The organism is Blastomonas sp. (assembly GCF_030373265.1).
GTDB lineage: Bacteria > Pseudomonadota > Alphaproteobacteria > Sphingomonadales > Sphingomonadaceae > Blastomonas.
In genome coordinates this window covers 1-57671 of record NZ_JAUCZC010000023.1, presented here as the reverse complement: position 1 = coordinate 57671, position 57671 = coordinate 1, and the positions used below count along the sequence as shown (strand labels likewise).

The following is a 57671-nucleotide window of genomic DNA, read 5'->3' as shown; positions in this document are numbered from 1 at the left end:
TTCGATGTTGTCCTGAATGTGGACGATCACCCCTTCAGCCGCGATGAACTGGCAGCAGCGATGGCCGATTGCGATGCGCTGGTACCGACCGTCACCGATGCTCTGGATGCCGACTTGATTGCCGGCGCGGGCGACCGGCTCAAACTGCTGGCCAATTTCGGCGCCGGCGTCGATCATATCGACCTCAAGGCCGCCCGCGCCCGCGGCATCATCATCACCAACACCCCCGGGGTGTTCACCGACGATACCGCCGACATGACGATGGCGCTGATCCTGTCGGTTCCTCGCCGCCTTGCAGAGGGCGAGAAGCTTGTCCGCTCGGGACAATGGGAAGGCTGGAGCCCGTCGGGCATGCTCGGCCACCGCATTGGCGGCAAGCAACTCGGCATCGTCGGAATGGGGCGGATCGGTCAGGCCGTGGCGCACCGTGCGCGCGGTTTCGGCATGGATGTGCGCTATCACAACCGCCGCCGTCTGCCCGACAGCCTCGAGCAGATGCTCGGCGCAAGCTTCGAGCCGGACCTCGATGCGCTGGTCAGCCAGTCGGACATCATAACCCTGCACTGCCCGCGCAGTCCCGAGACGCGCGGACTGATCGACGCGCGGCGGATAGGCCTGATGAAGCCCAGCGCGTATCTGATCAACACCGCGCGCGGAGAAATCGTCGATGAGACAGCGCTGATCGGCGCGCTCGAATCCGGCGCGATCGCGGGTGCCGGTCTCGACGTCTATACCCACGAACCTCGGGTGGATTCGCGCCTGCTCGCGCTACGCAATGTCGTGCTGCTGCCGCATGTCGGCAGCGCTACATTCGAAGGGCGCGAAGTGGCAGGCGAAAAAGTCATCGCCAACATCCGCTTCTGGTTCGACGGCCATCGCCCACCCGACCAGGTGCTCGAAGGCTGGATGTAAGCCGCGCTTGCTCTGCCCGTCGCCGTGCGCGACAGCGTTAATCGATTGTTTGCCAAACTGCTCCACATTCCGGCGCCTGTGAAGCCGGTCTCCAGGGCGGCAAAGGGAATCGGGAAGTCCATCGCATGATCGCAACGCTGGCGCGCTCCGCAGCAGTTTCAGTCGCTCTCCTAGCCACGCCCGCATGGGCGACCCCTGGGGCGATCGATCTTGCCGCCATTGATCCTGTCAATGCGGGCGACACCGCGCTCGTGCTGATCTCGGCGGCGCTGGTGATGCTGCTGGCATTGCCGGGCGTGTTGCTGATGCAGGTTGGGCGGGGTGATGCGCGTGCGGCGCAACCGGTGTTCCTTCAGGGCGCTTCGATCGCCGCACTGGTCTCGCTGCTGTGGGTGATCGTGGGTTACACATTGGCTTTCGGTGATTCCGGCGGCGGTGTGATCGGCGGCGGCAACGCCTGGATGCTCATCGCTTTGGGCGATGTCCGCTTCGGCACTGCAATCCCCGAAAGCGCGTTCGTCTTTTTCCAGATCGCAGGCGCCATGCTGGCCGCCATTCTGGTCGCAGGCGCATGGGCCGGGCGCGCGCGCTTCGGCTGGGCGCTGGCCTTTGGCGGCCTTTGGAGTCTGATCGTCTACGCACCGGTCGCGCACTGGATCTGGGGCGGTGGCTGGCTGTTCGGCTTCGGCGTGCTCGATTTTGCAGGTGGCATTGCGCTGCATTTCTGCGCGGGCATTTCCGCATTGGTCGCCGCAGTCATGATCGGCAGGCGGACGGGTTGGACCGGCGCAAACGTCGGGTCGCACAACCCCCATCTCGTCCTCGCCGGAGGCACGATGCTGTTGGTCGGTAATTTTGCCCTCGCAGGCGGGTGGGCGCTGGCCGCCACCGACAGCGCCGGCAGCGCGATCATCAACGCGCATGTCGCTGCGTGCGTCAGTGCTCTGGTTTGGCTCCTGATCGAAAAGCTGCGCACCGGCCACGTCACCGCGATGGGGCTGATCTGCGGGCTGAGCGCCGGCATTGCAGCCATCGCACCAGCCGCCGGGCTGGTTTCGCCCGGGGCTGCCATTTTGATCGGTTTGATCGCCGCTCCGGCCTGTTATTTTGCGCTGCAGGTCGTGACCCAGACGCTGGCGATCGACGACAGCAACCAAGTGTTTGCGCTGCACGGTGTCGGCGGTCTGGTGGGCGCGCTGCTCGTCGCGGTGTTCATGGGCGCAAGCTTTGGCGGTGTCGGTTACCCCGACGGCGGCGGCTTGGGCGGCCAGTTGCTGGCCCAGCTCATCGGGCTGGGCGCGGTGGCGATGTGGTCGATTCTCGGAACGCTCATCGTCGGCTATGGCGTGGCGATGGCCATCCCCATGCGCATCTCCAAAGCCGAGGAACTCGGCGAGGCCGGTGTCATCGTCCAGCCTTCACCCCAGCCCGAGCCGGACGCTGCTGCGCCCGCACCCGGCCCTGTCGGCTGATTACTCCTCGCCCATCCTGAGCGCGGCGATGAAGGCCTCCTGCGGGATGCTGACCGAGCCATATTCGCGCATCCGCTTCTTGCCTTCCTTCTGCTTGTCGAGCAGCTTCTTCTTGCGGCTGATGTCGCCGCCATAGCATTTGGCGGTGACGTCCTTGCGCATCGCGGCGATGGTCTCGCGCGCGATGACCTTGCCGCCGATCGCCGCCTGGATCGGGATCTTGAACAGGTGGCGCGGGATCAGGTCCTTCAGCCGTTCGCACATGCCGCGGCCGCGCGATTCGGCGGTGCCGCGGTGGACGATCATGCTCAGCGCATCGACCGGCTCGGCGTTGACCATGATCGACATCTTGACGAGGTCGCCCTCGCGATAGCCGATCTGGTGGTAGTCGAACGAGGCATAGCCGCGGCTGATCGACTTGAGCCGGTCGTAGAAATCGAACACCACCTCGTTGAGCGGGAGTTCATAGGTCACCTGCGCGCGGCCGCCGACATAGGTCAGATTCTTCTGGATGCCGCGCCGGTCCTGGCACAGCTTGAGGATGCTGCCGAGATATTCATCGGGGCAATAGATCACCGCCTCGATCCACGGCTCCTGGATCTCGTCGATCTTGGTGGGGTCGGGCATGTCTGCGGGATTGTGCAGTTCGATCTCGCCGCCACCGTAGGTCAGCTGGATCTTGTAGACCACGGAGGGCGCGGTGGTGATCAGGTCGAGATCGTACTCGCGGGTCAGCCGCTCTTGGATGATCTCGAGGTGCAGCAGCCCGAGGAAACCGCAGCGGAAGCCGAAGCCCAATGCCGCGCTGCTCTCCATCTCGAAGCTGAACGAGGCATCGTTGAGACGCAGCTTGGAGATGGAGTCGCGCAATTTGTCGAAGTCGTTGGCATCGACCGGGAACAGCCCGCAGAACACCACCGGCTGCACTTCCTTGAAGCCCGGCAGCGGCTTGGCGGCGGGGTTCTTGACCGTGGTGATGGTGTCGCCGACGCGAGTCTGGCTGATGTCCTTGATCTGCGCGGTGATGAAGCCGATCTCGCCCGCCGCCAGCTCGGGCAGCGCCTCGATCTTGGGCCGCATGCAGCCGACGCGGTCGACCAGATGCTCGGTGCCGCCGGCCATGAACTTGATGTTCTGGCCCTTTTTCATCACACCGTTGACGACGCGGACCAGGATGACGACGCCCAGATACGGGTCGTACCAGCTGTCGACCAGCATCGCCTCGAGCGGCGCGTCGCGGTCGCCCTTGGGGGCAGGAATCTTGAGCACGATCTGCTCGAGGATATCGGAGATACCGATACCCGACTTGGCGCTGGCAAGCACCGCTTCGGACGCATCGATGCCGATGATGTCCTCGATCTCCTTGCGGACCTTCTCGGGTTCGGCAGCAGGCAGATCGATCTTGTTGATGACGGGCACGATCTCGTGGTCGTGCTCGATCGACTGATAGACGTTGGCCAGCGTCTGCGCTTCGACGCCCTGCGCCGCATCGACGACCAGCAGCGCACCCTCGCACGCGGCGAGCGAGCGCGAGACTTCATAGGCGAAGTCGACATGGCCCGGGGTGTCCATCAGGTTCAGCTCATACAGCTGCCCGTCCTTGGCGGTGTAGTTGAGCCGGACAGTCTGCGCCTTGATGGTGATCCCGCGCTCTTTTTCGATGTCCATGTTGTCCAGCACCTGCGCGGACATTTCGCGCTCGGTAAGCCCGCCGGTCTGCTGGATCAGGCGATCGGCCAGGGTCGATTTGCCATGGTCGATATGCGCGATGATGGAGAAATTTCGGATGTGCTTGAGTTCGGTCATGTCCGCGCGATTAGCAGGGGTGCGGGCGACTGTCAGCAGGGAATACGCGCATCGACGGTCTGTGGCGACATTGTCACAATGTCCAAGAAAGATGAACACGAGATGAAGCCAATATTGCATCTTGATGTCGATGCCGAATAACATCGTGCAATCGACAGGCAAACCATCGCGCACACAACAGACGCGGGGGCCTGGCAGGGGAACAGGATCGGTCGCTTAAAGCGACTGACTGCACATCATCCATCGATATGGTTCGGTGGATAGGCTTTTATGCAATCCTGGTTGGGGGTTATTTATGTCTTTTTCCAATACAAAGTCGCCAATCGTCTCGATTTCAGCGATGGCGACAGCACTGGCTGTCAGCGGGCTTTTCAGCGCCGGAGCCTATGCGCAAGACGCACAGGAACAGGTTGATACAACCGCTGAGCCTGCCGAAGGTACGATTATCGTCACCGGCAGCCGGCTGTCTCGCGACGCGAATGCCACAGCACCGTTGCCGATCAGCACAGTCACCGCAGAAGCTCTGGCGGCTGCAGGGAACTCCGACGCGACGGCCACCTTGCGCCAGATCCCGGCGCTGATTTCTTCTAGCACGGTTGCCGATTCCATCGAGCGTGGCCCTGCTGGAAGCACGATCGGTATTGCAGCCCTGAACCTGCGTCAGCTTGGTTCGAACCGTACGCTGGTGCTGGTGGACGGATGGCGCCACGTGTCCGGTGTCGCCGGGCAGCAGGCGGTCGATGTGTCGACCATTCCCAACGGTTTGATCGAGCGGGTCGAAGTGCTTACGGGCGGCGCCTCGGCTGTGTATGGCGCTGACGCCGTCACCGGCGTGGTCAACTATGTCCTGAAGAAGGACTTCGAGGGCCTCATTCTAGACGGGGGCGCCAGCATAGCCGATGCGGGCGCAGGCGGCACCTACCGGATCGAAGGAACGATCGGCAAGAATTTCGCCGAAGGACGCGGCAACGTGACCTTCTCCGCAGGCTACACCAAGGATCTGGAAGTCCTGTTCGGCCAGCGCGACTTTACCCGCGACAACGGACGCGGCAACAACAGCACCACTTACGCCAATCCCGACCGGCGCTTCCAGCGTGGTGACATCGTGGCCTCCACGATGCCCAATTTTGCCACGCGCTTCTCGCCAGCTTCGGGCCGCCTGCCGTTCGGCTTTGCCATTCCCACTCAGGCGCAGTTCAACACCTTCTTCCCCGGTCGCGCTCCGACGGCGGCCGAACAGGCGCTGATCGACCGTGCCGCCAATGCGCCCCTTTTCGTCATCGGCCGCGATCCCAAGTTCGCCATCAGCTCGGGCCAGGGCCTGATCTTCCGCAACGACTTCGGATTCTTCGACGCCGACATCAACAACAACGGCGTCAACGATTGCACCGAAAGCTATATCGGCCTCACCGGCTTTGGCGGCGGTGGATGCTATGTCTCCACCCCCGGCGGCGGCGTGAAGATCTTTGAAGATGGCATCATCTCCACCGCCTCCAACCAGTTCGGTGGTGACGGCGCCGTTGAACGCACCAACCAGAGCTCGCTGATCCCGGGCAGCGAACGCATCTACGGCAACTTCCGTGCCCGCTACGAATTTTCGCCGGCAGCCGAGGTCTTCGTTGACGCGAAGTACGCGCGCAACACTACGATTTCGCGCAACAACTACAACACCTTCTACGACAGCCTGCTGATCTTCCCCGACAACCCCTTCATCCCGGCGGTGCTGCAGGCCGATGCCAACGACGCGGGCGGATTGCGGATCAGCCGCGACTTCCTCGATCTGGGTCCGAACATCCAGCGGGCCAAGCGCGAAACCTATCGTCTGGTGGGCGGCGTGATGGGCGACATCACCCCCAACCTGAAATACGAACTGGTCGGCAACTACGGCCGCACAGACAGCTCCGTCACGCAGAGCAACTCGGTGCAGTACGACCGGCTGTTCGCTGCAATCGACGTGGTGCGCGGTCCGAACGGCCAGCCGATCTGCCGTTCCGACATCAGCAACACGCCGCATCCGGGCAGCGAGATCTTCCCCGTGATCGCTCCGGGCTTCTTCACCTTCCGTCCCGGCGATGGCCAGTGCCGTCCGGTGTCGCTGTTCAACGGCACCAATTCGGTGACACCCGAAGGCGTAGCCTTCATCACCACGCCCACGACCAACCGCTTCCGGCTGGAGCAGACCGTGATCACCGGCCTGCTGACGGGGGACACCGGCGGGTTCTTCAACATGCCCGGTGGTGCGATCCAGTTCGCGATCGGCGCCGAGTACCGCAAGGAAAAGTCGCGCAGCCGTTTCAACGACCTGCTGCTGGGCGTGCTGCCCGAGGGATCGCCAGCAGGCCCTGCCGGCACCTTTATCGGCGATATCTCGGACAACCAGTCGCTGCTGTTTGATGCTGCAACGCGTCAGTTCAACGCCGGTGGCTCGTTCGACGTCAAGGAAGTATTCGGCGAGATTTCGATACCGGTCCTCAAGGATACGCCCTTCTTCCACGAGCTCACCGTGGGCGCGGCAGGACGTTACGCAGACTATTCCACCGTCGGCGGAGCGTTCACCTGGAACGTCAACGGCATCTGGGCGCCGATCCCCGATATTCGGTTCCGCGGCACGTATTCGCGCGCCATCCGTGCGCCGAACATCGCAGAACTGTTCGATCCGGCGCAGGGTGCAACCTTCCGTCCGGCAGATCCCTGCAACCAGTCGGCCATCGATGCGCTGCTGGCATCCAACGACCCCAACGCGCAGAACCGTCTGAGCAACTGCCGTGCAGCGGGCATCCCGGTGGGTTATGAGGATCCGCTCACCGCGCGCTTCTCGGGCACCAGCGGCGGCAACCCCAATCTCACCGAAGAAACCGCAACCACCTGGACGGTGGGTGGCGTATTGCAGCCGCGCTTCCTGCCGGGGCTGTCCATCTCCGCCGATTATTACTCGATCGAGATCGAGGATGCCATCGCAGCGGTGACGGCGCAGGACATCGTCAACACCTGCTATGACCTGTCCACCTTCCCGAACCAGTTCTGCGCCCTGTTCGACCGCAACGGTCCGACGGGTCCCACCGCCTTCGGCTTCAACTTCCTGCGTCAGACCCAGCTGAACTTCGGCCGGATCGAAACCTCGGGCATCGATGCCTCGATCAACTATCAGTTCCAGATCAACGGCGCCAACATCGGACTCAATGTCGCCGCGAACTGGACCGAAAAGCTCAACCGCTTCTTCGACCCGGTCGATACCAGCCTGGTCAATCCTGGCCTGCGCGAACTGGGGGTCCCCGAGTGGGCGGGTGTCGGATCGGTCACCTACAATGTCGACGGCTTTACGCTGAACTACTCGCTGCAGTATATCGGCAAGCAGGCGGCGGCATCGGTGATCCAGATCGAACGCATCGAGCAGGAATTCGGCCCTGCCGGATTTGCGCCCGAATACTGGCTTCATAACCTGTCCGTTCGCTACGACATCAACGAGCATCTCGCGATCAGCGGCGGGGTCAACAACATCTCGAACAAGGAACCCTACCTGTCGAGCTCGGCCTATCCGGTGAGCGGCATCGGACGGCTGTTCTTCGTCGGGGCGACCGCGCGGTTCTGATCGCCGAACATCGCTGACATAACCGGGCCGCGCTTCACCCGAAGCGCGGCCCTTTTTTGTGGCACCATCGCCCGGTTGGTGCGTTGAGCGCGCATGACACGCACATGGCTCATCGTGAACGAGGCAAGCGGCAGCTTTGATGCTGACGCCATCGCCGATATTGTAACCCGGTTCGCCGAGGCGGGAGCGCCGGTCGACTGCATCGTACGCTGCCCCGACGAGCCCTTGCCGACGCCGGCCAGGCTGCAGGGCGAAGGCGTGGATATTCTGGCGATCTATGCCGGCGACGGCACCACCAACAGCGCGCTCAAGGAAGCGGCAGGATGGGACGGCGCGGTGCTGATCCTGCCGGGCGGGACCATGAACCTGCTGGCCCACGCGCTGCACGGCGATCAAGCCTGCGACGACATCATCGCAAAGGCCTGCGAGCAGCGGCGTACACGCAAGCTCAATACGGTCGAGATTGGCAGCCATGTCGCTTATGTCGGCGTCATCGCCGGCCCCACGACCAGTTGGGCCAAGGTGCGCGAGGATGCGCGCCATGCGGACGTGACCGATCTGGTGTTCAGCGCGATACCGGCTGCGATCACCGAAAGCCTGAGCGGGCCCCAGGTCGCGGTGCAGGGGATCGAAGGGACCTACCCTGCCATTTTTGCGGCGCCGCGCGATCAGGCGTTGGCGCTGTGCGGCTTCACCGCCTCCAGCATCGGCGACGTCATTGCCCATGCCGGCGCCTGGCTGAACCGGGATTTCCGCGACGGCCCCCGTGTCGATCTGGGCGAGACCGAGCAAGCAACGCTCACCAGCGACGCCGAGACCATCGGCCTGCTTATCGATGGCGAACCCGCCGAATGCGCTCCGGGCGACACGCTGCGCCTGGGCCGCGCGCCGCACAATTTCGTCGACACCCGGGCGCCCGACATTCCATGACATTGCTTTTCCACGCTAGCGATCTGCACTTCGGCGCGGAGGACAGCGCAGCCCTCGACTGGTTTGTGGACCGGGTCGCGCAAGAGGCGCCAAGAGCGGTGGTGATCACCGGCGACCTGACCATGCGCGCGCGGTCTCGCGAGTTCGCTGCGGCCCAGACCTGGCTTGCTGGCCTGGGCGTTCCGGTGTTGATCGAGCCGGGCAATCATGACCTTCCCTATTTCAACCCGGTCCGGCGGATCTGGCGGCCTTATGGCCGGGTAATGCGGCTGCAGGAGCAGTTGCACGACGGGGTGAGCCTGGACGGCGTGCATCTGGTATCGCTGCCGACGACGGCCCGCGCGCAGTGGCGACTGAACTGGTCGAAGGGCAAGGTCGGCAGGCGTGCGCTACATGATGCGGTGCAGTCGCTGGAGACAGCCCCGCCAGAGAAGTGCCGGATCGTCCTCACCCATCATCCGCTGATCGAGGCTGCCACCCAGTCGAGCGGCCGGACGACCGGCGGACGAGCAGCCTTGGAGGCGATCTCCGCGGCCGGCGCGCACGCCGTGTTGTCCGGCCATGTCCATGACCCATTCGACAAGGACGTGACCACCGCCTTTGGCTCGGTAAGGCTGATCGGCGCCGGTACCCTGTCGGAGCGCGTGCGGTCTTGGCGTCCATCGTTCAACCGCATCACGGTAACCGACGGCAATTTGTCGACCGATGTGTGCGTGATGAATTAACACGCTATAATCGACTGAAACTTACAATCGTCATCCACGCTGATAGTTTATCCTCCGTCCAGGGGGGATTCGCAGCATGCTCAGAAAACCGTTCAATCCGTTCGAAGCGGCAATCTGGCGCAGACTGGCCGAAACCCTGTTCGTCGAACCGGCGCAGATGGCGGTCACCCCGCAGCAGGTGGTCGACAATCTGCAGCGCCTGTTCGCCAATATCGAGGGCAACACCCCGCGCGACACTGCGCTATCGGTGATCGCAACATGGGTGGTGCTGGGTGGGCCGATCTGGCACTTCGCGCCGCGGTCTTTCCGCATCTGGCGGGTCGAGCGGCGGCTGAAGAACAGCCGGATCGACCTGTTCCAGGACATGGCGCGAATCCGGGGCATCGTCTACGCCGGCTATTACGGCCACTGGCTCGATAGCGACGATGAAAACGCCAGCGATGCCGCCTCCGAGGATGCGAACCGTAACAACCCGGTGTTCGCATCCATGGGGTTCACGCTGCCGCGCCATCGCGCCCGCGCCGGAACACCCGATGATCCACAGATCGAAGAGCACATCGGCTTCGATCTGCCGCATACCGTGTTCGTCGGCGAGGATGCGATCCCCGACAGCGTCGAGGTGGTGGTGATCGGTTCGGGCGCAGGGGGTGCGGTGGCCGCCTCCAACCTTGCCGATCAGGGCTACGAGGTGCTGGTGGTCGAAGCCGGACCCTATCTGCCGAGCAGCCGGATGACGCCCAACGAGGCTCATATGTCGTCCAGCCTGTTCAAGGACGGGGCGATCCAGACCACACGCAACCGCGACATCATCATCTTTCAGGGCCGCACCGTCGGCGGCTCCACCGTGGTCAACAACGGCATCTGTCTGCGGCTCGAGCGCGAGGGCGAAACCCATCCCGACGCCAATGACGTGCTGGCCACCTGGCGAGCGCTCGGCGCAGGAGTCGACGCCGACGTGCTGGAGGCGAGCTATTGCCGCGTCGAGACGCGGCTGGGCGTGCACGAGATCGACCGCAGGCTGGGGCGCAACAACGGCACCCGGCTGCTGACCGGCTGGGACGCCTATCGCGCGAACTCGAGCGACCCGATGGACCAGCGCGCGATCTCGGGCTGGTTCCGCAAGAATTGGGGCCAGAAGACCGAGCCCAACCATTGCGTCTCGTGCGGCTACTGCAACACCGGCTGCCCTTACGGCCGCAAGCGCGCGATGCCCGAGAGCTTCCTGCGCCACGCAACGATGAGCGCACCCCGCAAGGCCCGCATCCTGGCCCATGCCGAAGTGTCGCACATCGGCTGGGGCGCGCGCGGAGCCGACGGCAGGCGTGTGGCATCGTCGGTGCAGGTGGTGCTGCCCGATGGCCGCGCCAAGACGGTCCGCGTCACCAAAGGCGTAGTGGTGGCTGCGGGCACGATCGCGTCGAGCAACATCCTGTCTGCGAGCGGGATCGAGGGCACCGGCAAAGGCATTTCGCTCAACATCGCCTGCCCCGTCCCCGCGCTGATGCCCGATCCGGTGCTGGCGTGGGACGAGGACCAGATGGCGACCTTCATCGACCGGGGCGATTTCCTGATCGAGAGCCATTTCCAGCCACCGATGAGCATGGCGTCGCTGGTGCCCGGCTGGTTTGACGAGCATTTCCGGCGGATGCTCAACTATAACCGCCTGGCATCGGCAGGCGCATTGTTCCCCGCCGACCGGCTGGGCGAGATCAAAAAGGGCAAACTGGGCTTCGAGCTCAAGCCGACCGACCTTGCGGTGTTGCGCAGGGCGCTATCGACACTGACCAAGGTGCATTTCGCGGGCGGCGCGCTGGAGGTGTATCCTGCCCTGCTCCACGGCGAAACGCTGCACGCGGGGATGAGCGATGCCGAGATCGACAGCTTCTACTGGGAGCATATCGAGGAGCCCGACGATGTCGTGCTGTCCTCTAGCCACCCGCATGGCGGCAATGCGATCAACGCCGACCCGACCAAGGGCGTGGTCGATCTGGATCAGCGGGTACACGGAAACGCCAATGTGCTGGTCACCGATGCCAGCGTGATGCCGAGCTGCATCCGCGTCAATGCCCAGCTTACCACCATGGCGATGGCCGACCGGGTGACGCACGGACGGCGGGTGTTCGGCTGACCCCGAAAGCCGGCTAGCCTTCGTCCCAGCGCGCGGCGTCGGCGTAATCCTCGTCGCGGGGCTCGATCCACTGCCGACCTTCCGCGCCGGTCTCGCTTTTCCAGAACAGGGCGCGGCTCTTGAGGAAGTCCATCAGGAAGTCGGCGGCCTCGAACGCGGCGCGGCGATGCACACTCGCGGTGGCAACCAGGACGATCGGTTCGTGCGGCGTCATCTCGCCGACCCGATGGATCACAAGCGCCGCCTCGAGCGGCCAGCGGCTCGCTGCACCGGCCACGGCCTCGGCAATCCCGCGCTCGGTCATGCCGGGGTAATGCTGCAGACTAAGGATACTGACCTCGCCGCCCTGGCTCGACGGCCGCACCAGTCCGGTAAAGCTCACCAGCCCGCCGGCATTTTGCAGCGACGACCGGAATGTGGCCAACTCGGACTCAGGGTCAAACGGCAGCGATACAATGCGGATATCGGTCCGCATTTCAGCCTCCGCTGACAGGGGGCAGGAACGCCAGCTCGTCCTCGTCCTCGACCAGCGCGTCGCCATCGACGATCGCCCCGTTGATGGCATAGCGGACGCGCGGTTCGGCCAGAGCGCTGCCCAGCAGGTCATCGCTGGCGCCAATGATGCCGATCAGATCGCTGATCGCGTGCGGTTCGCTCAGGCCGAGAGTGCGCTCGGCGCCGCCCGCCAGATCGCCCAAACGGCCAAAGAACAGCAACTGTGCCATCGTCCGCGCTCAGCCGCCGGTCATCGACATATGCCGCGCCAGTGCCGGTGCGGCGCCGGGCGCATCGATCTGAAAGTCATGGCGCTCAGGCTTCCTGGCGATCGCTCGGTCGAGCGCCGCATCGAGCGCAGCATCGCTGTCGGGGCCGCGCATCGCTGCGCGCAGATCGACCTGGTCGTTCTGGCCGAGGCACATGAATATCTGCCCTGTCGCCGTCACCCGCACGCGGTTGCAGTTGGCGCAGAAGTTGTTGGTGAGCGGGGTAATGAAGCCCAGCCGCCCTCCGGTTTCCGCGACATCGACATAGCGCGCCGGACCGCCGCTATCGTGCGGACTGGGGTTCAATGTCCAATCCCGCTCCAGCCGGTCACGCACAGCCGTCAGCGGCAGATAATGGTCGAACCGGTCTTCTTCCACTTCACCCAGCGGCATCACCTCGATCATGGTGACATCAAACCCGCGGCCATGCGCCCAGCCGATCAGCGATGGCAGTTCTTCCTCGTTCAGGCCCTTCAGCGCAACGGTGTTGAGCTTGATCTTGAGGCCCGCGCGGTCGGCAGCATCGAGGCCTGCCAGCACCTGCGCCAACGCATCGCGCCGGGTGAGCTGCGCGAACAGATCGGGCTGCAGCGTATCGAGCGACACGTTGATCCGGCGCACGCCGGCATCGACCAGCGCACCGGCATGCTGCTTGAGCTGCGTCCCGTTGGTGGTCAATGTCAACTCGTCGAGGCCCTGGCCAAGCTCGCGGCCCAACGTCGCGATCAGCGTCATCAGGTCGCGGCGGACCAGCGGCTCGCCCCCGGTCAGCCGGATCTTGCGCACGCCGCGGGCGATGAACGCCTGCCCCAACCGGGCGAGCTCTTCGAGGCTCAAAACGTCCGCCTTGGGCAGAAACTGCATGCGCTCGGGCATGCAATACGTACAGCGCAGGTCGCACCGGTCGGTCACGGAGAGGCGCACGTAACTGATCGTGCGGGCAAAACTGTCGATCAAAGGGCGTGCGGTTACCAAAGTCATTGGAAGAGGACTACAGCAAGCACGGGCACCCGCCCACCCTCAATTTTGGGATTGCTCGGGTGCGGGCGCCTTGTTCGGCACGGGCACGATGAGCGGCGCATGCCGCCAGCGCACCAGCAGCCGAACCAGATCCAGCCCCGACAGCCCCAGGGTGGCGGTGTTGCGCAAGGGATGCACATTGACCCTGGGCTGAGCGGCAAGCACTTCGTCGAGCACCAGTTGCACGCGCCCGTTCGAGTCGTTGAACGCCGCGAGCGGGGTCACCGAGCCGGGGGTGATGCCAAGCAGCTCTACCATCTCGTCGGCACTGCCGAAGCTGAACCTGCCTGCGCCCACGATGTGGCGCAACGCGCCAAGATCGACTTGCTTTTCCGCCAGCACCGTCACCAGATAGAACTGGCCGCCGGTGTCCTTGAGAAACAGGTTCTTGGTGTGCGCGCCGGGCACGCGCCGCTCCACAGCGCTGCTTTCGAGCACGGTAAAGACGGCTGCGTGCTCGACCTGATCGAAGACGATGCCGGCGGCAGTGATTTCGCTGTGCAGGCGGCTGTCGTCGCTCATGTCCGCGTCAGTCTGCCGCCAACGCGAGCTTCTGGAAGAACTGCAGCTGCGGAACGCGCAGGTCCGCGCCGCTGGCCTTGGGCCAGTTGCTCACCACCGCGATCACCATCTTCTTCTCAGGCACGATCAAAATCGCCTGGCCAAAAATGCCCTGCCCGCCCCAGGCGCCGCCGGGATAGGTCCACCATTGATAGCCATAGCCGAAGCCCGGCAGGCCGATGGGGGCCTGCTCCTTGCCCGCGTCGGCAAACCAGCCTTCGGGCACCTGCCCCGCGCCGCCTTCCATCGCGAAAAGCCCCATTCGGGCATAATCGGCCAGCCGGATCGACAGGCAGCAGCCGCCGACATTCTGTCCAGCCGAATCGACCATCCAGAACAGGTCGCCTTCGAACCCTGCGGGCTTGACGATCTTCTCTTCGGCATATTCGGTCAGCGTCTTGCCGGTGGCGCGCTGCACGATGACGCCGATCAGGTTGGTTTCGCCGGTCTTGTAGACCCATTTGCTGCCCGGCTCGGCTTCGCGCGGAAGCGTTTTCATGTACGCGCTGTTGGGGTCCTCGCCGGGGCCGACCGCAACCGAGAGCATCTTGACAACATCGCTGTTGGGGTCGGTGTAATCCTCGTTCCATTTGACCCCCGAGGTCATCGTCAGGATCTGCTTGACCGAAACGCCGTCATAGCCGCTACCCTTGAGCTCGGGCACGTACTTCGTCACCGGATCGTCGATCGAGGCGATCAGCCCGTCCTTGACCGCGGCGCCGACCAGCGTCGAGGTGAACGATTTGGCCACAGAGAAGCTGGTCCAGCGATCTTCTGCGCCCAGCCCCAACCCATAGCGTTCGAGCCGGACCTTGCCGTCCTGGATCACCATCAGCCCGGCGACGTTCTGCGCTGCCATGAACGCCTCGATCTCGGCATCGCTGACGGGCAGGTCAGCGCCTTTGGCCAGAGCGCGGGGCGTGCCGGCCTTGGCGGTAGTCCCGGGGAACTGCGCTTCCATGGCGCGGAAGTTGGCTGAGCGCTGCGCGTCCGACCAGAACAGGATCTGTGCGCCTGCGGTGCGCACCCGCTCCATCTCGGCCGCGCTCATCTGCTGGATAGGCTTGATCGTGGGGCTCGCTTCCTTCGCCCCCGCAACACCGCCCGCGCCGATCGCCAGCGCACACGCCGCTGCAAAACTTGTCCAAACCCGCATTGCCCTGTCTCCTGTCATGTTTTTATCTTTGCGTGCGCCGCGAGCGCGCGCTCGCGTGCCTGTTTATGCGCGATGCGCTTCTTGGGATAGCCCTTGACGAACTTGCCCGCAGCTTCGGGATCATGGATATCCTTGTCGGACAGATCCGCCAATTCGGGCACCCATTGCCGGATATAGCCCGCCGCATCGAATTTGTCCGACTGGGTCAGCGGCGCCATGATGCGCACGAACATGTTCGAGTCCACGCCCGAGCCCGATGTCCACTGCCAGTTCGTGGCGTTCGATCCGTAATCCGCATCGACCAGCGTATCCCAGAACCACGCCTCCCCTACCCTCCAATCGACCAGCAGGTGCTTGATCAGGAACGAGGCGGCAACCATCCGCACGCGGTTGTGCATCCACCCGGTCGCCCAGAGCTGGCGCATCCCGGCATCGACCAGCGGATAGCCGGTGCGCCCCTGCTGCCAGGCTTCGACGTCGGCTTTAACCTCGGAATCCGCAGGATCGCGCCATGGAAACGCATCGAAGGCATCACGAGCGTTCGCCTTGCCGTAATCGGGATATTGCGCGATCACGTTCTGCGCGTAATCGCGCCAGACCAGCTCCTTTAGGAACACTTCCACCGATCCGCCGGCCTGCATCGTCGCATGCCAGACCGTGGCGGGCGAAATCTCGCCGAAGTGCAGATGCGGCGACAGGCGCGACGTGCCTTCGATCGACGGCAGGTTGCGCCGGTCCTCATAGTGCTTTGCCTTGTCGAGAAAGGCCTCGACCCGGTCGGCAGCGCCTGCCTCGCCAGGCGTCCACTCTTCGCCAAAACCGGTCGCCCAATCGGGCTTGGTCGGGAGCAGCTTCCAATCGACGAGCGTGTCGCTCTTCGGCCATGCCTTGGGTCCATCCAGCGCATCGGGTGCGGGCACCGGCTTGGGCGGCGGCATGTGCTGCGCCAGCGCACGCCAGAACGGGGTGTATATCTTGTACGGCTGCCCGGCGCCGGTCGTCACCGAGCCGGGCGGCATCAGATAGTTCCCAGGGTGACATTCAAGCGCGCAGCCATCCGGCAGTGCCGCCTTGAGCGCGCGTTCTGCATTGCGCCACCACGGTTCGTAATGCCGCAGACAATGCACCGCCGCCGCATCAGTCTCGCGGGCAAGGTCGGCAAGCACATCGGCGGCAACACCGCGGCGCAGCACCAGCCTCGAGCCCCGCTTGCGCAGGTCCGCATCAAGCGCGCTCAGGCTGTGGTGCAGCCACCAGCGCGATGCTCCGCCCATCATGCGGTGCTTGGGCGTTTCGTCGTCGAGGACATAGACCGGGATCACCGGCCCACACGCGGCGGCCGCAACGAACGCCGCCTGATCGGCGAGCCTGAGGTCGCGGCGCAACCAGACGATGGCGGGCCGGGTCACGGCCGATCCTTGACATCGACGACGACGGAAAACCGGTCGGCAATGGGCGAACTGTCAAAACGCGCGTCCCGCAAAGTCACTCTCTTGCCCCCAGCTATGTCGGTCAAATGGGCATATGGGATTCGCGCCCAGAACAGAAAGGCCTGCGCATCAGAGTTTTGCGCCGCTGCGCGCGCCACCCAGGGACTCGCCATGTTGGTGGCGGCAGCGCCCCGCTGTAGCGTAAGCGCCGGCGTACCAAAGGCCCTGTAATCGCCCCTGCCAATCATCGCATCGCCGCGCCAGAGCATTTCGCGCTGCCAGAACAGCACCGGCACAGGATTTGCGATCACCAGATCGGGCGCAATCCCGCGCTGCTCCCGCACTGCGATCGCGGTGTCCTGCTCGGCCTTGGCCGAGAGGGCATAGTTTCCACCGATGTACAGCAGCGCCGCTACCAGCACAGCCTGCGCGGGGCGCTCCCAGCCGGGCTTGCCCACCGCTTCCCTGCGACGCGACGCCCATATGCCCAAAGGCAGGATCGTCCACAGCACCGCATCGATGATGAACAGGGTGTCCCCATAGAACCAGCGCGGCGAGAACGGCTCAAGCAGCCGGATGCCGTAATTGTTCATGTAGTCGAGCGCCGGGTGCGACAGCGTGCCGATATAGGCGAGCATCAGCAACGGCAGCGGGCGCACCGGTAGCCGTCCCTTTGGCCGCTTGCGCCGTCGCACCTGCCAGCGTTCGAAGCCGATCATTGCCCCGGTCAGCAGCAGCGGCAGGATCAGCAGCGCGATCGGGCCATGCGACCACCCGCGTCGCAACGCCAGCGATTGCGTCCCCAATACGCTCAGCACCGCATCGATATCGGGCAGATTGGCCGCGATGATCAGCGTCGGGACCGCCAGACCGGTCATCCGCTTGAGCCCGGCCTGCGCCAGCGCCCATCCGGCCAGGCCGTGCGTGAAATTGTCCATGGGCGCTCAGTCCACTGCTTTGGCAGGTACGCGCGCAAGGCGGACATTGTCCATCACCGCACCATCGCAGGCCTTGCGACCATCGGAAGGATCGACCAGCGTGATCGTGCCCCTCCCAACCGCGTGGCCCATGTCGTTTGCCAGGCTGAAGACGAACCCGGTGTCCTCGTCGACGCCAACACCGGTGACGGCGTCGGCATCGATACAGGCGACAGCGCGCACCAGCCGGGTCAGGCGTCCACGCTGGCTGAAATGCTGATCAAAAACGATATTCGTCAGGAAACCGAGACCCTTCGCCAGCACCAGCGGCGCGCCCTCGGCGTCCTCACCGGTGGCGGCACAGTCGGCAAGACGCCGCGAAACCGGCGCGGTCAACGCGACATCGGGACTGCCGCAACCGATCATGTGCTCGCCCAGCACCGCTGCGCCCGCGCTGGTCCCGCCGATCACCGCGCCCTGCATCAGCCGTTGGCGGATCGCAGCGAGCATCGGCGTGTCCTTGCCATCGGGCATGACCAGCGCAGCCAAGATCCGGGCCTGATCGCCGCCGGCAAACCAGATCAGCCCGGCGCGATCGATTTTCGCGATTTCGTCGGGATCGCTCGCACCACCCGACCAGCGCGATTCATCGGCGTCGGGGGTCTCTGGATCGTCGATTACAGCCACATGCACCAGACCAACGCGGCGGCGATCGACGCCGTGCCGCGCGAGCGCATCGGCAAAGCGCGTCGCCGATCCTCCCGGTGAGCCCGAGGCGGCGGGGATCACGACAATATCCAGCGCATCGTCGGGCATGGCATCGATCAGCGCCCGAAACACCGCAGCATTGTCATCCGCGAGCGCGCCTCCCACGGCCACCACGGTGCCCGTCTCGGCGAACGCGGACACGGATGCCGCCGCCAGCAATGCTGCGCACAAAATTTTCATGCTGCAGGCCAATCATCGGGCAGGTCGAGCAGCGCACGCAGATCGGCCAGCGCCTGTGCCTCGCCGGTCACCTTGATTGCAGCCATGCCCATTGCGGCGGCTGGCTTGCAGTTCACCCCGAGATCGTCAAGATAGATGCAGGCTTGCGGCGCCACATCGAGCGCCTCGCACATCATCGCATAAATGCGCGGGTCAGGCTTGCGGACACCCGCTTGGCTGCTTTCGATGACATGATCGAAGCGCGCCAAGATCGTGGAGATTTCAGCAGCACGGCTATCGTCGAACACCATCGCCGACCCTTTGCCGGCACGGACATTGTTGGTGATACAGCCGAGCGTGTAGCCGCTTGCCTTGAGTGCATTGAACGCGGCAACCATGCGCGGGCGAACGTCGCCTGCCAGACACGAAATGACATCGGCCCCGCGGATCTCCAGCCCCAGCGCGTGCGCCTCAGCAGCGAAAGCCTCGTCAAACGCAGCCGCATCGATTTCGGCCCGCTCAAACCGCGCCCAGGCGTTATCATCGGGGTCGGCGGCGTTGATCTGCCGGATGCAGTCGCGCGGAAGCCCTCGCTCGGCCTCGAGCCGGTTGAACGCCTCGAACGGCGATGAGGTGATCACCCCGCCGAAATCGAAAATCACCGCTGAAAAGCTCATGGAATGATGACCAGCCCCGTCTTCGCATCGGCCTTGCCTTCGACCGTCTGGCGATAGGCGTCCAGCGCGGCCTCAGCGCCCTCGCGTTTCTCGATACCCAGCAGCTTTGGCGCAAGATCGACGAAGCCCCGCCAGGCAGCTTCCAGCTTCTGACGGAAGACGTCAGGTCCCCATTCGCCGATCCGCTTGTCGCTGCGACCCGGCGCGAAGAACATCTGCCGTGCCGGGCCCGCCATCGCGGCGCCGCTATCGGTAGAATCCCAGTGTGATTTGCCGACCACGATCGATGCCTTCAGCGCATCGCCGAAATGGTTGTGGACGCTGGCCGCCACCTCGGGGTTGCCCGCCATGTCGACCATCGCGCTTGCGATGCTGGCGTCCATCGCCGCAATGGCGTCATAGGTCACGACCTGGTCATACAAGCCAAGCGATGCGACATAAGCGGCATTGCCCTGGCTGGTCAGACCGACGATCCGCGGCCGCGCCGAACGCTGGCCGAGCGCATGCGCCAAACCGATTGCGGTCTTGCTCGAGGCGCTGGCGACCAGCACCTGTTCGGCGCCATAATCCCCTTCATCCTCGAGCTGATCAGCGATCAGCCAGCCCGTGAGAAACAACGGACGGAACACCGGCCAGTAATCATGATCCTGCGTGCGGTAGTCGCCCAGAGCATCGATCCGCTGATACTGGTTGTAGATCACCGGCAGCGTGGTTCGCCTTGGTGTCATGTCAGTAAAGCCGTGTGCGCTGACCTTGCCCGGCAGCAGCACGGCATGGCTCGCCATCGGGAAATAGCCGTAAAGCTGCGTTCCGGCCGCTACGCCTTCGTGCGCGCTGCGGCTGACGGTTGCAAATCCCCAGACCGGAAGGCGGCCCGGCGCATCGCGCTCGGCGAAGAAATCCCAATAGCCCTGATCGTTGCCGAACAGGCCGAGCGGCTTGCCAAACACGGCATAGGTCACGTTGTTCGCGGTCATGGCATACAGGTCGAGCGTGACCTCGACCGCGCCATCGGGAAGGTCGGCCTCGGGCGCGTCGACGATTTGCGCCTTGGCGATATGGTCGCGGTCGATGTCGATGGCCCAGCGTTGGTTGGTCACGGTCTTGGTTCCTCGTTCCAGATATCTATAAGGCCGTCACCCCCGCGAAGGCGGGGGTCCCGCTTATGCGGGGCGGTCAGCGCAGTAGCGGGATTCCCGCATTCGCGGGAATGACGGGTGTTGCAGCGCTATCAGACATTGAGATAGTTCAACTTCGCGCCGCCGCGGGGCCAGTCCATCTTGACCAGCCGCCCGGTGCCCGACAGCGTGATCCACGCGGTCTTTAGGTCGGGCCCGCCAAAGCAGATGTTGGTCGTGAACGGATCATCGGTGGCCACGAATTCGACAAGGTCGCCTGTCGGCGCCACCACCGAAATCCCGCTCTGGCCAATCGTGGCGACGCAGACGTTGCCAGCCCCGTCGACGCCAAGCGAATCGAAGAAGGTGTAACCACCTGGGCTGTACAGAAATGTCCCGCTCGGCCCGAGCAGCCCCTGGTTGAACGCGATCTCGCCGGGCGCGGCGACATCATAGGCCCACAGCTTGCAGGTATAGGTCTCGGCGACATACAGCGTTTTGCCATCGGGAGAGAGCCCGATGCCGTTTGGGTTTTCCATCGGGAAGATGGCTTCTTTCAGCAGCGAACCATCGGCCTTGGCATAGAACACGCCGGTGACGTCGCGCTCGCGCTCGCGGGTCTTGCCGTGATCGGTGAACCAGAAGCCGCCCGCGTCATCGAACACGATATCGTTGGGGCCGCGCAAAGTGCACCCGAAATCGCCATCCTTGTAGAGGGTCTCCACCGCGCCTGTGTCCAGATCGACCCGCTCGATCCTCCCGCCGGAGTAATCGTGCGCCTGACCATGCGGCACCAGCAAACCGGCGCGCTCGATATAGTGAAAACCGCCATTGTTGCAGACATACAGCTTGCCGTCCGGGCCGAGCGCGGCGCCATTGGGACCGCCGCCCAGTTCTGCTATGACCTGTTGCGATCCATCGGGAAGCACCCGGGTGACACAGCCGCGCTCGATTTCAACCAGCACCACGCTGCCATTGGGCATCGCCACCGGGCCTTCGGGAAAGCGCAAGCCTTCGGTTACCAGCTCCATCCAGAATCCTCCCGCTTACAGTCTTGTTAGTGCGCATCATTGCGGTTGCGGCAACGTGTGTCCACCCTGCAAACCGATCCGGTACGCAATCAAAACGACGCTTGAGCCAATCGCGATTCGCTCCTAGACGCTTGGCTTTAATGACATCGCCAGAAAACCTCTCCGTCCGCCGTCCCGCCAGCGATTATCCGCCCGGTAGCATGGCGTTTCCGCACCGGCATCTGCTGGGCATTGCCGGTCTGCAGCCCTGGGAGATCGAGTTCCTGCTCGACGAGGCCGAGCAGTGGGTCGATATGAACCGGCGTCCAAGCAAGCATGACGGTCGGCTGGCGGGCCTCACGCTGATCAATGCCTTCTTCGAGAACTCGACCCGGACGCTGCTCTCGTTCGAGATCGCCGGCAAGCGCCTCGGCGCCGATGTCGTCAACATGCACGCCGCGCAGTCGAGCGTGAAGAAGGGCGAGACGCTGATCGACACCGCTGTGACGCTGAACGCGATGCGCGCCGATGCCATCGTCATCCGTCATGGCAGCTCGGGCGCGGTGCAGCTGATCGCCGACAAGGTCGGTTGCCCGGTGCTCAATGCCGGTGATGGCACTCATGAACACCCGACCCAGGCGCTGCTCGATGCGCTCACCATCCGCCGCCGCAAGGGCAAGATCGCAGGGCTTCGCGTCGCGATCTGCGGCGACATATTGCACAGCCGGGTGGCGCGATCGAACATGATCTGCCTGTCGACGCTGGGCGCCGAAGTGCGTGTGGCCGGGCCGCCCGCGCTGATGCCGCCGGCGGTCGAAACCATGGGCGGAACCCCCTGCCGTGATTTTGCCGAGGCGCTCGACGGTGCAGACGTGGTAATGATGCTGAGGCTGCAGAACGAGCGGATGCAGGGGCAGTTTATCCCCTCCCCGCGCGAATTCCGCCACCTTTACGGCCTGACCGATGCGAAGCTCGCGCTGGCCCAGCCCGATGCGCTGGTGATGCACCCGGGCCCGATGAACCGGGGAATAGAGATCGACAGCCATATCGCCGACAACATCGAACGCTCTGCGATCACCGATCAGGTCGAGATGGGGGTCGCGATGCGCATGGCGTGCCTCGACGTGCTGACCCGCAGACGCCGCGGCGTGGAGGGCTGGACATGAGCAAGCTTCCCGCCCGCCCGCTGACCATCACCAACGGCTGCCTGGTGCTGCCGGGTCATGCCGATCCGGTGCCCGGCGCGCTGCGCATCATCGGCGACCGGATCGCGGGCATCGGCGATGTGACGCCCGGCGCGGACGATGTCGTCCATGACGCCAGAGGCGCGCTGATCGCGCCGGGTCTGGTGGACCTTGGCGTCTTTGCGATCGATCCCCCCGCCTTCCATTTTGGCGGCATCAGCCGCGCGGCTTTGATGCCCGACCAGAACCCGCCGCTGGACCACCCTGCCCGCGTCCGCTTCGCCGCCTATTCGGGCAAGCCCGATTTCTGGGTCCACCCGCTGGCGGCCGCCACCCGCGATCTGGCGGGCAGCGAGATGGCCGAGATCGGGTTGATGAAGGAGGCCGGCGCACGCGCGGTCGCCACCGGTCGTCGCTGGATCATCGACACCGGCGTGATGCACCGGCTGATGCAATATTGCGCGATGCTGGGTCTGCCGCTGATCGTCCACAGCCAGGACCATGGCCTGTCGGGCAACGCCGTCGCCACCGCTGGCGAGATGGCAACCCGGCTCGGCCTGCCACAGGCGCCGGCAGAGGCGGAGAGCATCGCGATCGCGCGCGACCTGGCGCTGGTGCGGATGACCGGCGCACGCGTCCATTTCCGCCAGGTGACCACGCGCGCGGGTCTGGCGCTGATCCGCGCTGCCAAGGCCGAAGGACTGCCCATCACCGCCGGGATTACACCCGCGCACCTGTTCCTCTCCGACGTCGCGTTGGGGGGCTTTCGCACCTTCGCCCGCCTGTCGCCGCCGCTGCGCTGCGAGGACGACCGCCAGGCCGCGATTGCCGCGGTGGGCGATGGCACCATCGATGTCATCGCCTCGGGGCATGATCCACGCGGTCCCGAGGACAAGCGTCTGCCGTTTGCGGATTCGCAGCCTGGAATGGCGGGCGCCGAAACCCTGCTGCCGCTATCGCTGGGACTGGTCCGCGACAGCGTGATCTCCACCGAACGGCTGTTCGACCTGATCGCCGCCAACCCTGCGCGCATCCTGGGTGTCGAGGCCGGCGCGTTGCGCACCGGGTTCGAGGCCGATGTCATGCTGGTCGATCCCGACCGCCCCTGGCAGGTGGATTCGTCCCGGATGGCCGCCAGCGCGGGCAACACCCCGTTCGACCGGCTTCCGGTGCAGGGCCGCTGCGTCGCGTTGTTCAAGGGCGGGCGGCTGGTCGATCAGATGAAGGGCTGAGCCGCTCCTGCTCAGTCAAACCCGGCCAGGAACGCCGCGACATTTGCGCCCAGCGCATCGACCGCATAGCCGCCTTCCATGACGATCACCGTCGGCAGGTCGAGGGCCGCAATCGATGCCGCGATCGGCGTATAGTCCGCCGTCTGCAGCGCGAATTGCGAGATCGGGTCGCCCGCAAAGGTGTCCGCTCCGAACGATACGCCCAGGAAATCCGCACCGAAGTCGCGGATCGCCGCGAGGCCAGTCTCCAGCGCGGCGCGATATCCCACAAGGTCGGTGCCGCGCGGCAGCGGCAGGTTGAGCGTAGCCCCCTCGCCCGCGCCTGCCCCGCGCTCGTCGGCGTGGCCCCAGAAGAAGGGATAGTCGGTCACAGGATCGGCATGAAGCGAGACGAACAGCACATCGCCGCGTTCGTAGAAGATGTCCTGCGTACCGTTGCCGTGGTGGTAATCGATATCGAGGATCACGATGCGCTGCTTGCCGGCTGCCAGCGCCGCTTCAGCCGCGATCGCGACATTGTTGAGAAAGCAATAGCCGCCCAGATAGTCCGCGCCGCAATGATGCCCTGGTGGACGACACAGGGCAAAGGCTGCCCGATCTCCCGCCAGCACCGCCTCGGTCGCCGCCAGCGCGGATTGCGCACCCCAATAAGCGCTGGTCCATGTCCCCGCCGCAATCGGGCTGGCAGCATCGAAGCTGAACTGGCCAAGATCGGCATCGATCCGGTCGAGCTTGAGCGGACGCCTGCCAACGATCGGCCAGGCATAGCCATGCGCATCGCCATCACGCCCTGCCTCGACCCAGCGCTGGTGCGCGGTCTGCAGGAACGCGAGGTAATCGTCGCCATGCACCCGGCGGATCGGCTCAACCCCGCAGTCGCGCGGCGCCTCGACCTGCGTCAGCGTCGCCAGCACATTCTCCATCCGCCCGCGATGCTCTGCATGCGGCACATAGGCACCGTTGTGCAGCTCTACCGCCGGCGCATGGTCGTGCTGGCGCGGGTCGAAGAATACCCTCATTGCGCAAACAGCTTCTTCAGGAACATCGTCTCAACCTCGCGGCGAAGATCGTTGTTCGCCTTTTTCATGAAGCCATGGCCTTCGTCGGCATACAGCACGTACCAGGTTTCCACTCCGTTGCCGCGCAACGCTGCGACCACCTGATCCGATTCGGACTGCGGCACGCGCGGATCGTTCGCGCCCTGCATCACCAGCATCGGCTTGGTGATCTTGCCCACATTCTTGAGCGGCGCGATCCGCTCGAAAACTGCGCGCATCTTAGGGTCGCGCTCGTCGCCATATTCGGCACGGCGGTTGTCGCGGCGATACGCCTCGGTGTTCTCCATGAAGCTGATGAAGTCGCTGATGCCGTAGCGCTCGACTCCGCCGACAAGCCTGTCGGAATAGAACGTCATGCTGGCAAGCGACATATAGCCGCCATAGGACTGGCCATAGACCGCGATGCGATCCGCATCCATGCCCGGTTGCCGGCCCGCCCAGTCGATCAGCGCGCCGATATCCTTGACGCTGTCCTCGCGCAAAGGACCGTTGTCGAGGTTGAGGTAGCGCGTGCCATAGCCGTCCGATCCGCGCACGTTGGGCAGGATCACGATGGCACCCAGCACATCGGCGAAATACTGCGCGCCGGGGTTCCACGATGGCCGGGTCTGCGCCTCGGGTCCGCCATGGATATCGATGATCACCGGCAGCTTCGCATCGGAGGCAGCGTTCTTTGGCCGATAGACAAAGGCGGGGACCGAAAGCCCGTCAAAGCTCTTGAAGCGCACCAGTTCGGGCTCGACCAGCCTGGCCGGGTCCAACTCGCCAGCCTCAGATTGTGTCCAGCGGGTCACCGCACCTGTGCCCAGGTCAACGTCCCAGACATCGCCCGCGGTGGTCGCGTTGGTGAGGCCGATGGCTAGCTTTCCGCCATCGGGCGAGAATTCCAGCGCGGTGACGACGCCACGCGGCAATTCAGGCGAAGATATCGCCTGCGGCGTCGTCAGCGACGACACCAATACGCGCGAGAAGCCATCCTCGTTGATGGTGTAGGCCAGCGTCCTGCCGTCGGGCGACAGGTCATAGGCTTCGACATCCCAGTTCAGCCTGTCGGACAGCTGCGTCATCTTGCCCGTGCCAATGTCGATCTTGACCAGCCGCCGGAAATCGCCGCCCGCGTTGGTGATCGCCAGGATCGCCTTGTCGCCATCGACGAAGCGCGGGTCCTCGAAGCGCGCCTTGGCCTTGACCGAGAACTCGAGCGGGGTGACCTTGCCGCTCGCCATGTCGAGCAGCATCAGCTGGTTTTCGCGGTTGGATATGCCCTTGCCCAGCAACACGGTCAGCTTGTCCGCGCTGATATCCTGCGGGCCGACCGCGCCGGTGCCCTGCCACACCATACGGCGGCTTTCGGCGTCTGCGGGGTCCGCCGCCATGATCGCATAATCGGCCGAGCCCTTGGTGGCACGCGACCACACCAGCAGGCTCCCATCCTTGGCGAACACCGGCGACTGGTTGCGGGTCACCGGCTCGGTCAGCGGTTGGCCAATGCCATCAAGATCGCGCACAAACAGCTGGAACCACTCATCGCCCCCGGTGTCACGGGTCAAGAGGAAGCGGCTCTGGCCGGGCACTGCTTTTGCGCCACCCACCGGTTCGCCATAATATGTCAGCTGCCGCCGCGCCGCGCCGGGAGCCGGGACATGGTGCACCTGCATCGTCGATCCGAACCGCGTGGTGATCAGCATCGATCCATCGGGCAGCCAGTCCTGAAACCGCGCCTCGCGATAGTTCTGATAGCGCTGCACCGCGTCGCGGATGTCCTGTGGGATTTCGGGGACGTTCTCCAGCCGCGCGCTGCCGACTTGCCGGGTTTCCACCTGCGCCTGCTGGGCAGATGCCGGCATGGCGACAATGGCTGCGAAGGCGAACAGAGACGAACGAAACAGCATGCGACACTCCTATGTTGAAGCCCAGTTCTCCCCTGCAAGGGGAGAGGGACCACGCAGTGGTGGAGGGGTAATGCCCTATCGTCGATGTTGACACCCCTCCGTCTCGCCTGTGACGAGCCACCTCCCCCTGCAGGGGAGGATTTGGAAGGACGGAAATACCCACATTCCCGGTTCACTTGCAAACACTTACGGTCAGAATATCCCCATGGCCAGCCCCGCGCCGAACATCGTCCCGAGTTCGCGGCACGGCGCCAGGGCTGCATCATCCAGCACCTTGGGCGCGGCGATCTCCTCCGGGGTTTGGGCATGGGTGCAGACGATCAGGCTTTCGGCGATTCGCTTCAACCGCCACCCGGTCGCGATCCGCTCGATCTGGCGCACCGCCCCCTCTCCGTCCGACCCTGCCGCGATCATCAGCGCAAACGGTCGCCCCTCGATCCGCCCCAGCACCGGGTAGTAACAGCGGTCGAAGAACTCCTTCATCGCGCCGGTCATGCTGGCAAGATTTTCCGGACAGACGAACAGATAGCCACTGGCTGCGAGCATGTCGGCAGGCTGGGCATCATCGGCCGCCATCAGCCGCACCGCACATTCGCCCACAGCCGCATCCGCCGCCGCCTGTGCCATGGCCTGCGCGGTGCCGGTACGGCTGTGCCATATGATCAGCAAGGTAGGGGTGTCGGTCATCGTCCTGGTCTAGCGGCCCCCGGTCGCGTTTGCGACCCCTCGCCAAAGACCGCCGCGCAGTTTAGAGCACAGATCGATGCAAATCCGTTCTCTGGCGAACGCCGGAGCCCAGGAACCAGATTGCGCTGCAGCCTCCCTGGCCTCCGCCGGAAGACGAGACACGACAACACGCAGGAACCTTGCCGCATGGCCACCCTTCACCCCGAACCCGTTCTCGGCATCACCCAGTCGCTGACCGGCCAGCCCTGGCACTGGCGCGGCGCAGATGGCGATCGCCGTCAGGCCGATCTTGAGCCCGACGATCTGGTCGCGCTGCTGCTGTTGAGCCGCGGCGTCGCGCGCGACGATCTTGATCGCCACCGCGCGCCCACCATCCGCGGCTTCATGCCGGACCCGTCCATTTTCCGCGACATGGACAGCGCCGCCGATCGGCTCGCCCAGGCGGTGATCGCGCGTGAAAAGGTCACCATCTACGGTGACTACGACGTCGATGGGGCAACCAGCGCTGCGCTGTTGATCCGGCTGCTCCGCGATCTGGGACTGGATGCCGGCGCGTACATCCCCGACCGGTTGATGGAAGGCTATGGCCCCTCGGGCGCGGCGCTGACCAGCCTGGCCGCGAACGGCTCTACGTTGATCGTCACGGTGGACTGCGGCGCGATGGCTTATGAGGCGCTGCAGATGGCGCATGACGTCGGCGTCGATGTCGTGGTGGTCGATCACCACAAATGCGCTGCAGAGCTGCCGCGCGCCTTTGCCCTGGTCAACCCCAACCGGCTCGACGAGGAGGACGAAGCAGCCTCGCACGGGCATCTCGCTGCGGTTGGCGTTGCGTTTCTGCTTGGCGCGGCTCTGGTCCGCACCTTGCGCGCCCGAGGCTTTTTCACCAGCCGCAGCGAACCTGCGCTGATGGACCTGCTCGATCTCGTCGCCCTGGGCACGGTCGCCGATGTGGCCCAGCTCAAGGGGCTGAACCGGGCATTTGTCGCGCAGGGCCTCAGGATCATGGTACGGCGACGCAATATCGGCATGGCCGCACTGATCGACGTCAGCCGGCTGACCCGCGCCCCCGTGTGCTCCGACCTGGGCTTCGCGCTTGGCCCGCGCATCAATGCAGGCGGGCGAGTCGGCGCCGCGGATCTGGGCGTCCGGCTGCTGACCACGCTGGACGAGGCCGAGGCTGCGGACATCGCCGCCCAGCTCTCGCGTCTCAACGAGGAACGCCGCGCGATTGAGGCGATGGTGCAGGAGGAGGCCGAAACGCTGCTCGCAGGCCAGCACAACCGCGCGGTAGCGATGCTCGCGGGCCATGGCTGGCACGCCGGCGTCATCGGCATCGTTGCGGGCCGGATCAAGGAGCGGACCAACAAACCCTCGCTGGTGATCGCGCTTGACGAGCATGGCATTGGCAAGGGCTCGGGCCGGTCGATCCCGGGCGTCGATCTGGGTGCGGCAATCATCGCTGCCAAGGATGCCGGGTTGCTGGTCGCAGGCGGCGGCCACGCCATGGCGGCGGGGTTGACGATCAACGCCGACCGCCTAGAGGCGTTCAGCGAATTTCTGGAGGACCAGCTTGCGGCCAAGGTGGCGGCAGCCTCGGGCGCATCGCGGCTGTTGGTCGACGCGCTGGTTGCCCCGCGCGGACTGACGCCCGACCTTATCGAGCGGATGGAAACCGCCGGTCCCTATGGCATGGGCTGGCCCGCGCCGCGGCTCGCCACCGGGCCGGTCCGCATCGTGCGCTGCGATGTCGTCGGCACCACCCACGTCCGCGCGATCGTTGCGGGCGATGACGGAGCGTCATTCAAGGCGATGGCCTTTCGCAGCGTCGACACCCCGCTCGGGCAAGCCCTGCTCGGTGCCCCGCGCGACCGCCGCTTCTGGCTCGCCGGGCGTGTCAAGATCGACAACTGGAACGGCAATCACGCCGCAGAAATGCACGTCGATGACCTCGCGCCGGTCCAATCGTGAAAAAGCGCACAAAACCCAAAACCGGCGCTTGACTGCCCAGCCGCGAATCCCTAATGGGTCGCTTCCCGCGAAGATGGCCCCTTCGTCTAGCGGTTAGGACGCGGCCCTTTCACGGCTGAAACACGGGTTCGATTCCCGTAGGGGTCACCAGGATGCTTTCTCACAGCATCCCGCAATGTGCCAAAAATGGCTGTTTTCCGCGGTTTTTCCTGATATAATGATGCCAGTTGGACTGGCGAGATATCACTGCATACCAACAATCTGATGGTATTTTTGATGGTATCGGACTGGTCGCTTGGATGGAGTGACCATCATGGCGTTATCGGTCTTTGCGATCAAAGCTGCTGAGATTCGGGACAAGCAATATAAGCTCAGCGATACCGACGGGCTTTATCTGCTCGTGACCCCGAAAGGCGGCAAATGCTGGCGGATGAATTATCGCCACCTGGGCAAACAAAGAACATTGTCGTTCGGTGTGTTCCCCGACACTGGCCTTGCTGAAGCGCGTGCACAGCGCGATGCGGCGCGTAAGCTCCTCGCCACTGGCGAGGATCCTGCAGAGCGCGCGAAGATCGACCGCACCTCCGCAGAAGCCGCCTCCTTGAACACGTTCAAAGTGGTGGCAAGTGAGTGGCTTTCGAAAGCCGAGAAGGAAGGCCGCTCGCCGGCTACGATGAAAAAACTTCACTGGCTGCTGGATTTCATAAACGCGGCGATCGGCGCCCGCCCCATCGCCTCGATCACTCCGCACGAGCTTCTGACGATGCTGCGCAAGATGGAAGAAAAGGGGCGCTACGAGACGGCCAAGCGTCTGCGGAGCACATGTTCCCAAATCTTTCGGTATGGCATCGCCACTGCACGTGTTGATCGCGATATCGCAGCCGATCTTCGCGGCGCATTGATAGTCCCGAAGCCTGTGCATCGCGCAGCCGTCACCACATCAGTAGAAGCGGGCAATCTGTTGTGGGCAATTGAGGCCTTTGAGGGAAGCACGAACGTTAAGAACGCCCTCCGATTTCTCCCTCACGTTTTTGTGAGACCCGGCGAGCTTCGATTTGCTGAGTGGCCGGAGTTTGACTTCAGCACGACAGTATGGACCATTCCGCCCCAGAAAACCAAGATGCGACGGCCTCACAGCGTCCCGCTCTCCAACCAGGCAATCGCGATCCTTCGAGCTATTGAACGCGACAGAGGCTGCAGCCCGTTTGTATTTCCTTCGCGCTCTTCGCCAAAGAAGCCGATATCGGAGAACACGATCAACGCCGCCCTTCGGCGCATGGGCTATGCTCAAGACAAGATGACTGGGCATGGCTTCAGGGCAATGGCTGCTACGCTGCTAAACGAGATGGGACTATGGCATCCCGATGCAATCGAGCGCCAGCTCGCCCACTGCGACACCAACGCCGTGCGCAGAGCCTACACACGTGGTGAATATTGGGATGAGCGGGTTCGCATGATGCAGCACTGGTCCGATCATCTCGATTTTCTTCTGGGTGGGGCGAAGGTACTGAAGGGCTGTTTTGGCTCCGCCTGAAGGTAACAGGTTCACAAGGGGTTGGCAGCAACTGGGCCGGCTTGATCAACTTGGGTCTACATCAATGCGTCCCGGTGTCGTCGCAGACGGTCACCGGACCGCAGCCCGAAGGGTGATAGCATCGCATGATGGATCGCCGGTGACGTGATGACAGCGATATGAAACGCCCTGCCATCGCTTGAGCACCAGATCTATCGATCGCGCACGGTCCAAAGAGCCGTCAGGGTTACATCTGTTTCACGCTGGCGGGATGCATCTAAGCGGAACGAACCCAGCCAGAGACTTCTGATCCTGTAGAATCAGAGAGGCGACTGCCCCGCAAACCGGGCCAGTGTTGAAGCATGGCCAAGTGCGATCGGGGCGGTCCATCGCCCGGGATCTGCCTCACCGTCGCCAAAGCTGGAAAAAGGTTGCCAGCCTTCCGGTCGATGCTCCAGAACCTCGCCTCCAGCTACGTCCACCAGTGCCAAGCCCCCTGCAACATCCCATATATTGGGGCGTTCGAACCAAGCCATTTCCAGTATTCCGGCGGCAACGAAAGCACATTCGATTGCGGCAGAACCGGTCTTGCGTCCATCCCAGCCATGGCTGGCCGTCCGGCTGGCATGAGGTTCACCGCCCAGCCGCCTGCGGATCGCGGGATTGGCGTCAGTGGCCACCGGAGCGCCGTTGAAGCGAAGAATGCCACCGGCCATCGCATGATATACACCCGATTCCAGCGTATGGCTGGTGCTGCACCAGACAGCACCTGCTACCGGCCGATCGCGATACAGCACCCCAACGGAAGACGCGAACAGCGGGAAGCCGTTGATGAAGTTGGCTGTCCCGTCGATGGGATCGACCGCCCAGAGGAATTCGTGCCCAAGGCTGGGGCGGTGATCGATTTCCTCACCGATGATGTCGTGCGCTGGAAAGCATTCGCCCAGTCGCGCACGGATCATCGTCTCGACCCGGTCATCGATATCCGACACCGGGTCCTTGAGGTGCGCCGCGTCGTCTTGGTCACCCTTGTACTTGATCCGCAGCATGCCGCCGAGAGCGGCGCGGATTTCGGCACCGCCAAGCTGAGCGAGCTCAACCGCGATGTCTTCGATTTCCGCGAGCAACGCTGCATCAGGCAGCTCAAAGCGATCGTCTGTCATGCATGCTCCTTGGGATCAAGTATCCTGACCCAGGTCCGGCGGACGCGCACGTCGACTGTGCCGGTGAGGTCCTCATTGGGTGAGCGGTCATCGAGCCGGAAAGGCCGATCGTGTACCGTGATCCGCACAGAAGCGGCCTTGTGGGGCGGGACCGGGCAAGGCCAGTCGTCAGGTCGCTTCATCCAGCGCAGCAGATCATCGCGTTGCTCGGGCGTAATGATGACGACGTCGAGAAGCCCATCGTCAGGGACCGCGCCGTGCGCGAAAGCCAGCCGGGAGCCAGCAAGCCCGATGTTCATCGCCTCGACCATCAGACAGTCGCCCTCCCACGTCCATTCGTCGGTAGCGACGGCACAATGGAACGGCCGGGCCTCTGCCAGCGCTGCCTGAAATGAGGCCCGGCCGTTGGCCCGCTTTTCCGCAGGGCTGGCGGGCTCTTCTTCGGATTCCTTGAAAGAATCGGTCAGCACCCCGGATCCGAGGGATTCGAGGAACGTCTTGCATCCCCAAGGTCCATCAGCTTCACAGCGGTCGAGACGGGTCCAGCGATCGATCGACCAGCGGCGGGGAAGATCATGCCACTGGCCATCGATGCCTAAGGCGTGGGCAATGTTGTTGGATCCGCCCAGAGGCAGAATGGCGATTGGTAAGCTGACGTCCTCGCGTGCCGACACAACATCAGCGACAGTGCCGTCACCACCTGCCGCTATGACCAAATCGACCGATGCCTTCATGGCTTTGGTTAGATCATCATCCCCATGGGCGCAGTAGACCGTCTCGATCCCGGCGCCCCCCAGGACAGAGATAATCTTGTTTCGGGAAATCGGGTGGGTGCCGGCATTGGAGTTATGAACAAGAAGCGCGCGCATCGAGGCTCCGATAAAGTGTTGAATACGTCCATCGGCTACGCCCGGCATACCGCTGAGTTGCCAGGCTGGCCAAATGTGCCACCAGAACTTCCGACGAGACGGTGGTGACTAAGCTGGCCCGGTTCAGGCAACCCGACCATCGGCGGGTACTGGTTGGACCGGTTCTGCAGCGCGTCACACGCCGCGTTGTTGACCGCATCGTTGCTGGGGCCATCGGGGAAGCCTTGGCCCAGGTTGATCGCCCCCGTCTCTCGCGCGCGCATCGACATCGCCTCGAAGATCGTGGTGGACATGTCTCGGCAGATCGGGTTCATTGCGGTTCCTGCATGATTGCGCGGCTGACAGGCGAATGCTCTGCCGCTTCCGCCTTTCTGTATCGGGCAGCCATGCTGTCGAACAAAAGCTGTTGTCCTCGCACGCAAATCGCGGCATCCCAAACCCATCGGGGTCATCGCAACCCCCCGGTCAGGCATTCCGTGCCCAAGCGTTGCCTCTGAACTGCTTCTGCAACGATGGAGCAGTGGTGGAGGAATTGTAACTTGGCGACGACACAGACCATTCCAAACCCGGCCGCATCGACCCCCGAGTTTTTCGACCTACTGCGCGTGTTTACGCGCATCGGGTGCCTCAGCTTTGGCGGCCCTGCTGGGCAGATCGCGCTGATGCACAGCGAGGTTGTCGAGAAGCACCGCTGGGTCGACGAAGAGCAATATCTGCACGCGCTGAACTTCTGCCACCTGCTGCCCGGCCCCGAAGCACAGCAGCTGGCGACGTGGATTGGATGGCGGCTTCACGGGTTGAAGGGCGGGCTGGCGGCGGGGTTGCTGTTCGTGATCCCTGGTGCATTGCTGATGCTCATGCTGTCCGCGCTGTATACGCTCGCGGCCAATCTCGACTGGTTCGCCGCGCTGTTCTTGGGCATCAAGGCAGCCGTGCTTGCCATCGTGGTGCAGGCGCTGATCCGGATCGGCGCGCGCGCGCTCAACACCCGGTTCAAACAGGCGTTGGCATTGGCGGCGTTCCTGGGGCTGTTCCTGTTCAACCTGCCCTTCCCGCTGGTCGTGCTGGGCGCGGGCGCCCTGGGCATGATCATCGCGGCGTATCGCCCGGACTGGCTGGCGCTGAAGCCTTCCACGGGCGAGGCACTTGCTCCGCGTCCAACGTTCGTCTCAATGGGGCGCACGATCCTACTATGGGGCGCGATCTGGGCTTTGCCACTGGCGCTCGTGCTGGCGACGCTGGGGCAAGACCATGTGCTCTGGGATATAGGGCTGTTCTTCTCGCAGCTCGCGATCGTCACCTTCGGCGGTGCCTATGCGGTGCTCGCCTATATGGCGCAGGAGGCGGTACAGACGTTTGGCTGGCTGCAGCCGGGCGAGATGGCCGACGGGCTGGGACTTGCCGAGACCACGCCGGGGCCGCTGATCCTCGTCACCCAGCATGTCGGGTTCCTCGCCGCGTTCCGCGCGCCCGAGCCATTCTCGCCGATCGTGGCGGGGATCATCGGCGCGGCACTCACCACCTGGGTGACGTTCGCGCCGTGCTTCCTGTGGATCTTCACCTTCGCCCCCTGGATCGAGCGGCTGCAGCAGGCCACTCGCCTTAAGGGGGGCCTCGCAGCGCTGACCGCAGCGGTGGTCGGCGTGATCGCCAACCTCTCGGTCTGGTTTGCCTTGCACGTGTTGTTCGCGCGGGTGGGCAGTACCGAATTTGGGCCATTGCGCATTCAGTGGCCCGATCTCACCAGCCTGGATTGGCGCGCAGCTGTGCTGACGATGGCGGCAGCCGTAATCCTGTTCGCACTGAAATGGAGCATCTTCCGCATGCTCGCCGTTCTGGCTGTTGCGGGGCTCGCGCTGGGAAGCTTGTAGCACCACACAGGGTGGGCATAAGCCATGCCGTGCGGCGGGCTATAAAGGGACACGAATGGAATCGCTGAAGAACATCTGGGTCACGGTTGGTTTGTTCGTGGTTGCGTTGATCTATGCCTCGGTCGGTCAGGCCGGGGCGACAGGCTACATCGCGGTGTTCGGGCTGGCGGGAATAGACCCGATCGCGATGAAGAGTGCCGCGCTGATGCTCAACCTGCTGGTTGCGGGAATCGGCACATATCAATTCTGGCGGGTGGGTCGGCTTTCCTGGCGCGACATCTATCCGTTTGCCGTCCTGGGCATTCCGTTTTCGCTGATCGGCGGCGCAACGCAGCTGCCCGGCGATGTTTATCTGCCGCTGGTGGGTGGTCTGCTGATCGTTGCCGCAGGCTTGATGGTGCGCAGCGCCGTCCAGCGCAAACTGCCTCAGGATACCGACGCCATCAAAGCGCCTTTCTGGCCAGCACTCGCCACCGGCGCAGTTATCGGCTTTGTGTCGGGCACCACCGGGACAGGCGGCGGCGTATTTCTTGCGCCCGTGATCCTCGCCATGCGCTGGGGCACAGTCCGGCAGATGGCGGCCACCACCGCAGTCTATAATCTGATGAACTCGGGTGCAGCATTGCTTGGCAGCTATGCGACCTGGAGCCAGGTTCCTCCCGCTATGTCGTACTGGATTGTCGCAGTCGCGGCAGGCGGCGTGATCGGTGCGTTTGTCGGCAGTCGCCTGTTACCGGATCTATGGATGCGGGGCGTGCTGGCGCTGCTGCTGCTCGCGGCGGGCGCTAAGATGATCGCCGGTTGAACGCTGGTCAGCAAAGACCGAGCAAAGCCGAGCTATCAGGGAGTGACAGATTTTTTTGAGTAGCCAAGCCTATCGATGGGGTTGACTGCCATTCTCAACTGATATAGTTAGGTAACTGCGGATCGGGGTTCTGCCCCCATCCGCACTAAGGCCCAAATGAGGCCCGCGGCATTTGAATGGGAAGCAGCTTGCTCCGCGTTACCAAAGGCTAAAGCGCGCGATGCTGAAGGCGACAGCGCCAGGCACCGTGTTCCCCCCACGTCTCTTTGGGGAGAAAACGATGCGAACGATCATGTGTAAGACCTGACACCCTGAACCGCTTTTCAGCGCGTCCATGCGCATGCCGCAGCCACAAGACATCACGACACCGGCACAGCAACCCCGGCCTTCGGCAACCCGATGGCGCGGTCTGTCCCTTCACGTCTGTCTGAAGCCCGGCGCGCCCACATTCAGAACCTATTTGATGGCGTTTCCCCGTCTGGCGTCGGGGAAGCGAACGGTGCCTCATGCCTGTACAATCAGCCTTCACGACCGCCGACCTGGCGCAATATCCCGTTTCGATCCAGCAGAGCCTCGCTGCCCTTTACGGTCCTTTCCCGGACCCGGTTGCAACCGCTCCACGCGCTCCGGTGATCCTCAAGTTCCCAGACCCGTGCGCCGATGATGCCTATGATGGCGGGGTTTCGGCCCCCTCTGTCTCCGCGAGCCGGAGACGCGCGGCATGACCTATACATCCGAACTTAAAGCCCGGCTTGTCCGCAAGCGACGGTTCGCTGCCCTGCTGGGGTCGGCCGCAATCGCATTGTTGAGTGCTCACCCCGCTCACGCAGCCGAAGACCAGTCCGTCACCGGAGAGACCGTTGCCGAAGAGGCCGAGGCTGCTTCTGCTGCCATCGTCGTCACGGCGCGGCGGCGCGAGGAAAGTGCGCAGGACGTGCCGATTGCGCTCAGCGTGGTGGATAACACCCAGCTGGAGGCGACCGGTAATTTCACGCTCGGCCAGATCCAGCAGCTGGTCCCCAGCCTTCAGGTGTTCAGCTTCAACCCGCGCAACACCAACGTGAACATCCGCGGGCTCGGTTCCAATGTCGCGCTGACCAATGACGGGCTGGAGAACGGCGTCGGGGTGTACATCGACAACGTCTATTATGGCCGCGTCGGCCAGTCGCAGTTCGATCTGGTCGATCTCCAGCAGATCGAGGTGCTTCGCGGCCCGCAGGGTACGCTGTTCGGCAAGAACACGACCGCAGGCGCGATCAACATCACTACCCGCGCGCCGGTGTTCGAGCCCGAGTTCCAGGGCGAGGCCACGCTGGGTGATTTTGGCTATCACCAGGTTCGCGGATCGCTTTCGGGCCCGCTGATCGGTGATGTCGTCGCCTTCCGCCTGACCCTGGCCGACACGCACCGCGACGGCTTTCTCTACAACGTCACCCAGCGCGCCGACGCCCAGAACTACGACAATTTTTCGGCGCGCGGCCAGTTGCTGATCCGTCCGGCGAGCAATCTCGACATCAAGCTGATTGGTGACTTCTCCCGCCAGAAACAGGATTTCGTGCTCAACGTCTTCGCGGGGATCTTCTCGAACTACGACAACGGCGCGGCCATCCCGAACAACTTCCTGCAGCGCGCCGCGCGCGCCGGATACACCCCGCTGCCGGTCGATCCATTCGCACGCATTGGCGATTCCAACTCCCCGTACCAGTCGAATATGGACAGCTATGGCGCGTCGGGCCAGATCGACTGGGACCTGGGTAATGCCGCGCTGACGTCGATCACCGCCTATCGATGGTGGGACTGGAACCCGGCCAATGATGGCGACGCGACCGCGCTGCCGATCGTCACCAAGGCGCAACAGGCAAACCGGCAGCGGCAGTTCAGTCAGGAGGTGCGGCTCGCTTCGACCGGAAAGCAGACCATCGATTACGTCGTCGGTGCCTATTATTTCTGGCAGATCGTGCGCGGCTTCGGGGCTACGGCTTATGGCGCCAACGCCGCCAACTGGAACCTGCCAACCGTGCCCGCTGCCGTCGGCAACGCCGCGCTCAATGGGTTCGAGGCCAACTCGATCTCGACGCCCGAGACCAAGAGCCTCGCCTTTTTCGGCCAGGCCGACTGGAACATCACCGACACGCTGGCACTGACCGGCGGTCTGCGTTTCACCAACGAGAAGAAATCGGGCGCGTTCAGCCAGTTCCATGTGGCGGGCGTCAACCTGGCCACTCTTCCCGCGGGGCAGGCGGCTGCAGCACTGGCGATCCGCAACCAGTTCAACCCCGTCACCAGCTTCGAAACAAGCTTTACCGACAACAGCCTGTCGGGCCTGCTCAGCCTCTCGTGGAAGCCAACGCCGGAATTGCTGGCCTACGGCACCTACTCGCGCGGCAACAAGTCGGGCGGTCTCAACCTCACCAACCTGCCCGCCGGCATCGACCCCGACGTTCGGCCAGAGAAGGTCGACAACTTCGAACTCGGCTTCAAGAGCCAGCTGTGGGACCGGCGCGTCACCTTCAACCTCGCCGGCTTCTGGACCGAGACCACCGATTACCAGACTGCGATCACCGAGATCACGCCAGGTACGGTCAACGTCCGACAGTATATCGCCAACATCCCCAAGGTGCGCTCGCGCGGGGTCGAGGCCGATCTGGTCATAGCGCCCACTGAGTGGCTGAGCTTCACCGCTTCGGGATCGTATGTCGATGCGACCTTCCTCAACTACCGCAACGCCCCGCAGGCGCCTGAAAACCTCAACCTCGGCGGTATTCAGGACCTCACAGGCGAGCAGATTCCGGGCGTGCCGAAGTTCACCTACACCTTGGGCCTCGATGCATCGCAGCCGTTGCTCGAGCGCGATGGCCGCACGCTTGAACTCTATGGCCACGCGGATTTCTCGCACCGGTCTTCGTTCAACACCACTGTCAGCCTGTCCCGCTATGGCGAGGTCGAGGGCTATGGCGTGCTGAACGCGCGCATCGGCGTGCGGCTGGATGACGGCGCGATCGACCTGTCGATCTGGGCACGCAACCTCACCGACACCGAATATTTCCAGACGCTGAGCCCCGCCAACACCGGTGCGATCACGGCGATCATCGGTGAACCAAGAACCATCGGCGCAACCTTGCGCACCAAGATCTGAGGGAAACGCCATGGCAACGATCTTCCCCTTCCCGCACGCTGCAGCGTCAAAGCCGGTGCAAGACGAGCAACGCCTGTCCAGCTGGCGACTGACGCGCTTCTCCGCAATCGCGGTGCCGGTCGCAGCAGCCGGGCTCCCGCTCGGGGTCTATCTGCCCCCGGTCTATGCGCAGGACCACGGTCTGCCGCTGACCACCATTGGCCTCATCTTTCTGGTCGGTCGGCTGTGGGATGCGATCCTCGATCCGTTCATGGGGGTGCTCAGCGACCGCACCCGCTCGCGCTTTGGACGGCGCAAGCCGTGGATTGCAGCGGGCGGTCTGTTGTTTGCCTCGTCGGCCTACTTCCTGTTCTTCCCGCCTCTGTCCGTGACGCCCGCATATCTCGCGATCGTGCTGTTCTTCTTTTACCTGGGCTGGACAGCGGTACAGATCCCGTTCCTCGCCTGGTCGGGCGAAATTTCTGGCCGGTATCATGAGCGCACGCGTGTCGCGACATTCCAGACCGTGGTTACCGCAGCTGCTCTTCTGATCACCTTGATCCTGCCCACAATTGCCGATCAGTACCGCCCCGGCGACGGCAAGCTCAAACTGGCGCTCATGGGCGGGCTGGTTGCTGTCACGATCTTGCCTGCACTGTTTCTGACGCTGACGTCTTTCCGCGAAACCCCGCCACCTGTCGTCGCCGCACCGCGCCAGCCGTTTGGAAGCCTCTTCCGCTCGCTTGTCGGCGACCGGCTTTTGCTCCGGGTGCTTGCGTCGGATTTCGCCGTCACGCTGGGCCAGCATATCCGCTCCGCGCTGATCGTCTTTTTCGTCACCTTCTATATGGGTCGGCCCGAATGGGCGGCGGGACTCTTCCTGTTCCAGTTCGTGTTCGGCGTGCTGGCAGGGCCGATCTGGCTCAAGATCGGCTACCGCCTTGGCAAGCACCGCACGGCAGTGGCTGGCGAACTGGTGCAGGTGGTGATCAACCTGGGCCTGTTGCTGGTGACACCCGACAATATGGCTCTCCTGCTCGGCCTGACGTTGGCGCAGGGTCTGGCACAGGGCTCAGGCAATCTGATGCTGCGCGCCATCGTCGCCGATGTTGCCGACAAGCACCGCCTCGATACCGGCAACGACCGCGCCGGGCTTTATTACTCAGTGTTCAGCCTGGCAGGCAAATCCGCCACCGCGGTCGCCATCGGCATCGCATTGCCGCTGGTTGCCTGGCTCGGTTTCGATCCCAAGGCGGTCAACACGCCTGAAGCGCTGACCGGCCTGCTGCTGGTCTTTGCCCTCGGCCCGGCACTCGCCCACGCCCTGTCCGCCTGGCTGATCGCAGGCTTCCCGCTCGACGAGAGCCGCCATGCCGAAATCCGCCGCGAACTCGACGCGCGCGAAGCCGCACTAGTCCCCGCTGAATAACGAAGAGAGGAGCCCCCCATGACCTACCAGTCCTTTGATTTTGGCAAATCACCCGGCACCGTCAGCCTCGAACCGCTGCAACCCAGCCTCGGTGCGCTGGTGACCGGTATCGACCTGCGGCAGCCGCTGTCCGGAGCCTATCGCATCGGGCTGAAAACGGCGCTGCTCCGATACCGGGTGCTGTTCTTCCGCGACCAGCATCTGACGCCTGAACAGCATATCGCCTTTGCTGCGAACTTCGGTTCGCTTGAGGTGCACCCGGTCTTCTCGCACCCCGACTTCCCTGAAATCCTGCCTCTGGTGTCGAACCAGTTGCGCGAGCGGTACAAGGGAACGACCGACAGCAACTGGCACACCGACACCACCTTCCGCCCCAATCCTTCGGCAGGCGCGGTGCTGCGCGCGATTGAATCGCCATCGCTGGGCGGAGACACGGTGTTCGCCAACGCTGTCGATGCCTATGCGCAGTTGCCCGAGGCGATCCGCGAACAGATCGACGGCCTGACCGCGCTGCACGATCCCAGCATCTTCCTCAAGTTCCTCGACAGCGAGGAGAAGCGCGAGGCACTGCGCAACGAGTTTCCTCCGGTCGAACATCCGGTGGTCCGCATTCACCCGGAGACCGGCGAGAAGGCGCTCTATGTCAACTCGGTGTTCACGCGGCACATCGTGGGTCTGAGCCCGCAGGCCAGCACGGCCCTGCTCTCACGATTGTTCGACCAGATCAAACGTCCCGAATTCCAGGTCCGCTGGAGCTGGAGGCCGGGGTCGATCGCCTTCTGGGACAACCAGGCGACCCAGCACTACGCCGTCCCCGACTATGATGAGCCGCGCCACATGGAACGTGTGACGATCGTTGGCGACCGTCCTTACGGTCCCGGCTCCCAAGCAACCTGACCGACAGGCCCCCCGACCCCTCATTCGAACCAGGAGAAAAACCATGACCAATCCCATCAACAGCTTCATCAATGCCGCCGACCCGCAAAGCCCGCTGGACATCGTCCCCGTCGCCGGACGCATCGGTGCAGAGGTGCGCGGCGTCGCGCTTTCGGGCGAGCTTGATGAGGACAGCATCGCTGCGATCAAGACCGCTTTGGTCCGCCACAAGGTGCTGTTCTTCCGCGATCAGGACGGACTCGACAATGCCCGGCACGAAGCTTTTGCCGCGCGCCTGGGCGATCCGGTGGCACACCCCACTGTGCCTGTCGCCGAAGGATCGCACTACCTGCTCGATCTCGACACGAAAGAGGGTTACGCAGCCTCCAGCTGGCACACCGACGTGACGTTCGTCGATGCCTATCCCGAAGCCTCGATCCTGCGCGCCATCACCATTCCGCAGGCGGGCGGTGACACGCTCTGGGCCAACGGCGTCACCGCCTATGAAGAGCTGCCCGAAGCGCTGAAGACGCTGGTCGATGGCCTGTGGGCGGTGCATTCGAACAAGTACGACTATGCCGCCGTGCTGGGCAGCAAGGATGCCAAACGATCCGAGGAATACAGCAAGGTCTTCGCCTCGACCGTTTACGAGACCGAGCATCCGGTGGTGCGCGTCCACCCGGTCAGCGGCGAGCGCAGCCTGCTGCTCGGCCATTTCGTCAAGCAGTTCGTCGGGCTGAACAGCGCGGACTCGCAGCGGCTGTTCAACATCCTCCAGGATCACATCACCAAACCGGAAAACACTGTGCGCTGGCGCTGGCGTGCGGGCGATGTGGCGATCTGGGACAACCGCGCCACCCAGCACCGCGCCATCGCCGATTTCGGCCTGCAACGCCGCACGCTGCGCCGTGCGACCATCGCCGGCAGCATCCCGGTCGGCATCGACGGCCGCCAGAGCCGCACGGTGAAGAAGGAGCGCGCAGCACAGCTCGAACCGGCCGAATAACCCTCTCTCCCACCCTGGCGACCCGTGCTTTCCCCCTTTCGGCACGGGTCGCCGCTTTTTTGTCACGCGATACCCACGAAGGTTTGTCCATGTCCCTGATGCGCGCATTCGCTCTTGTTCTGGCCGTCAGCAGCATGACCGCACCGGCGGCGGCGAAGACTCCCGAACGTCCCAACTTCCTGATCATCGTCGCCGATGATCTGGGCTTTTCGGACATCGGTGCATTCGGCGGCGAGATCGCCACGCCCCAACTCGACGCCTTGGCCTATCAGGGGCTGCGACTGACGGGTTTCCACGTCGCGCCAACCTGCTCTCCTACCCGTTCGATGTTACTATCGGGCACTGACAACCACCGCGCCGGATTGGGAACGATGGCCGAGTTGGTCGCCCCCAACCAGAAGGGCAAGCCGGGCCATGAAGGCTATCTGCGCCGCGATGTGGCAACGCTCGCGGAAATCCTCGCCAGCAGCGGCTATCGCACTGTGTTTTCGGGCAAATGGCACCTCGGCTTAACGGCAGAGCAGGATCCATTCGCGCGCGGGTTCCAGTCGAGCTTTGCCCTGCTGCAGGGCGGCCACAACCATTTCGGGCTCGGCGCATCCGACCGAAAGGGCCCCACGACCTACACCCGCAATGGCGAGGTGGTGACCAAACTGCCGGACGATTTCTATTCCTCCGACTATTTCGCGCAAGCCCTGGTCGCACAGATCGGTGGCCAGAGCAGCGAGGCGCCGTTCTTTGCCTATCTCGCCTTCACCGCACCGCACTGGCCGTTGCAGGCCCCGCGCGCCGATATCGAGAAATACAAGGGCCGCTATGACGCGGGCTATGAGGCGTTGCGCAAACAGCGGATCAAGCGGCAGATCGCGCTGGGTCTGCTCGACCCCAAGACACCAGTGCACAAGGCCGACAGCCGCACCCCGCGCTGGTCTTCGCTGAGCGCCGCCGACAGGGCAATCACAGCGCGCGATATGGAAATCTACGCTGCCATGGTGGACCGGATGGACCGCAACATCGGCCTGGTGATCGACCATCTGCGCAGCATCGGCGAACTCGACAACACCGTCATCCTGTTCATGGCGGACAATGGAGCTGAAGGTGTCGACTTCGCCAGAAGCGAGCTGCCATCGGTGAAGCAGCGGCTGGCCAATGCGGACAACAGTCTCAAAAGCCGCGGCACGGCAGCGTCCTACGTCGCTTATGGTCCCGGCTGGGCGCAGGCAGCGACGGCCCCGTCCTGGCTGTACAAAGCTTATGCAACCGAAGGCGGGACGCGCGCGACCGCCATCCTGCGCTATCCTGGCCTTGCGAAACAGGGCGGAGTAGCCCGCGAATATCTCAGCGTGATGGACGTCGTCCCTACGTTTCTGGACTTGGCCGGCGTTGCGCATCCCGCCGAAGGAGCCAACCCTGATCGCATCCAGCCTGTGCGGGGTCGCAGTTGGAGCGATTGGTTGCGCAGCCGCTCCGACCGTGTCTGGCCGGCTGACGTCGCCATCGGCACCGAGCTGTTCGGCTCTCGCGCGGTGCGCAGAGGCGACTGGAAGCTGGTGGATACCGGTGACGGGCGCTGGCGGCTGTTCAATATCGCAGCGGACCCGGGCGAAACAGGCGACCAGGCCAGCCGCCAGCGCGCCATCCACGCATCGCTTGTCGGTGAATGGGATCGTTATGCGAATGATGTCGGTGTCATCCTCCCCGACCAGACGCTGTACCGGCCATGAGCCCCAATTCAGGCAGGCGTGATCTGATCCAGGAGGTTCAGGGCAGATGACGAAGACTTCTGAAGATGGCAGCGCCGTTCAGGAGGAAAGGCGGGCTTTCATCCAGCAAAGCCTGCCGACCATTGCCGATGCACTGCTCAGCGTGGATTACGGTTCTGTGACGATTAATCTGCGAGCAGGCAAAGTTGTGCTGCTCGAAGTGACCCGCCGCGAGCGGTTTGAATCGGAGGAGCAGCAACCATGATCATGCTTCAGGTTTGGACACTTTGACCAAGACCGCGCTTCTGGTTCGGCATGTTCCCTATGAGGGGATCGCCGGCTTTCGCGAGCCGATCGAGCACGCAGGCTATACGATCGACCGGGTCGATGTGACCGACCCTGGGTTTGCCGATATCGACTTCGATGCGCCCGATCTGGTGGTTCTCATGGGGGGCCCCATGGGGGTTTATGACCGCCACGAGCACCCCTGGATCGCCCACGAGATCGAGCGGGTGGCAGGTCGATTGGCCAGGGATTGCCCGACCCTTGGCATATGTCTTGGCGCCCAAATGATTGCCGCCGCGCTGGACGCGCGTGTCTATCCCGGTGGCGTCCACGAGATCGGGTTCACGCAGATCGAGTTGACCCCATCGGGCCAGCAAAGCCCGCTGACCCATCTGCAGGACACCCCCATCCTGCAGTGGCACGGCGATACGTTCGATCTGCCCCATCGCACCGAATGGCTGGCGAGCAGCGCGACCTATCCGCACCAGGCGTTCCGGCGCGGCCCCGAATTGCTGGCGCTGCAGTTCCACGCAGAGATGGGGCTCGATCCGCGTGTTCATCACTGGATCGCCGAATCGGGTCCGTGCCTGAGTGCGCAAAATATCTGCGAACGGCGACTGGCGCACGACTACGACCAGCTCGGTCCCTCTGCCGTCGCCGCAGGACAGGCGATGATCGCGGAATGGCTTGGAGGTCTCAACTAAGCCGAAGGCCTCGACTCGTGCGGGCCTTGATAGCAGTGCTGACGCCGACTGCGTCCCCATGCCTTGACGCCGCGTTCAACCGACGCCTTCCAACAGGATGGCGCACCAGACCCTCATCTGGCCACAAACCACTTGTCTATTAAAAGAATAGAGAATATCTTGTGATGGTCGGTTGATGCCATGTTGGCCTTGGCCGCACCGGTGCCCAAGCGCCGGTAAAAGAAAACGCAAAGGAGATGTTTGATGTCAGCCTTTCGTACTCGTGACCTGCAGGAGCCTACGATCCTGCTCGTGCCCGGACTGGACAACAGCGGCCCTGCCCATTGGCAGACACACTGGGAGCTCCAGTGGCCGAACTGCCACCGTGTCGATATGGGCAACTGGTCGCTTCCCAACCGCAATGCCTGGGTCAACCGCCTGAACCTGGCGATCCGCCAGACGCAGGGCCCGATCGTCCTGGTCGCTCACAGCCTTGGCTGCCACGCGGTCGCCTGGTGGGCCGCGCTCGAACGGCCGACGTCGCATGGCCCTGTCGTCGGTGCGCTGCTGGTGGCACCGCCCGAAGTCGACAACGCACCGAGCGACCCCCGGCTCAATGCGTTCGCACCCTCCGCTCGCGGCGTCCTGCCCTTCCCCTCGATTCTGGTGAGCAGCCGCGACGATACGTATATCTCCCCTGATCGTGCCTATCGCCTCGCCAGCTTCTGGGGCAGCGATAATGTCGATGCCGGGCGCCTTGGCCACATCAATGCGGCGTCCGATATCGGCGATTGGGCGGCGGGCAAGTCGCTGCTGATGCGGTTGCTCGATGGGGTTGAAGCGCAGTTCGACAGATCCGAGAGGTCTACGCCTGTCACGCACCGTCCCGGTTGGCCGCGTGATGTAACTCTGTAAGACAGCAAAATATCGACGGCGGAATGGGTGTGCTCATCCATTCCGCCGTCATCGTGGCGAGATAGTCTTATGCCAAGGCTTTGTAGATACTGAACACACTGGTCACCGTCAGCACGACGCCAACCAGCAATAGCAAGGCGCGAGGTTTAACGCGCTTGGCCAAAAGCGCCCCGAATGGCGCAGCCAATACACCGCCAATCAGCAAGCCGATGGTCGCATTGGTAAACGCCTCGAACCCCAATGTCAGAATGAAGGTTACCGAGATCGAGACGGTCAGGAAGAATTCCGACGCGCTCACCGTACCGATCACCTTGCGCGGTTCGCTGCCCTGGATCAGCAGGTTGGAGGTGACCACCGGTCCCCAGCCGCCGCCGCCTGCTGCATCAAGGAAGCCTCCTGCAGCGCCGAGCGGCGCGACGATGCGCGGATCCTTGAACTTGTTCGGCGGGAATTTCCACGCGCGATACAATAGCAGTACGCCGACGCCCGCAAGATAGGCCATCACCAGCGGGCGGGCGACCTCAGCATGGATATTGGACAGAACATAGGCGCCCAGAACTCCACCGCCGATCCCCGGAAGCACCAGCCGGCTGAACAGCTTCCAGTCGATGTTGCGGTGCCAGGCATGGCTGAGCCCCGATGCCCCGGTAGTGAACACCTCGGCCAGATGGACGCCCGCTGAAGCCTGTGCGGGCGGCACGCCGAGCACCGAGACGAGCAGCGTACTGGAGATGACGCCGAACGCCATCCCCAGCGCGCCATCCACCATCTGCGCGGCAAAGCCCGCGAGGATGAAGGGCCAGATATCGGCGGGGTTCAGGATACTCAGGTCCAGCATGTCTGGTCCCTTTCTTGGCTGGAGGGGTCAGAAACTGGAGGCAAGGGTCAGGCCGAAGGTGCGCGGGTCGCCGGGTTGTCCGGCTATCAGGCCGGTGTTGCCGCCGGTGTTGGCCGCGAGCTGCTCGAAATAGTTCACGTCAAAGGCGTTGCGCACCCAAGCGAAGACGTTGAGCCCGTCATCGGTGCGATAGCCCAGCCGGAAGTTGGTAAGCGCATAGCCTTGGATGTCGGTGTAGATCGAGCGCGAGGGGTTCGACGAGAATTTGGAGCGGTAGTTGCCGTCGAACCCGACATAGGCAAAGCCGTCGAGCCCGAAGATCGAGGCGGGCGCATTGGCCTCTGCACCATAAGAGAACGCCCAGTTCGAAATGCCGGGCAGCCATTGGCCCGAGATATCGCAGTTCGCCGGGCTCAGCGCGCCAGGAACGCCAGGGGCTCCGGGTGTCTGCCCGGCACCCACCGTCGTGCCGCCAGCCAGTTCGGGCGGGCATGGGGCATCGACGAAGCGAACATACTCATGGTCGGTATAGGCGCCGCTGACATAGGCGTTGAACCGCTCCGAGGGGCGCACGCTGAAGTCCGCCTCGATCCCGCGCACCCGCACCTTGCCCGCATTGGCGAGATAGCCGCGCAGCACGCCCAGCTGGCCGTTGTTGACCGTCGCCTGATAGTCTCCGATTTCGGTCCAGAAACCGGCAAGGTTGAGCGTCGCGCGGCGGTCCCAGAACTGCGTCTTCAATCCGACCTCGAAATGATCGACCTTCTCGGGAGCGACAGCGCCGGCTGCGAGCAGCGGGTTGCCCGCCGCGTCGTTCGGAACCCCCGACAGGTTGATGCCACCGGTCTTGAAGGTCTTAGCATAAGTGGCATAGCTGCGAATGTCTGGAGCGATCTGATACGCCAGGGTCAGGTCGTACGACAGGTTCCAGTCGCTGAATTCGGGCTCGAAGAATTGCGGGGCCAGCACCCCTCGCTGCGCGACGATCCACGGATCGTTGGCGAACGGCCCGTTAAAGGTGACCAGCTGGCGGGTGCCGTTCGAGGCCGTTCCGGTCACCACCGAGTTGTACGATCCGGTCTTCTTGTCGTAGTTGATGCGGATTCCCGGCTGGATGGTGAACGCATCGGTGACCTTCCAGCTGAGCTGACCGAAGGCGGCCACGCTGGTGTTCTTGAACCCGATATCGTTGTTGGCAACCAGCCCGTTGAGCACCGCCGGGTTGTTGGCGAGCGCGCTGGTCGGGTTGAGCAGCCAGCGGCTCGCGGCCGGCCCCTGCTCCTGGATGCCCTGGGTGTCGATGGTCTGATAGAAGCCGAACACGCCTGCAACGAAGTCGATGCGGTCGCCCAGCGATCCGGCATAGCGCACCTCTTGCGTGAACTGCTCCTGCTGCGAGGGATTGTTGACCTTGAGCGTGATCGGCAGGCCGGTGAAATCGCGGTCGTTCGACGGGGTCCAGTCCCAGAAGCGCCAGGCGGAAACCGAGGTCAGCGTGCCGGGCCCGACATCCCATTCGACCTTGAGCGATGCGCCGCCCAGGATGCTCTTGGCGCTGAGTTCGGCATCGACATCGGTCACCCGGTCGAACGCGTCGAGGCTGGGCGGGGCATAGCCGAACGCCGCCGACAGCGCGGGGAACTGGCGGTTGGCCGGGCGCTGGGTGCTGCCGTAGCGCGCATAGATCTGCGCGCAGCATTCGGGGTTCTGGCGGTTGTAGTCGCCCGCCAGCGTCACCTTGAGGGAATCGCTCGGCTTCCACAGCAGCGTGCCGCGAATCCCCAGATTGTTCAATTCGTTCACGTTGGTGCCGGTGGCGACGTTGAAGATCGTGCCCCGCCGATCGGTGGTCGCAACCCCGAAACGCACAGCGACAGTGTCAGACAGCGGCCCGGACACCGATGCCTTGGCCTGGCGGAACTCGAGATTGCCTGCGGTGACCTCGGCGCGGCCCTCGAAATCGAAGCTCGGTTCCTTCGAGGTGATGTTGATCGCGCCCGCAGTCGTATTCTTGCCGTAGAGCGTGCCCTGCGGCCCGCGCAGCGTCTCGACCTGCGCGATATCGAGGAAATCGAGCGTCGCCACCGCCACCCGGCCGACGAAGACATCGTCGATATAGATGCCGACACCCTGTTCGATGCCGTCATTAGTGAGGCCGAACGGCGCGCCGAGCCCGCGGATGTTGATCGCCGAATTGCGCGGGTTGGAGGAGTAGAACTGCAATGTCGGCTGCAATTGCGTCAACCGGCTGACGTTGAAGCTGCCGGTGTTGTCGAGCGTGGTCACATCGACCACCGAGAGCGCAATCGGCACGTCCTGCGAGGATTCGTCGCGGCGGCGGGCGGAGACGATGATCACGTTGCCGGGCTGTTGCTGAGCTTCGGCAATATCGTCTGTCTGCACTTCGGCTTCGGCTGCGGCGCCGTCGGTGTCAGCAGCGAATGCCGGAGCCTGAAACGCAAGCGCGATGGCCAGCGCAGCAACGGACGTGCGCGCGGTAATGGAAATGGACATTTGGAAAGACCCCCGAGAATGGAAGTGCTTCCGGCTGTCCGGTCGGCACAGTATGGCTGCTGCACAAAGCATGACCTCAGAAAAATGCCGGTCCGGTAGTCCCGGTCCCGGCAATCGAGGGAATGTAAAAATGTCGGTCAGCTGAAGCGCTGGCGCTCGGTCACGTCCATCTGGACCAGCTTGCCATCGTGGACGGTCAGAACCACCGCGCCGAAGCGAAGCTTTGAAATGGCGTCAGCGATTGCAGCGATCGGAACATCGCGCTGCGGAGCAGCAAGCGACTCGGTAAGCTTTGAAGGTGGCATCGTGAAACCCCTGTAAAAACTGGTGCGGACCGGCTGCATGCAGCATGGCCCGCAGTCACAGGGCTAATCTCTACCTTTTGAGTTGGCAAGATAGTTTTGCTTGTCAGCGTCTCAATGTGCGATAGCAGGCCCGAACGGTGGGACAGGCTGAATGGAATGCGCCAAGGTGATTTGATCGAGGATCAGCGCAGTTTCATCCCGCACTTTGAGCATCAATGCTCGCAAGCGGCACTCGTCCTCTTCCAGACAATTCTTGCACTTTTCATAGGCATACCGGCTGGCGCAAGGCACCAATGCCAGCGAACCACGCGTCAGCCGGACGATATCGCCATAACGGATATCCACCGGAGGCAGGCCCAGCGCATAGCCTCCATCCTTGCCGCGATGCGACTGCACGAGTCCCGCCCGCGCCATTTCAGAAAGGATTACGGTCAGGAACTTGGGAGGTATCTTCTGGGCAGCGGCGATTTCGTCAAGCTGCACAAGGCCTTGGCCATAATGGTCGGCAAGGTGCTGTAGAGCACGGATCGAGTAGCGGACTTTCTGGCTTAACATCGCAAATAGCTACGCCCCTGATCGCCCCGTTTCAATGCCTTTGGAGGTCAGACACATCGCGCGATTTCCGAGGCCGGCGCTCACTCACGGGATGGTTCGAGCCCTACTAAAGCCCTTCGCCCCCCACCCAATGCGCATTGGCCAGCCGGCGTGCCAATGTCCATGTCTGGTGGCGAATATCGGGAACCGCCACGACTTCCCAAAGGCCCCCACGGGTCATAGGGCCGATGGCAAAGACACTATCATTTGCGTTGCCATCTCGTCCGATGACCCGCGACTGGTCGTCAATATCGAGTCCCAGGCGCAGTTGGTCCGGCCTGATCGTCCCGCTGGCCAGCAATTGGCCGAGCAACGGATCATGTGTCCGCAGCAGGTCACCCTGCGGCCCGGTGCAGTTGACCGCGCGCCGCACTTTCAGAGTTTCGCTGTTGCTCTCCCCGCGAGGTCGCAAGGTCACATTTAAAAACCCGGCGCCCGGATCACACGACACAGTCTTGCCCGCGACGAATCCCAGCCGCCCTTCGGCCTGCAACTGCGCAATTCTGGCCGCCACTTGCGGTGCAAGCCGATGACGGTGGATATCCCAATATGGCCGCAGATGGCGCAGGAAACGCTCGCGCTGTATCGGCGCGCACGCCGCCCAGAGTCGCTGCGTCAGCGGGCGCAGGTCATCCACGGCATCGCGCCAGGGCCTTTCCTGCGCCCTTGATCGCACGAATCGCGTGAGGTCGCTTGCCTGGGTGGGCGGCAGCTCGGCAATCTCGCTTGGGCTGCGTGGCTGGTCCCAATGGGCATGGGGCACCAGGCCTCGGCGCGAAAGGGCGATGATTCGCCCGCGAAAGCCTTTCGCATCGAGCAATAGCGCAGCATCAATCGCGGTGAGCCCGGATCCCAACAGCAGGACTGCGTCGTCGCTCGTCAAACCTTCGCATATGTCGCCTGCCCACGGATCATCCGCGTAGACGTCGGGTCCGAGCGCAGACTCGTGAAAGCCGGGAGGAGCATGGGGCGGCAGATTCCCCATCGCAAGAACCAACGCATCGGCTTCGATAGAACGACCATCGGCCAATGTGATCACCTGCCTGCCCGCTTCCTGCCGGATCACAACCGCTGTGGCAGGTACAATCTTGAGTCGACTGCCTGCTGATTGCGCGGCATTGTCCAGCATCTCGCTGAGATATTGTCCATAAGTCGTTCGCGGGACGAACGTGCTCGCGTCACCCAGCCCCTCACGAACAAGCCATCTGACGAAATGCGTCGGATCGTCCGGAAGTGCACTCATATTGCCGGCGCGGACATTCAGCAGGTGATCGGGATGGGCTGCGCTGTAAGCGACGCCCCGCCCCAATCGGGACTCGCGCCGTTCGATCAGGATAGCCGCAGGTCCGTCGTGCCGCAGCAGATTGATCGCCTGCATGGTCCCCGAAAATCCACCACCGATTATCGCGACAGTCGAATTCCGGTCTAGGACCGGCAGACTGGTAGGAATGACAAGCATCAGGTTCGTGCGCTCCATAGTTTCTCATATTGTCGCGGGGCAAAACTTCGCTGCCCGCGCCTTTCTAGCAGGCTGTGCACTGCCTCAGCTAACATGTCCGAACCCGGCCTTTTGCAGCAGGATTTCCGACGGCAAGCCCGAGAGCGAACATTGCTTGCTGGTATAATTGATTTCCTCCCTTGCTTTTCTCAACTGAATTCATAGACTTTATAGAGGTTGCATAACAAGGCTTTTCTATGTGCTCTACGACCAGACTGTCATCGATATGCTGCGCAGTTCAACAAGCGCCTTCACACGGTGCATCGTCCCTGCCGCGGGACGTGGCCGAGAGTTGGGCGTGAGCGTGATGCGTAAACGCAATGTCGCACCTGTAATTCGGCGTACCGTTGAATCGCCGACGGTCGCGCTGGCCGTTGTCATCCATGCCAGTTGGTTTGCGCTCACCGCGTGGCATGACAAGATCCCACCCTTGCTGCTGTTCCTGTCCGGCGGCTGGATCATCGCATGGCACAATTCGCTCCAGCACGAGACGATCCACGGCCACCCGACGCGAAGCCGAGCGATCAACACCCTACTGGGCTGGGCTCCGTACAGCCTGTGGCTGCCCTACAGCATCTACCGAGACAGCCATATCGCGCACCATGCAACCCGCAACGCGACCGACCCGTTCGACGATCCGGAATCGCGCTATCTTGCCAAGAGCGGCACGCTGGTTTGGTTTATCGAGAAAGTGCAGCAGAGCCTGATCGGTCGGCTGCTGCTCGGGCCTTTCCTGTCGATCTTTCGCTTTCTGGGGAGCGAACTGATCCGAGCTTACCGTCAACCTGGTGGTGTTCTGCGTGACTGGTTGCCGCATGCCGGGGGCGTGTTGGCAATTCTGATCTGGCTTGACCACTGCGGCCTGGGGCTGGGTCAGTATATCCTCTGCTTCGTCTTGCCCGGCACCTCGCTCTCGTTGCTGCGCAGTTTTGCAGAGCACCGCGCTGATGCGGATGCCGCTGCGCGCGTGGCGACGGTGGAGCGCGGCGGTCCGCTTGCCCTCCTGTACCTGAACAACAATCTCCATGCGGCACATCATGCCCGGCCGGATCTTGCTTGGTACCGCTTGCCCGGCTTCAATGAGCGATTGCTGCGCGAACGCGGATCAGCGGTGCGCGGCCCGGTCTACCGCTCCTACTGGAGCGTTATCCGGCGCTTTGCATTCCGCGTGCATGACGACCTTGTTCATCCCGATTATCGAGGCGAAGCATCATGAGCGCCTATTTCGCCATGTTCGGCATGTATGACCATCCCCAGCAACAGGCTGGCAACGATGCGCTGTGGGCCTGGATTGCATACCGCCTGAAGTCCGAAGGGCTCGAAGGCATACCTGATCGATTGCAGCGGCAACGCAGTGTCGAAGCGCAGTGGCAGGACCCCGCTTTGCTATTCGGACAATGCTGCGGCTATCCTTTCGCGAGGTCTTACTCGGATCGTCTGCAACTGCTTGCCGTGCCGCGCTACAACGCCGCATATTGTGAGGGCACCCGGCACCGCAGCTTGATCATAGCCAGGTCGAGTGACCCACGCGCCAGCTTGGCTGAGTTTCGCAGGGCCACGGCAGCGGTCAACGATGCGCAGTCGAACACGGGGATGAACCTGCTGCGCCATACCGTGTCGGACCTTGCCGCCTACAGACCATTTTTTGGTGATATCCTTTTCACCGGCGGCCATGTCGCAAGCATGTGGTCCGTGGCGCTCGGCCAAGGCGACATCGCTTCCATCGACGCGGTCAGTTTTGCTGCACTGGCGCGAGCTTATCCGGACCTTGCTGCGCAACTGAAGATCATCGCGATTTCCCGCAGCGTCCCCGCGCTTCCCTTCGTCACTTCAATATCGACACCTCAGCCGATCGCCGCGCTCGTGCAGCATGCCCTGTTTGCGGCAATGGAAGCGCCTGAACTTGCAGATGCGCGGGCAGCGCTGTTTCTCGATGGCGTAGAACCCATCCTGCCGGAAGCCTATAACGAGACGATCGAGATCGAACGTGCATCCCGGCCGATCAACTTTGCAGCACCTGTCGCATGACGCTGTTGGTCCAGGCTTCCGGCAGGTACTCTGCGACAATGCCTCATTCCACTGGAGCACCCGCATGAGCATTCGCCCATTCTGGTTCATCCCAACCCATGGCGATGGGCGTTGGCTTGGTTCAGCAGAAGGATCCCGCCCCACCGAATTCTCCTATCTGGCGCAGGTGGCCCAAGCGGTCGACCGACTGGGATTTGAAGGCGCGCTGTTGCCAACCGGTCAGACCTGCGAAGACAGTTGGGTGGTCGCAAGCGCATTGGTGCCACTGACCCAGCGGCTCAAGTTCTTGGTCGCCGTGCGGCCGGGTGTCACATCGCCGCTGTTCGCCGCGCGCCAAGCCGCAACGCTCGACAGGATCAGTGGCGGGCGGCTTCTTGTGAACATCGTCGCAGGCGGCGACCGCAGCGAGTTTCGCGCGGACGGCGTCGATCTTGCGCACGCAGACCGCTATGCGCTGGCGGAAGAATTCGTGGCCGTATGGCGGCGTCTGATGACTGGCGAAGCCGTCGATTATCAGGGCGAGCATCTGTTTGCGGAAGCTTCCGAGCTGCTGTTCGCACCGGTCCAGGCGGGCGGACCGCCGCTCTATATCGGCGGATCATCAGAGCCAGCCGTGGCGCTGACCGGCAAGCATATCGACCACTATCTCACCTGGGGCGAGCCCGTGGCCGATGTCGCTGCCAAGATTGCCAATGTGCGCGCCGCTGCCGCCAAGCACGGCCGCGAGGTTCGGTTCGGCATCCGGCTGCACATCATCGTGCGCGAGACAGAGGGGGCGGCATGGGCCGAGGCTGACCGGCTGATCAGCAGGCTGGATGATGCGACGATCGCGCGAGCGCAGGCCGCGCAGAGCCAGAGCGAATCTGTTGGCCAGCAGCGGATGCAGGCACTGCACGGCGGGCGGCGAGACAGGCTGACGGTTGCCCCCAACCTCTGGGCCGGGGTCGGTTTGGTCCGCGGCGGGGCTGGAACCGCGCTGGTGGGGTCGGCTGAGAACCTCGCCGAACGGATCGCGGAATATGCCGATGTCGGCATCGAGACCTTCATCCTGTCCGGCTATCCGCATCTGGAGGAAGCCTATCGCGTGGCGGAGCTGTTATTTCCGCTGCTCGATATCGCCCGTGACGATACCTCAAGGCCATCGGCGGTCTCGCCGGGCCGTGCTGGTGAGACCGGAGGATTCGCACTGGCCAGCGGCAAGACGCGCTTCGCGACCGGTCCGTCATGAACGAGGCCGTGACAGCCATGCTGCCCGTTATCGACATTGCGCCGCTGGTCGAGCGTACCAACCCTGACCAGGAACGCGTGGTGGCTGCACAGATCGATCATGCCTGCAGCAATTTCGGCTTCTTCTATGCGACGGGCCACGGCATCGACCTAAAGCTGTTGCTTGATCTGCGCGATGCAAGCGCAGCCTTCTTTGCCTTGCCTGAGGCGATCAAAGCCGAAATCGCCATGGCAAAGGGCGGCACGGCCTGGCGGGGCTGGTTTCCGGTTCAGGGTGAACTGACCTCGGGACTGCCGGACCTCAAGGAGGGGCTGTATCTCGGTGAGGAGCTAGGCTTCGAGGATCCCAGGGTACGTGCCGGCCTGCCGCTTCACGGCGCCAATCTTTGGCCGGATTCAGTGCCCGAACTCCGCCACGCAGTTATCGCTTATCTGGCCGCAGCAGTGCGCGCGGCTGACGCGATCATGCGCGGCTGTGCGCTGGCGCTGGGCTTGGAAGCAGACCATTTCGCCAAGGGTCTGACCGCGCAGCCCACCTTGCTGTTCCGCCTGTTCCATTATCCCGCACCCGATCCCGAAACGGTTCAATCCGCGCCTTACGGCGTCGGTGAGCACAGCGATTACGGGCTGCTGACGCTGCTGGCGCAGGACGACAAGGGCGGCCTTGAAATCCGCACCCGCGATGGCTGGATTGCGGTGCCGCCGTTGGCCGACACGCTGGTCATAAATATTGGTGACATGTTCGAAAGGCTGACAAGAGGGCGATTTCGCTCCGCCCCGCACCGCGTCGTCAACCGGGCGGGCGTCTCGCGCTATTCGTTTCCGCTCTTCTTCGACCCCGACTTTCAGGCCGAGGTGCAACCGCTACCCGAACTGGCACCGTCAGTGTTTCCGCGCGAGACGCGGTGGGATGGCCTCGATATCCATGAACCGATCGGCACCTATGGCGAGTATCTGATCGGCAAGGTGAGCAAGGTGTTTCCTGAACTGGCTCAAGCGCGATTGCGGAACCGCGCCTGACCAGCTTCAGGTTCCCAAGATAGTGTTCTGCTCGCGCGCTTGGATGACGCGGCTGCCGGGTGGCAAATCATGCGTCAGCCAGACATTGCCGCCGATCTCGGATCCAGCTCCGATCGTGACCCGGCCGAGGATCGTGGCTCCGGCATAGATCACCACATCATCCTCAACGATCGGGTGGCGAGCGATGTCGCGGATCATGACCCCGTCGTCATCGGCCGCAAAGCTGCGCGCACCCAGCGTGACGCCCTGATAGAGCCGGACATTGCGTCCCAGTATCGCCGTCTCGCCGATCACCACACCCGTGCCGTGATTGCGTCCGGAAGCAATTCGAACTGAACAGGCCGACCTGTTTTCTGTTGCATCACGATTGCGCGCGTCCGGATCTGTCCTCCGCTGACAATGTCTCCAATTTTCATCCGCACCAAGTCGCAGCCGCGAAGCTTGCTATCAATCGCGAGGTCAAACAGTGCGCGATCTCGCAGGCGACGGTTCTGGTTGAGGCAGAACCGGATCTGCCAAATTTGCTTTGGCTTTAGTGCACGCTTCGCACCGACGGTTCGTCCGGCATTCCAGACCTGACGTTTGGTCGCAACGATTTGAGATGCAGTCATTTCCATGATCATTCTCCTATGGCCGGGTTGGCTATTCGAAGAACGGTCCATAGGCGGGAGGGTGTAGACCCAGTCGGGCTTGTACCGACCCAGACCCGGTCGTCCATGAAGGCCGAATTGCACGTCTGATTTCGCCCGAAGCCGCCATCCCGCTTTCGGGATCGCAAATCGGCCCTGCTCATGACTTGGGTTGGGTGGAGTGCCGGAGGTCTGGTTGCACGGCGTCGAAGTCGCTTGGCTCCACATTACTGGGCTGATCCGGTCTCAACTGATGCGGGTGGGCTGGGCCTCGGCGATCACCTTTCGCGATACCGACATTTACGGTGATGCCAATGACGCATGCATCCGTCTTGGGCTCTCGTCCACTACCGATCCGTGGCAGAGTCACAAGCGGGATCGGCCGAAATGTTTAATTACCGTGGTGATTAAGCGCGCCCGAGCGATGGCAAAGGTCTCGAAGCGAGTTGCTCAAGAATACGTGTCAGTGCTGCGACGCTGCCATCATCCTTCGCGCTTTCGAGAGCTTCCTTCAGCACCGAGCGGATGTCATCGGCTTCGACGTGCTCCATCTCCCAATGCGGGTAAATACGCTCCCGTTTTTCTACACTCCGATCGAGAGTGACAATATCATGATGTCGCTCGTCATTATGCAGATTGGAGATCAGGCCCTGCACTTCGGTAGGTGGGCCTTCGATCCACTGGAAGAAGACCCCGCTGCCGAAAACCAACACCCCGGTGATACCGCGGGCGACATTGCGAGATTGAGAAAATTCAACAATGCGCCTGACCTCGGCCTCGTCGACACTGTCCGCTGCACGGCTGCAATACGCAAATGTTTCAAGCGTGATCGCAGCTAAGTCCAAATAATCGTCTTCTGAAAAGTTGGGTTCATCGAACATTGGAGACTCACTTTTCATTAATGGGGAGGCGCAGCGGAAAGCTTCAGCCTGGATGCGCTTCGCTCAAACGGATGAAAGGCGCGCGCAGGTCTTGGGGGCTGGCAGCTTCCAACGCGCCTTTGGCAACGTCATCAGCTGACCAGAACAGCGAGGGTGCTTGATCATCGAGCATGGACCAGGCTGGAAACAGCCGCTCGTCCATTTCTTCTTTAAGCAGCAGGCGGATGTCGATGTGCCGATCATCGTTCAAAATGCATGAGTACAATGCCTCGATCGAAGCTGACGGCCCTTCGATCAGTTGCAGATAAACGTCATGGCGACAAATCAATGCGCCAGTGATTTCCCATTGCGGATTGTTGCGCCGCGCTGCAGAGAGAATGCTGGCTAGCATGGCGGAATCAAAGCCGAAGGGCTGTGAACGATAAATCAGACGTGTTCTCGACATGTGACCTCGTATCAATGCGTTAGCCCGACGGTAAGCCAAAGCGTACGGATGTTATAGAGCCAATTTGGGTAGGTGGCCGATCACGCTGGCATTCAGGCGGCGAAGGATGTGGGTTGTATGCTTATCCCTTGACGGCTCCATCCTTATGAATGAAACCTCTACGCTGAGCTCAGGATCAATAATGGCCGGGCAAGCTCCTTGCCGTCTCCGACGGGATCGTTGAAAAAAAGTGGCGGATTGAACCGCACCGGGTTTCCCGGAGGCTGTTTGGTTTAAGTTACGCAGCCATGGGC

Annotated in this window: 48 protein-coding genes, 1 tRNA gene and 3 pseudogenes (1 of these 52 running past the window's edge); 25 read left to right on the top strand and 27 right to left on the bottom strand. The window is 63.2% G+C overall.

What is annotated here, in order from left to right; genetic code table 11:
- A protein-coding gene (locus tag QUV11_RS13695; protein WP_300883447.1) for a D-glycerate dehydrogenase crosses the window boundary here: on the top strand, positions 1 to 912 show its 3' portion. 117 nt of this gene lie to the left of the window's left edge; the window shows 912 of its 1029 coding nt (coding positions 118-1029); the start codon falls outside the window, past its left edge; its stop codon occupies positions 910 to 912.
- Between the two features lie 125 nt (positions 913 to 1037).
- Complete coding sequence (locus QUV11_RS13690) at positions 1038 to 2384, top strand: ammonium transporter (RefSeq protein WP_300883446.1); 1347 nt, start codon at positions 1038 to 1040, stop codon at positions 2382 to 2384.
- On the opposite strand, the gene lepA is transcribed toward QUV11_RS13690, so the two are convergent.
- On the bottom strand, positions 2385 to 4190 hold the full coding sequence (gene lepA / locus QUV11_RS13685) for a translation elongation factor 4 (RefSeq protein ID WP_300883445.1): 1806 nt from the start codon (positions 4188 to 4190) through the stop codon (positions 2385 to 2387).
- A gap of 295 nt (positions 4191 to 4485) precedes the next feature.
- Here lepA and QUV11_RS13680 point away from each other — a divergent pair, with 295 nt between their 5' ends.
- From QUV11_RS13680 to QUV11_RS13665, 4 genes are all read left to right on the top strand, one after another.
- A complete protein-coding gene (locus tag QUV11_RS13680; protein WP_300883444.1) occupies positions 4486 to 7779 on the top strand; it encodes a TonB-dependent receptor in 3294 nt (1097 codons plus the stop codon).
- 93 nt (positions 7780 to 7872) lie between these two features.
- Positions 7873 to 8709 (top strand): diacylglycerol kinase family protein, encoded by an 837-nt coding sequence (locus tag QUV11_RS13675; RefSeq protein WP_300883443.1) that lies wholly within the window; start codon positions 7873 to 7875, stop codon positions 8707 to 8709.
- Positions 8706 to 9434, top strand: coding sequence for a metallophosphoesterase (locus QUV11_RS13670; RefSeq protein WP_300883442.1), 729 nt, complete (start codon positions 8706 to 8708; stop codon positions 9432 to 9434). The genes QUV11_RS13675 and QUV11_RS13670 overlap by 4 nt, the downstream gene beginning before the upstream one ends.
- A gap of 76 nt (positions 9435 to 9510) precedes the next feature.
- Positions 9511 to 11562 (top strand): GMC family oxidoreductase N-terminal domain-containing protein, encoded by a 2052-nt coding sequence (locus QUV11_RS13665; RefSeq protein ID WP_300883441.1) that lies wholly within the window; start codon positions 9511 to 9513, stop codon positions 11560 to 11562.
- Positions 11563 to 11575: 13 nt separating this feature from the next.
- On the opposite strand, the gene QUV11_RS13660 is transcribed toward QUV11_RS13665, so the two are convergent.
- The 11 genes from QUV11_RS13660 to QUV11_RS13610 form a co-directional block, all read right to left on the bottom strand.
- Entirely contained in the window at positions 11576 to 12037 is a 462-nt protein-coding gene (locus tag QUV11_RS13660; RefSeq protein ID WP_300883440.1) for a molybdenum cofactor biosynthesis protein MoaE, read from the bottom strand.
- A 1-nt stretch (position 12038) separates the two neighbouring features.
- Positions 12039 to 12287, bottom strand: a complete 249-nt coding sequence (locus QUV11_RS13655) for a MoaD/ThiS family protein (RefSeq protein ID WP_300883439.1) — start codon at positions 12285 to 12287, stop codon at positions 12039 to 12041.
- 9 nt (positions 12288 to 12296) lie between these two features.
- Positions 12297 to 13307 carry a GTP 3',8-cyclase MoaA gene (gene moaA / locus QUV11_RS13650; protein ID WP_300883438.1) on the bottom strand — a complete coding sequence of 337 codons (1011 nt, stop codon included), beginning with the start codon at positions 13305 to 13307 and terminating at the stop codon, positions 12297 to 12299.
- Positions 13308 to 13346: 39 nt separating this feature from the next.
- Entirely contained in the window at positions 13347 to 13868 is a 522-nt protein-coding gene (locus tag QUV11_RS13645) for a prolyl-tRNA synthetase associated domain-containing protein (protein WP_300883437.1), read from the bottom strand.
- 7 nt (positions 13869 to 13875) lie between these two features.
- A complete protein-coding gene (locus QUV11_RS13640) occupies positions 13876 to 15063 on the bottom strand; it encodes a serine hydrolase (protein WP_300883436.1) in 1188 nt (395 codons plus the stop codon).
- A gap of 14 nt (positions 15064 to 15077) precedes the next feature.
- Positions 15078 to 16472, bottom strand: coding sequence for a deoxyribodipyrimidine photo-lyase (locus QUV11_RS13635; protein WP_300883435.1), 1395 nt, complete (start codon positions 16470 to 16472; stop codon positions 15078 to 15080).
- Positions 16469 to 17431, bottom strand: a complete 963-nt coding sequence (locus tag QUV11_RS13630; RefSeq protein ID WP_300883434.1) for a metal-dependent hydrolase — start codon at positions 17429 to 17431, stop codon at positions 16469 to 16471. Before QUV11_RS13630 ends, QUV11_RS13635 begins: the two co-directional genes overlap by 4 nt.
- 6 nt (positions 17432 to 17437) lie before the next feature.
- Positions 17438 to 18358 (bottom strand): cyanophycinase, encoded by a 921-nt coding sequence (locus QUV11_RS13625; protein ID WP_300883433.1) that lies wholly within the window; start codon positions 18356 to 18358, stop codon positions 17438 to 17440.
- Positions 18355 to 19014 (bottom strand): HAD-IA family hydrolase, encoded by a 660-nt coding sequence (locus tag QUV11_RS13620; RefSeq protein ID WP_300883432.1) that lies wholly within the window; start codon positions 19012 to 19014, stop codon positions 18355 to 18357. The genes QUV11_RS13625 and QUV11_RS13620 overlap by 4 nt, the downstream gene beginning before the upstream one ends.
- Positions 19011 to 20114, bottom strand: coding sequence for a DUF2855 family protein (locus tag QUV11_RS13615; RefSeq protein ID WP_300883431.1), 1104 nt, complete (start codon positions 20112 to 20114; stop codon positions 19011 to 19013). The genes QUV11_RS13620 and QUV11_RS13615 overlap by 4 nt, the downstream gene beginning before the upstream one ends.
- Positions 20115 to 20245: 131 nt before the next feature.
- Complete coding sequence (locus QUV11_RS13610) at positions 20246 to 21163, bottom strand: SMP-30/gluconolactonase/LRE family protein (protein ID WP_300883430.1); 918 nt, start codon at positions 21161 to 21163, stop codon at positions 20246 to 20248.
- A 200-nt stretch (positions 21164 to 21363) separates the two neighbouring features.
- Here QUV11_RS13610 and QUV11_RS13605 point away from each other — a divergent pair, with 200 nt between their 5' ends.
- Complete coding sequence (locus QUV11_RS13605) at positions 21364 to 22308, top strand: aspartate carbamoyltransferase catalytic subunit (protein WP_300883456.1); 945 nt, start codon at positions 21364 to 21366, stop codon at positions 22306 to 22308.
- The gene (locus QUV11_RS13600; protein WP_300883429.1) at positions 22305 to 23558 is read left to right on the top strand and encodes an amidohydrolase family protein; all 1254 of its coding nucleotides are present in this window, start codon (positions 22305 to 22307) and stop codon (positions 23556 to 23558) included. The genes QUV11_RS13605 and QUV11_RS13600 overlap by 4 nt, the downstream gene beginning before the upstream one ends.
- 11 nt (positions 23559 to 23569) lie before the next feature.
- On the opposite strand, the gene QUV11_RS13595 is transcribed toward QUV11_RS13600, so the two are convergent.
- From QUV11_RS13595 to QUV11_RS13585, 3 genes are all read right to left on the bottom strand, one after another.
- Positions 23570 to 24577 (bottom strand): histone deacetylase family protein, encoded by a 1008-nt coding sequence (locus QUV11_RS13595; RefSeq protein WP_300883428.1) that lies wholly within the window; start codon positions 24575 to 24577, stop codon positions 23570 to 23572.
- Complete coding sequence (locus tag QUV11_RS13590) at positions 24574 to 26508, bottom strand: prolyl oligopeptidase family serine peptidase (protein WP_300883427.1); 1935 nt, start codon at positions 26506 to 26508, stop codon at positions 24574 to 24576. Before QUV11_RS13590 ends, QUV11_RS13595 begins: the two co-directional genes overlap by 4 nt.
- A 192-nt stretch (positions 26509 to 26700) precedes the next feature.
- Positions 26701 to 27195 carry a flavodoxin family protein gene (locus QUV11_RS13585; protein ID WP_300883426.1) on the bottom strand — a complete coding sequence of 165 codons (495 nt, stop codon included), beginning with the start codon at positions 27193 to 27195 and terminating at the stop codon, positions 26701 to 26703.
- Positions 27196 to 27381: 186 nt separating this feature from the next.
- Between QUV11_RS13585 and recJ the strand changes: the two genes are divergently transcribed.
- From recJ to QUV11_RS13570, 3 genes are all read left to right on the top strand, one after another.
- Positions 27382 to 29166 (top strand): single-stranded-DNA-specific exonuclease RecJ, encoded by a 1785-nt coding sequence (gene recJ, locus QUV11_RS13580; RefSeq protein WP_300883425.1) that lies wholly within the window; start codon positions 27382 to 27384, stop codon positions 29164 to 29166.
- Between the two features lie 75 nt (positions 29167 to 29241).
- Positions 29242 to 29316, top strand: a tRNA-Glu gene (locus QUV11_RS13575).
- A 163-nt stretch (positions 29317 to 29479) separates the two neighbouring features.
- Positions 29480 to 30700, top strand: a complete 1221-nt coding sequence (locus tag QUV11_RS13570; protein WP_300883424.1) for an integrase arm-type DNA-binding domain-containing protein — start codon at positions 29480 to 29482, stop codon at positions 30698 to 30700.
- A gap of 299 nt (positions 30701 to 30999) precedes the next feature.
- On the opposite strand, the gene QUV11_RS13565 is transcribed toward QUV11_RS13570, so the two are convergent.
- The 3 genes and pseudogenes from QUV11_RS13565 to QUV11_RS13555 all read right to left on the bottom strand — a co-directional run.
- Complete coding sequence (locus QUV11_RS13565; RefSeq protein WP_300883423.1) at positions 31000 to 31842, bottom strand: inositol monophosphatase; 843 nt, start codon at positions 31840 to 31842, stop codon at positions 31000 to 31002.
- Entirely contained in the window at positions 31839 to 32759 is a 921-nt protein-coding gene (locus tag QUV11_RS13560) for a diacylglycerol kinase family protein (RefSeq protein ID WP_300883422.1), read from the bottom strand. Before QUV11_RS13560 ends, QUV11_RS13565 begins: the two co-directional genes overlap by 4 nt.
- A 74-nt stretch (positions 32760 to 32833) precedes the next feature.
- Positions 32834 to 33025 (bottom strand): annotated as a pseudogene (locus QUV11_RS13555) (aminotransferase); the annotation flags it as partial.
- 225 nt (positions 33026 to 33250) lie between these two features.
- Here QUV11_RS13555 and chrA point away from each other — a divergent pair.
- The 10 genes from chrA to QUV11_RS13505 all read left to right on the top strand — a co-directional run bounded on the left by chrA (position 33251) and on the right by QUV11_RS13505 (position 45399).
- Positions 33251 to 34582, top strand: a complete 1332-nt coding sequence (chrA, locus tag QUV11_RS13550) for a chromate efflux transporter (RefSeq protein WP_300883421.1) — start codon at positions 33251 to 33253, stop codon at positions 34580 to 34582.
- Positions 34583 to 34637: 55 nt separating this feature from the next.
- Positions 34638 to 35387: a sulfite exporter TauE/SafE family protein gene (locus QUV11_RS13545; RefSeq protein ID WP_300883420.1), complete on the top strand. Its 750-nt coding sequence runs from the start codon at positions 34638 to 34640 to the stop codon at positions 35385 to 35387.
- Between the two features lie 721 nt (positions 35388 to 36108).
- Complete coding sequence (locus QUV11_RS13540) at positions 36109 to 38523, top strand: TonB-dependent receptor (RefSeq protein ID WP_300883419.1); 2415 nt, start codon at positions 36109 to 36111, stop codon at positions 38521 to 38523.
- Positions 38524 to 38533: 10 nt separating this feature from the next.
- Positions 38534 to 39931: an MFS transporter gene (locus QUV11_RS13535; RefSeq protein WP_300883418.1), complete on the top strand. Its 1398-nt coding sequence runs from the start codon at positions 38534 to 38536 to the stop codon at positions 39929 to 39931.
- A gap of 18 nt (positions 39932 to 39949) precedes the next feature.
- Positions 39950 to 40828 carry a TauD/TfdA family dioxygenase gene (locus QUV11_RS13530; RefSeq protein ID WP_300883417.1) on the top strand — a complete coding sequence of 293 codons (879 nt, stop codon included), beginning with the start codon at positions 39950 to 39952 and terminating at the stop codon, positions 40826 to 40828.
- Positions 40829 to 40871: 43 nt separating this feature from the next.
- The gene (locus QUV11_RS13525; protein ID WP_300883416.1) at positions 40872 to 41813 is read left to right on the top strand and encodes a TauD/TfdA family dioxygenase; all 942 of its coding nucleotides are present in this window, start codon (positions 40872 to 40874) and stop codon (positions 41811 to 41813) included.
- Between the two features lie 89 nt (positions 41814 to 41902).
- Complete coding sequence (locus tag QUV11_RS13520; protein ID WP_300883415.1) at positions 41903 to 43537, top strand: arylsulfatase; 1635 nt, start codon at positions 41903 to 41905, stop codon at positions 43535 to 43537.
- 46 nt (positions 43538 to 43583) lie between these two features.
- A complete protein-coding gene (locus tag QUV11_RS13515) occupies positions 43584 to 43781 on the top strand; it encodes a DUF2292 domain-containing protein (protein WP_300883414.1) in 198 nt (65 codons plus the stop codon).
- Positions 43782 to 43803: 22 nt separating this feature from the next.
- A complete protein-coding gene (locus QUV11_RS13510; RefSeq protein WP_300883413.1) occupies positions 43804 to 44505 on the top strand; it encodes a glutamine amidotransferase in 702 nt (233 codons plus the stop codon).
- Between the two features lie 243 nt (positions 44506 to 44748).
- Positions 44749 to 45399, top strand: a complete 651-nt coding sequence (locus QUV11_RS13505; protein ID WP_300883412.1) for an alpha/beta hydrolase — start codon at positions 44749 to 44751, stop codon at positions 45397 to 45399.
- A 67-nt stretch (positions 45400 to 45466) separates the two neighbouring features.
- Here the strand turns inward: QUV11_RS13505 and QUV11_RS13500 are convergent, their stop codons facing one another.
- The 5 genes from QUV11_RS13500 to QUV11_RS13480 all read right to left on the bottom strand — a co-directional run bounded on the left by QUV11_RS13500 (position 45467) and on the right by QUV11_RS13480 (position 51109).
- Positions 45467 to 46237 carry a sulfite exporter TauE/SafE family protein gene (locus QUV11_RS13500; RefSeq protein ID WP_300883411.1) on the bottom strand — a complete coding sequence of 257 codons (771 nt, stop codon included), beginning with the start codon at positions 46235 to 46237 and terminating at the stop codon, positions 45467 to 45469.
- A 27-nt stretch (positions 46238 to 46264) separates the two neighbouring features.
- Positions 46265 to 48751, bottom strand: a complete 2487-nt coding sequence (locus tag QUV11_RS13495) for a TonB-dependent receptor (RefSeq protein WP_300883410.1) — start codon at positions 48749 to 48751, stop codon at positions 46265 to 46267.
- A 137-nt stretch (positions 48752 to 48888) separates the two neighbouring features.
- Positions 48889 to 49056 (bottom strand): YezD family protein, encoded by a 168-nt coding sequence (locus tag QUV11_RS13490; RefSeq protein ID WP_300883409.1) that lies wholly within the window; start codon positions 49054 to 49056, stop codon positions 48889 to 48891.
- A gap of 111 nt (positions 49057 to 49167) precedes the next feature.
- Positions 49168 to 49611, bottom strand: coding sequence for an Rrf2 family transcriptional regulator (locus QUV11_RS13485; RefSeq protein WP_300883408.1), 444 nt, complete (start codon positions 49609 to 49611; stop codon positions 49168 to 49170).
- 106 nt (positions 49612 to 49717) lie between these two features.
- The gene (locus tag QUV11_RS13480) at positions 49718 to 51109 is read right to left on the bottom strand and encodes an FAD/NAD(P)-binding protein (protein WP_300883455.1); all 1392 of its coding nucleotides are present in this window, start codon (positions 51107 to 51109) and stop codon (positions 49718 to 49720) included.
- A 346-nt stretch (positions 51110 to 51455) separates the two neighbouring features.
- Between QUV11_RS13480 and QUV11_RS13475 the strand changes: the two genes are divergently transcribed.
- The 4 genes from QUV11_RS13475 (at position 51456) to QUV11_RS13460 (ending at position 55423) form a co-directional block, all read left to right on the top strand.
- Entirely contained in the window at positions 51456 to 52364 is a 909-nt protein-coding gene (locus QUV11_RS13475; RefSeq protein ID WP_300883454.1) for a fatty acid desaturase, read from the top strand.
- The gene (locus QUV11_RS13470; protein ID WP_300883407.1) at positions 52361 to 53176 is read left to right on the top strand and encodes a PhnD/SsuA/transferrin family substrate-binding protein; all 816 of its coding nucleotides are present in this window, start codon (positions 52361 to 52363) and stop codon (positions 53174 to 53176) included. Before QUV11_RS13475 ends, QUV11_RS13470 begins: the two co-directional genes overlap by 4 nt.
- Before the next feature lie 64 nt (positions 53177 to 53240).
- On the top strand, positions 53241 to 54404 hold the full coding sequence (ssuD, locus tag QUV11_RS13465; protein ID WP_300883406.1) for an FMNH2-dependent alkanesulfonate monooxygenase: 1164 nt from the start codon (positions 53241 to 53243) through the stop codon (positions 54402 to 54404).
- 17 nt (positions 54405 to 54421) lie between these two features.
- Positions 54422 to 55423 carry a 2-oxoglutarate and iron-dependent oxygenase domain-containing protein gene (locus QUV11_RS13460; protein ID WP_300883453.1) on the top strand — a complete coding sequence of 334 codons (1002 nt, stop codon included), beginning with the start codon at positions 54422 to 54424 and terminating at the stop codon, positions 55421 to 55423.
- Between the two features lie 6 nt (positions 55424 to 55429).
- On the opposite strand, the pseudogene QUV11_RS13455 reads toward QUV11_RS13460, so the two are convergent.
- From QUV11_RS13455 to QUV11_RS13440, 4 genes and pseudogenes are all read right to left on the bottom strand, one after another.
- Positions 55430 to 55735, bottom strand: a pseudogene (locus QUV11_RS13455) (serine O-acetyltransferase); the annotation flags it as partial.
- Positions 55735 to 56040 (bottom strand): annotated as a pseudogene (locus QUV11_RS13450) (integrase); the annotation flags it as partial. The pseudogenes QUV11_RS13455 and QUV11_RS13450, both read right to left, overlap by 1 nt.
- Before the next feature lie 419 nt (positions 56041 to 56459).
- Positions 56460 to 56933, bottom strand: coding sequence for a BLUF domain-containing protein (locus QUV11_RS13445; protein ID WP_300883405.1), 474 nt, complete (start codon positions 56931 to 56933; stop codon positions 56460 to 56462).
- A 43-nt stretch (positions 56934 to 56976) separates the two neighbouring features.
- Positions 56977 to 57378 (bottom strand): BLUF domain-containing protein, encoded by a 402-nt coding sequence (locus QUV11_RS13440; protein WP_300883404.1) that lies wholly within the window; start codon positions 57376 to 57378, stop codon positions 56977 to 56979.
- Positions 57379 to 57671 lie beyond the last annotated feature (293 nt).

What these genes read in the sequence shown, in the direction of transcription:
- QUV11_RS13470 (WP_300883407.1), top strand. Translation starts at nt 52,361, where the DNA reads ATGAGCGCCTATTTCGCCATGTTCGGCATGTATGACCATCCCCAGCAA.
- recJ (WP_300883425.1), top strand. Translation starts at nt 27,382, where the DNA reads ATGGCCACCCTTCACCCCGAACCCGTTCTCGGCATCACCCAGTCGCTG.
- QUV11_RS13460 (WP_300883453.1), top strand. Translation starts at nt 54,422, where the DNA reads ATGCTGCCCGTTATCGACATTGCGCCGCTGGTCGAGCGTACCAACCCT.
- QUV11_RS13680 (WP_300883444.1), top strand. Translation starts at nt 4,486, where the DNA reads ATGTCTTTTTCCAATACAAAGTCGCCAATCGTCTCGATTTCAGCGATG.
- QUV11_RS13625 (WP_300883433.1), bottom strand. Translation starts at nt 18,358, where the DNA reads ATGAAAATTTTGTGCGCAGCATTGCTGGCGGCGGCATCCGTGTCCGCG.
- QUV11_RS13485 (WP_300883408.1), bottom strand. Translation starts at nt 49,611, where the DNA reads ATGTTAAGCCAGAAAGTCCGCTACTCGATCCGTGCTCTACAGCACCTT.
- QUV11_RS13515 (WP_300883414.1), top strand. Translation starts at nt 43,584, where the DNA reads ATGACGAAGACTTCTGAAGATGGCAGCGCCGTTCAGGAGGAAAGGCGG.
- moaA (WP_300883438.1), bottom strand. Translation starts at nt 13,307, where the DNA reads ATGACTTTGGTAACCGCACGCCCTTTGATCGACAGTTTTGCCCGCACG.
- QUV11_RS13480 (WP_300883455.1), bottom strand. Translation starts at nt 51,109, where the DNA reads ATGCTTGTCATTCCTACCAGTCTGCCGGTCCTAGACCGGAATTCGACT.
- QUV11_RS13440 (WP_300883404.1), bottom strand. Translation starts at nt 57,378, where the DNA reads ATGTCGAGAACACGTCTGATTTATCGTTCACAGCCCTTCGGCTTTGAT.
- ssuD (WP_300883406.1), top strand. Translation starts at nt 53,241, where the DNA reads ATGAGCATTCGCCCATTCTGGTTCATCCCAACCCATGGCGATGGGCGT.
- QUV11_RS13600 (WP_300883429.1), top strand. Translation starts at nt 22,305, where the DNA reads ATGAGCAAGCTTCCCGCCCGCCCGCTGACCATCACCAACGGCTGCCTG.
- QUV11_RS13530 (WP_300883417.1), top strand. Translation starts at nt 39,950, where the DNA reads ATGACCTACCAGTCCTTTGATTTTGGCAAATCACCCGGCACCGTCAGC.
- QUV11_RS13675 (WP_300883443.1), top strand. Translation starts at nt 7,873, where the DNA reads ATGACACGCACATGGCTCATCGTGAACGAGGCAAGCGGCAGCTTTGAT.
- QUV11_RS13660 (WP_300883440.1), bottom strand. Translation starts at nt 12,037, where the DNA reads ATGCGGACCGATATCCGCATTGTATCGCTGCCGTTTGACCCTGAGTCC.
- QUV11_RS13655 (WP_300883439.1), bottom strand. Translation starts at nt 12,287, where the DNA reads ATGGCACAGTTGCTGTTCTTTGGCCGTTTGGGCGATCTGGCGGGCGGC.
- QUV11_RS13520 (WP_300883415.1), top strand. Translation starts at nt 41,903, where the DNA reads ATGTCCCTGATGCGCGCATTCGCTCTTGTTCTGGCCGTCAGCAGCATG.
- QUV11_RS13560 (WP_300883422.1), bottom strand. Translation starts at nt 32,759, where the DNA reads ATGCCGGGCGTAGCCGATGGACGTATTCAACACTTTATCGGAGCCTCG.
- QUV11_RS13590 (WP_300883427.1), bottom strand. Translation starts at nt 26,508, where the DNA reads ATGCTGTTTCGTTCGTCTCTGTTCGCCTTCGCAGCCATTGTCGCCATG.
- QUV11_RS13595 (WP_300883428.1), bottom strand. Translation starts at nt 24,577, where the DNA reads ATGAGGGTATTCTTCGACCCGCGCCAGCACGACCATGCGCCGGCGGTA.
- QUV11_RS13545 (WP_300883420.1), top strand. Translation starts at nt 34,638, where the DNA reads ATGGAATCGCTGAAGAACATCTGGGTCACGGTTGGTTTGTTCGTGGTT.
- QUV11_RS13570 (WP_300883424.1), top strand. Translation starts at nt 29,480, where the DNA reads ATGGCGTTATCGGTCTTTGCGATCAAAGCTGCTGAGATTCGGGACAAG.
- QUV11_RS13620 (WP_300883432.1), bottom strand. Translation starts at nt 19,014, where the DNA reads ATGAGCTTTTCAGCGGTGATTTTCGATTTCGGCGGGGTGATCACCTCA.
- QUV11_RS13525 (WP_300883416.1), top strand. Translation starts at nt 40,872, where the DNA reads ATGACCAATCCCATCAACAGCTTCATCAATGCCGCCGACCCGCAAAGC.
- QUV11_RS13670 (WP_300883442.1), top strand. Translation starts at nt 8,706, where the DNA reads ATGACATTGCTTTTCCACGCTAGCGATCTGCACTTCGGCGCGGAGGAC.
- QUV11_RS13535 (WP_300883418.1), top strand. Translation starts at nt 38,534, where the DNA reads ATGGCAACGATCTTCCCCTTCCCGCACGCTGCAGCGTCAAAGCCGGTG.
- QUV11_RS13540 (WP_300883419.1), top strand. Translation starts at nt 36,109, where the DNA reads ATGACCTATACATCCGAACTTAAAGCCCGGCTTGTCCGCAAGCGACGG.
- lepA (WP_300883445.1), bottom strand. Translation starts at nt 4,190, where the DNA reads ATGACCGAACTCAAGCACATCCGAAATTTCTCCATCATCGCGCATATC.
- QUV11_RS13645 (WP_300883437.1), bottom strand. Translation starts at nt 13,868, where the DNA reads ATGAGCGACGACAGCCGCCTGCACAGCGAAATCACTGCCGCCGGCATC.
- QUV11_RS13475 (WP_300883454.1), top strand. Translation starts at nt 51,456, where the DNA reads ATGCGTAAACGCAATGTCGCACCTGTAATTCGGCGTACCGTTGAATCG.
- QUV11_RS13630 (WP_300883434.1), bottom strand. Translation starts at nt 17,431, where the DNA reads ATGGACAATTTCACGCACGGCCTGGCCGGATGGGCGCTGGCGCAGGCC.
- QUV11_RS13500 (WP_300883411.1), bottom strand. Translation starts at nt 46,237, where the DNA reads ATGCTGGACCTGAGTATCCTGAACCCCGCCGATATCTGGCCCTTCATC.
- QUV11_RS13495 (WP_300883410.1), bottom strand. Translation starts at nt 48,751, where the DNA reads ATGTCCATTTCCATTACCGCGCGCACGTCCGTTGCTGCGCTGGCCATC.
- QUV11_RS13640 (WP_300883436.1), bottom strand. Translation starts at nt 15,063, where the DNA reads ATGCGGGTTTGGACAAGTTTTGCAGCGGCGTGTGCGCTGGCGATCGGC.
- QUV11_RS13505 (WP_300883412.1), top strand. Translation starts at nt 44,749, where the DNA reads ATGTCAGCCTTTCGTACTCGTGACCTGCAGGAGCCTACGATCCTGCTC.
- QUV11_RS13585 (WP_300883426.1), bottom strand. Translation starts at nt 27,195, where the DNA reads ATGACCGACACCCCTACCTTGCTGATCATATGGCACAGCCGTACCGGC.
- QUV11_RS13565 (WP_300883423.1), bottom strand. Translation starts at nt 31,842, where the DNA reads ATGACAGACGATCGCTTTGAGCTGCCTGATGCAGCGTTGCTCGCGGAA.
- QUV11_RS13445 (WP_300883405.1), bottom strand. Translation starts at nt 56,933, where the DNA reads ATGTTCGATGAACCCAACTTTTCAGAAGACGATTATTTGGACTTAGCT.
- QUV11_RS13610 (WP_300883430.1), bottom strand. Translation starts at nt 21,163, where the DNA reads ATGGAGCTGGTAACCGAAGGCTTGCGCTTTCCCGAAGGCCCGGTGGCG.
- QUV11_RS13665 (WP_300883441.1), top strand. Translation starts at nt 9,511, where the DNA reads ATGCTCAGAAAACCGTTCAATCCGTTCGAAGCGGCAATCTGGCGCAGA.
- QUV11_RS13605 (WP_300883456.1), top strand. Translation starts at nt 21,364, where the DNA reads ATGGCGTTTCCGCACCGGCATCTGCTGGGCATTGCCGGTCTGCAGCCC.
- QUV11_RS13690 (WP_300883446.1), top strand. Translation starts at nt 1,038, where the DNA reads ATGATCGCAACGCTGGCGCGCTCCGCAGCAGTTTCAGTCGCTCTCCTA.
- QUV11_RS13490 (WP_300883409.1), bottom strand. Translation starts at nt 49,056, where the DNA reads ATGCCACCTTCAAAGCTTACCGAGTCGCTTGCTGCTCCGCAGCGCGAT.